We start from the raw sequence: 57671 nt of genomic DNA, 5'->3' as shown, positions 1-57671 counted from the left end.
GGCAAGCGCGCTCTAAGCGTACAAAACTTGTTGAAGCTTTAGCTAGGTTGATGGCACCTCTACTTTAATCACCACCACGCTTATAGTATAATAAAGCGTTAAAATTTGAAGAAGGTTTATTAATATTAATATATTTGCGGACTTAAAATAAATTATCAAGAATCTCAAAAGGAGATAGCAACCTGCATTAACAAGCAAGGTGCTAAAACGATAAGCCAATATTTTGGAAAAAATGTTAATCTAATTTTTCTACTTTATTTGCTTTCCGACTTCTTTTTCAGGAACAAAAGCATGAAAAATCACAACAATCAAATACCAAAATTTACCGCATTAATTCCGCTATTAGTATTTGTAATTACCTTTTTGGGTATTGGGATTTACAACGATGATTTTTATGTATTACCAGCACCAATTGCTGTAATAGTAGGAATTGTCGTCGCGTTTTTAATGTTTAAGCAATCTATAAATTCTAAAATAGATATACTTCTAAAAGGTTGTGGAGATCATAAGATATTAACAATGTGTTTAATTTATCTTCTCGCAGGTGCTTTTGCAGCAATTACAAATGCAACAGAAAGTGTAGATGCCATTGTTAATTTGGGTATGGATTACATTGCTATAGAATATATTTACTTAGGAATCTTCCTAATAGCAGCTTTTTTATCAATTTCTACAGGTACATCTGTTGGTGCTATTGTTACATTGGCACCAATTGTAGTGGGGTTTTCTGAACAAGGCGATATTTCATTAGCTGTACTCAGTGGCGCCTTATTAGGAGGTGCTATGTTTGGCGATAATCTATCTGTCATATCAGATACCACCATTGCGGCTACCCAATCTTTAGATTGTAAGATGAGCGATAAGTTTAAGGAAAACATTAAGTTGGCATTGCCAGCAGCTTTAATAACTCTGGTTGTTTTAACTGTTCAGGGTTTAGATTTAAGTTCAAGTAGTTTAGATGCTGTTAATTATGAGTACTCAGTAATAAAAATAATGCCTTATATATTGGTAATTCTACTATCAATTATAGGTGTAAATGTATTTATAACCTTATTTTTTGGAATTATCTCAGCTGGTATTTTAGGCGTTTTTTATGGCGATTTTACGCTGATGGAATCAACACGAATTGCTTACGATGGATTTACTAATATGACAGAAATTTTCTTACTATCATTATTAACCGGTGGTTTAGCTGCTTTGGTAGAAAAAAATGGCGGTATCGACTATTTACTAAACAAAATTAAAGTTTTAATTAAGAGTAAGACGTCGGCTCAATTTGGTATAGCCACTTTAGTTAGTACTATAAATATGGCAATTGCTAATAATACAGTGTCTATTATAATATCGGGTTCAATTGCAAAAACAATAAATGATGAGTATGGTTTAACGAATAGAAAAACCGCTTCTATTTTAGATATTTTTGCTTGTATTTCTCAAGGTATATTACCGTACGGCGCTCAAGTATTAATGATTTTGAGTTTTTCGAAAGGACAGATTGGTTATATAGACCTAATGCAAAACACCTGGTATTTACTTATATTGTTTATAACAACAGTTCTATTTATAAGCTTACAACCTGTGTTTTTAAAATATAAAAAGAAGTAAAAGAATTATCTTCTACTTCTTCGGTTTTGTCTAGCAGAAGTAGGTTGACCGTATTGTTGCTTAGGTATAACGGCCTTTTTCATTTGTTGCTTCATCATTTTTATTTGATCTGTAAGCATGTCTCTCTTGTCTAGTTTTTCAGCTTCAGATAATAGCTTTTGTGCTTCAGCTTTTCTGCGTTTAGAAAATGCAATTCCAGCTAAATTTAATTTTGCCATAGCTAAATCGTGATCCATAGATAATCCTAAACTAATGGCTTTTTTAAAATAACCTTCGGCTTCGTTCATATTAGTTTGAGATACCATAATACCATTAAGGTAATTTAAATACCCTTGTTGCTTTTTTACTAAGGCACCTTCTGGATTCTTAATTTTATCTAACCATTTTTTTGCGCCTTCAAAATCCTGCTTTCTTAACTTTATAAAAGCGAGTAGAATCATTTCATTTTTAAAGTAAAGGAATATAAAAATGGTAGAAAGTAAGATGTACATAATACCATTACCAATCTCTCCTTCGGTGAATTGATAGATGGCAAAACCAATGATTAATGCGAAAATGACTAGTTTTATATTTTTATTGAACATATTTATGTGTGTTTTAGCAGAGCGCAAAGATAATAAAAACAAAGAGTTTAAAATCTATTCAAAAAAAATCTTTTTGCTATTTGCTAAAGTAAAAACTTGTTGTATATTTGCACGCAGTTTTGAGATAGCTCATAACTTATATAAAAAGAATATTAGTTTTTTAAAAAATACACGACATGCCAAAAAGAACGTTTCAACCGTCAAAAAGAAAGAGAAGAAACAAACACGGTTTCAGAGAAAGAATGGCTTCTGTTAACGGAAGAAAAGTTTTAGCACGTAGAAGAGCTAAAGGAAGAAAGAAATTGTCTGTTTCTACAGAAGCAAAACATAAAAAATAATGATTAACAATTGTTAATATATTAAAGGCGTTACTTAGGTGTAACGTCTTTTTTTATATCCAATAGTTACCTATTTTTGCACAGCCAAATCAATAAAGTAAATTTGCTATATTATTAAACACAACGTTTTATTATGCCAAAAAATAACAACATAAAATCTATATTACTTATCGGTTCAGGTCCTATTGTCATTGGGCAAGCCTGCGAATTTGATTACTCAGGTTCACAAGCATTACGCTCATTACGAGAAGATGGGATTGAAACGATTCTTATTAATTCTAATCCTGCGACAATAATGACGGATCCAGCCATGGCGGATCATGTTTATTTATTGCCTTTAACGACGAAATCGTTAGTTCAAATTTTAAAGGAACATCCACAGATTGATGCTGTGTTACCAACAATGGGTGGGCAAACAGCTTTAAATCTTTGTATTGAAGCAGATGAGAAAGGGATTTGGAAAGATTTTAATGTAGATATTATTGGTGTAGATATTGACGCCATTAACATCACAGAAGATCGTGAGCAATTTAGAGAGTTAATGTTAAAAATTGGTGTTGGTATGGCACCTCAGGCCACAGCAACCTCTTACTTAAAAGGAAAAGAAATTGCACAAGAATTCGGTTTTCCTTTAGTGATTAGAGCGTCTTATACCTTAGGTGGTGAAGGGGCTTCTTTTGTTTATAAAGAAGAAGATTTTGATGAAATGCTTACCCGTGGTTTGGAAGTATCTCCAATTCATGAGGTGATGATTGACAAGGCTTTAATTGGTTGGAAAGAATACGAATTAGAATTACTGCGCGACAAAAATGATAACGTTGTTATTATCTGTACCATCGAAAATATGGATCCAATGGGGATTCACACAGGTGATTCCATTACACTTGCGCCAGCAATGACATTGTCTGATAAAACGTTTCAGAAAATGCGAGATATGGCCATCCATATGATGCGAAGTATTGGTGATTTTGCAGGTGGTTGTAATGTGCAATTTGCGGTAAGTCCAGATGATGAGGAAGAAATTATTGCTATTGAAATTAACCCAAGAGTTTCGCGTTCTTCGGCTTTAGCCAGTAAAGCAACGGGTTATCCTATTGCAAAAATTGCTGCCAAATTAGCTATTGGGTATAATTTAGATGAGTTAGAAAATCAAATTACTAAGTCAACTTCAGCTTTGTTTGAACCGACATTAGATTACGTTGTGGTTAAGATTCCACGTTGGAATTTCGATAAATTCGAAGGTTCTGATCGTACGTTAGGTTTGCAAATGAAAGCTGTAGGAGAAGTGATGTCAATTGGTCGTTCTTTTCAAGAAGCACTACACAAGGCCACACAATCTTTAGAGATTAAGCGAAATGGTTTAGGTGCAGATGGTAAAGGCTACACTGATTATGATACCATTATAGAAAAATTAACCTACGCAAGTTGGGATCGTGTATTTGTAATATATGATGCTATAGCAATAGGAATTCCTTTGAGTCGTATTCACGAAATCACTAAAATTGATATGTGGTTTTTAAAGCAATACGAGGAGTTATTTCAACTTCAAAAAGAAATCTCTACTTTTAAAATAGAAGGTATTGAGCGCGAATTATTACTTGAAGCCAAACAAAAAGGTTATGGTGATCGCCAAATAGCGCACATGCTAGGGTGTCTAGAAAGTGAAGTTTATAACAAACGAAAAGACCTAAATATTAATCGTGTGTTTAAACTGGTTGATACCTGTGCAGCGGAATTTAAAGCCCAAACACCTTATTATTATTCAACGTTTGAAAGTGAAGTAGAAACAGAAGCAGGTGAGGTGTCTGTTCAAAATGAAAGTGTTGTTTCTGATAAAAAGAAAATTATTGTTTTAGGATCTGGTCCTAATAGAATTGGTCAAGGTATTGAATTCGATTACTGTTGTGTGCATGGCGTTTTGGCAGCTGCCGAATGTGGTTATGAAACCATCATGATAAATTGTAATCCTGAAACAGTTTCTACTGATTTTGATATTGCAGACAAATTGTATTTTGAGCCTGTGTTTTGGGAACATATCTATGATATTATTCAACATGAAAAACCAGAAGGTGTCATTGTTCAATTGGGAGGGCAAACGGCATTAAAGTTGGCTGAAAAATTAGAAAAATGGGGCGTTAAAATTATGGGAACTAGCTTTAAATCACTCGATTTAGCTGAAGATAGAGGTAGTTTTTCAAATATTTTAAAACAACATAATATTCCTTACCCAGAGTTTGATGTTGCTGAATCAGCTGACGAGGCTTTGGCAATAGCAGATGTTCTAGACTTTCCTATATTAGTGAGACCTTCTTATGTTCTTGGAGGACAAGGAATGAAGATTGTGATTAATAAACAAGAATTAGAGTCTCATGTTATTGATTTACTAAAATCAATTCCAGGGAATAAATTATTATTAGATCATTATTTAGATGGTGCTATAGAAGCTGAAGCAGATGCTATTTGTGATGCCGATGGTAATGTGTATATCATTGGAATTATGGAGCATATTGAGCCTTGTGGAATTCACTCAGGTGATAGTAATGCCTTATTACCAGCATTTAATCTTGGCGATTTAGTGAAGCAACAAATTGTAGATCATACGCACACCATAGCACGAGCATTAGATACGGTAGGCTTAATTAATATTCAATTTGCTATAAAAGACGATGTTGTTTATATCATCGAAGCTAATCCAAGAGCATCACGTACGGTACCGTTTATAGCAAAAGCGTATAAAGAACCTTATGTAAATTATGCGACTAAAGTAATGTTAGGTGAGAAAAAAGTAACCGACTTTGATTTTAATCCACAATTAGAAGGTTATGCGATAAAGCAACCCGTATTTTCGTTTAACAAATTCCCTAATGTGAATAAAAAACTGGGACCAGAAATGAAAAGTACAGGTGAAAGTATTTTGTTTATCGATAGCTTAAAGGATGATCAGTTTTACGATCTTTATGCAAGACGAAAAATGTATTTGAGTAAATAATAATTCAAATCAATTTATAATTTAATTCTAAAGGCTTTATTTTAAAATAAAGCCTTTATTTATTATTGTAATTGCAATCATTTTAACATTCATAAGCTAAAATTGGCATAGTTTTCGATAAAGTGTATAGTGTTATTCATTAATAATTACTAACTTAGCTATAAGAATACCCCAATTATATGAAAAAAATATTACTCACTTTTATACTAACTGTTACATTTGGTGCTATGCATGCTTATGCATTAGGATATCAAAATGATACTGTTACACCTATTAACAACTCTGAATATGTGCATAGTTTTGAACATAATGCAGTATCGTCTTTATTAGGTATAGAAATAAAAAATGACTTATTTCAGGATAGAAGTTTCAAGATTTCACCAAATCCTTCTTCAAATAAGTTGAACATTAAATTACTTAAGACTTCTAAAAATACCATACTTGAAGTATATGATGTTTTAGGAAAGCGCATTCATAAAAGTACAATCACACAATTGGAAGCTTCAGTAGATGTATCTAATTGGAAAACAGGAGTATATCTCGTTAAGGTTTCTAATGAAAAGGAATCGCAGACTAAGCGATTTATAAAACAATAAAAGATATTATAACAATATATAAAAAAGTCATTTCCGAGGAAATGGCTTTTTTTATTTTAGTTCAATCTTAACTCTATAGTCCTTAAGTAGGTCTAAATAATTATCGACATTTTTATAGATTTGATTAAGGTATTCATCTTTTTTCATGTCATCTTCACGTCGTTTTATAGCTCTTATAAAGCGTTTTGCTTCAAGTTTAGTGCTTATTATAAGTCCAGGTACAGACTCTGTTTTTCCTTCTTCGTTTACAGCAACCATCGTAAAGTAAGACGAGTTACAATGTTTAACTTTTCCTGTTCTAATGTTTTCAGCTTCTACTCTTATCCCAACAACCATTGATGATTTTCCAACATAGTTTATTGAAGCTTTCATGGTTACTAATTCGCCAACTTCAATAGGTTTCAAGAAATTTACTTTATCAACAGAAGCGGTAACACAGTAGCTTCTAGAGTGTTTTGAAGCACAGGCAAAAGCAATCTGGTCCATTAAACTTAAGATATAACCACCGTGAATTTTGCCACCAAAATTGGTGTTAGAGGGCAGCATTAACTCTGAAATTTCAATTTTAGATTCTTTTATTGATTTAAACATAGGTTTTTAAATTTAAATATAACAAGCTTACAATTATAGCAATTCCGAAGCTAATAAGTGTGCCGATTAAAATGTATTCTGTTAATTTTCTTTCTTTAGATGCTGTAAGATCCCCAAATCTAAATACAGATTTTGCAGTGATTAAAAAGCCAACGGCTTCCCAATGGCCTACCACTATAAATATAAAGACCAAAAGGCGCTCTAAAATACCAATATATTTTCCGGCATCTTTTAGAGATTCATTACCTTTAGTAAGTTTTGAAATGTTCCATTTAGAGAAAATAACTTTCATTATAATGGCTGTAGGAGTGCTTAAAAATAGCAGGCAAGTCACTAATAACAGTGATTTGGCATCCCAATTAATCTGAAATTCAAATGCACTACTATAAAGCAATAAGGTTAATCCTATTATAGCTCCAAGGTGTAAGAGTTGATCAATAAAAAACAAGTAGCGTTTTATTTTTTTACGCTGAAAGCTAAGTTTTAAAGCATCGATTATTAGATGAGCGCCGCCCACACTTAAAATTAATGCTGTATAAGTCAGGTCCCATACCAACAATAACATCAAAGCCAAGTGCACAGCAACATGCACGTAAAGCCAAACCGATTTCAGTTTCTTTTTCTCTTTGTGCTTAACCCATTGGTTAGGTTGTAAAAAGAAGTCGCCAATAAGGTGGGCTAAAACGAGTTTTAAAATTATAAGAATCATACTATTGTGGCTATTTTTTCTCTGTAAAGAACATCTAATTCTAATATTTCATCTAAGTACGCCCGTTTTTGTCTTGTGCTTATAGCATTTTGGTTAATACCTATAATTTTACCTAGTTCACTCTGTAAAGCATTGGGCTGCTCGATACTTAATTTAACAATTTCAGCAGAATTGATTGTCCATCGATCCATAGCGATTAACGCCAATTTAAAATATAAATTAAGCTCTTTATTAATCTGTAAATTATTGGTTTTTATTCTTAAATTTTGTTTGTCTTTTTTTAGCATTTCTAAGGTTTCGCCAGAGTTAATGTAGGCCTCACCAGAAGATTCACTAACACTATCACCTTTATAAGTTTTTTCTCCTAAACCAATAGCCAATCTAACATCTAAGCCCGATAAAGATTTTATGCAAGCTTTAATATAAACGGCTGCAATAAAACCTGAAAATACATCTTTTAACTCTATTTGAAAACTATCACCACGATATATATCCCAATATTGAGCATCTACACTTAAATAAGACAAGGCTTCTTTTAAGGTCGTTAACCACAATTCATTGTCTAATTGTGTTCTAGATTTAATGATATCTCCTGTAATTATACTTGTTTTCATTTATCACGTAATTTAGCGATAATCAAATATATCACTTTTTTACGTGATATTTAAATATATCACCTGTAAACGTGATAATTTATTCAGAATCATCTTCTTGAGCACGCTTAATAATGCTTTCGGGAAGTGTTTTCTTGGCTTTAGCACCCATTTTTTTAAGCTTTTCAACTCGCGAAATAAGATTACCACGACCATCAACCAGTTTATTCATAGCCGATGAATAATCACTTTTAGCAGCATCTATCTTTTTGCCAACACCAGTTAAGTCGGTCACTAAGCCTTCAAACTTATCGTAAAGTGCTCCAGCTTGTTTGGCGATTTCTAAAGCATTTTGTTGTTGTTTTTCGTTATTCCACATAGAGTCAATAGTGCGTAAAGTTGCCAGTAGAGTAGAAGGTGTAACGATAACAATATTCTGTTCAAACGCTTTATTGTAAAGTGAATTATCTTCGTTAATAGCCACAGCAAAAGCGGGTTCAATAGGAATAAACATCAATACAAAATCTGGCGATTCAATATCGTACAAATCCTGATAATTCTTAGCCGATAATTGATCCACATGTTTTTTTATAGAATTAACATGTGCTTTTAAAAATAAAGGACGTTCCTCATCTTCAGCATTTACAAACTGTTCATAAGCCGTGAGGGAAACTTTAGAATCAATAATCATCTTTTTAGAATCCGGAAGGTGTAACACCACATCTGGCAATACACGTGAGCCATCCTCGCGTTGAAAATGCTGTTGTACAAAATATTCACGGTCTTTTTCTAATCCCGATTTTTCTAATACACGTTCTAAAACCAATTCACCCCAATTCCCTTGAGTCTTACTATCGCCTTTTAAAGCTCTAGTAAGATTTGTGGCTTCTTTCGCCATAATTTGATTCAAATCTTTTAAGCCTAATAATTGCTCTTTTAAAGCCGAATGCATACTGATGCTTTCTTTTTGTGTGTCTTCAACTTTTTTCTCGAAGGTTTTTATTTTTTCTTCAAGTGGATTTAGAATGTTTTTTATGTTTTCTTTATTCTGAAGCGTAAATTTCTCTGACTTTTCATCTAATATTTTAGAAGCCATCAATTCAAAATCCTTACGTAATTGTTCTTGTTGTAGCGTTAACTCCTCATCGCGTTTAAGATTTGATTTTTGAAGGTTTTCATATTCAGAATTACGTCTTGATAGTTCTGTATTTAAAAAGTCTTTTTCTCTTCTTATCGCTTCGCGTTCAGTTTCAATTTTAGAAATGCTGGCTTTTAATTCCGCAACATGATCCGAAAAATACTGTTCTTGTTTTTGCTTTTCAGATGCAGTGAATTCCTTTATCGCATTAATTTGTTGTTGTAAATTAGCATTGCGCTCTTCTAATGTGCTTGAGTGACTTTTAGTATTGACTTGCGAAAACTTAAAGCCAATTAAGGCACCAATACCAGCGGAAATAAGGCTAGCTATAAAAAGTATTATGGTGTCGGTCATAGTTGGAAATTGAAATTTATCAAAGATACATTTTTAGCTTAAATCTAGACGTCTTCTAAAAATGTAGCCAATAAAAATTTGAATATCTAATAATAGAAACTAAAAATATTAGGACTATAATTCTGCTTCAACAACACTTTTTTATATTAAATACTTGGTAATAAAGTACCGACTAAAAACTCTGAACTGATGACTAAAAACTCTGAACTTATTACTATATTTGATGCTTCAAAAAAAGCAAGATAAATGGCACTTTCACCTCTTAATGCAATCTCACCAATTGATGGTCGATACCGATCTAAAGTCGAAAAATTAAAGGATTATTTTTCTGAAGAAGCACTGATAAAATATCGTGTCTTAGTAGAAATTGAATACTTTATTGCACTTTGTGAATTACCATTACCGCAATTAGAAGCTGTGTCGCCTTCTATTTTTGAAGACTTAAGAGGCATCTACAAAAATTTTACAGCTGAAGATGCAACAGCAATAAAAGATATCGAAAAAGTAACCAATCACGATGTTAAAGCGGTTGAATACTTTATAAAAGATAAGTTTGACGCTTTAGAATTATCAGCTTATAAAGAGTTTATCCATTTTGGATTGACCTCTCAGGATATCAATAATACAGCAGTACCATTGAGTATTAAGGATGCTATGAACGCTGTTTATCTTCCTGAATATACTACACTTTTAGAAAAAATTGAAACCTTAGCAAATGATTGGGCTGCTATTCCAATGTTAGCAAGAACGCATGGTCAGCCAGCTTCACCTACACGTTTAGGAAAAGAGATTGCAGTTTTTGCGACACGTTTAAAAGAACAATTTAAGTTGTTAAATGATGTGCCAAGTGCTGCGAAATTTGGTGGTGCAACGGGGAATTATAATGCTCACAAAGTGGCTTACCCTAATATCGATTGGAAGGCTTTTGGAACAAAATTCGTTCAAGAAAAATTAGGTTTACAGCATTCGTTTCCAACAACTCAAATTGAACATTACGATCATGCAGCAGCATTATTTGACGGTTTAAAACGAATAAACACCATTATTATAGATTTAGATCGCGATATCTGGACTTACGTATCAATGGATTATTTTAAGCAAAAAATTAAAGCTGGTGAAGTTGGAAGTTCTGCAATGCCTCATAAAGTAAATCCTATTGATTTTGAAAATAGTGAAGGTAATTTAGGAATAGCCAATGCTATTTTTGAACATCTTTCAGCAAAATTGCCAATTTCTAGATTGCAACGCGATTTAACTGATAGTACGGTTTTAAGAAATGTTGGTGTACCTTTTGGGCATACTATTATTGGATTTAAATCGACGCTAAAAGGTTTAGATAAATTATTATTAAATGAACCGAAATTTGCTCAAGATTTAGAAAATAATTGGGCTGTTGTAGCGGAAGCGATTCAAACGATACTAAGACGAGAAAGTTACCCAAATCCTTATGAAGCGTTAAAAGGTTTAACAAGAACTAATACCGCTATTACTCAAAATTCTATTTCAGATTTTATTGATACCTTAGAGGTTTCAGAAACTATTAAAGCTGAATTAAAGGCTATTACACCGAGTAATTATACAGGTATATAATTAATTTATGTTAGAAAAGTTAATCCCAAAGACCAAAGATGCTATAGCACTAACTTGCGCAACTTTTATAGCCTTAAGTTTTTTTATTGCAGGATTTTGTGATGTACTCAATTACCTGATTGTAAAAGCAATATTGTTCTTAAGTTTTGGGGCTTTATTTGTATTTACTATAATCTTTGCGTTTAAAAATGAAGGAAAAAAAAATCGTCCTGAAAGTGAGACACTTCAAGACGATTCACTTTAATTTTATTTTAAATTAGGTGTTCATTATTTAAAAAAATCAGTGATACCTTTAAGCTGGTCTTTGTCAAAGTTTGCTTTTTCTAAGACAGAACTTAAAGACATTAGTTGAGCTGTATTCATATCATCTCCTAAAATTCTTGCAATAGCAAAACCTTTGTTGTTAGCACTTCCAAATATGATAAGTTCATCAATATTATCGATGTCTCCCATAAATTTTACAACGAATTTCCCATCTGTTGTATTGCCACCACGCATTAACTCTTCGTATTTAGGATTTTTAAGAATGGTATTCACTTTCTCTAATTCTAGTTTGTAGTCTTCTGTATCTGTATTATCTACCATATAAGTTAATACATTCAGCTTATCTACAGAATTGTACGCTTCTTTTTGTTCCTCAGTCATATCAATACCTTCTACATTAACAACACTTGTAGGTATGTCATACGAAGCAAAACCAGGTTCTAGTTCGTTATCAACATAATAGGTCTGTAATGTTGGTTCTTGATTACAGCTCGTAAACATTGTAATCAAAAGTAGCAATAGAACCGATTTTTTAATTAATTGTATCATAGTTATCATCAGTAAAAAAAGGAAGCCTTTTTAGTTAATTATTGTTTGTCTCCGGCTTTCTTTAATTGATCACCACCTGGAATATCCAATTGGTTGGTGATTTTAGAGATTTGTCTTAAATCAATATCTCCTGTTAAAGAAATAACTACAGTTTCAAATTTTAAATCTTTACCGTTTACTTTTAAGCCTTCATCGTTGGTAAGTTCATTCAGTCCTGTCATAAACATTAATAGTTCTCGGACATGGTTTTCATCATTACCTTCTTTTACATAAAATTTAACCGTTTTATCACCTTCTTTAAAACGCATTAATTCTTCTAGTTGAGAGGTTTTTAAATAACTTGTTACAGTGCTTGTGATATTTTTAGAAGCCGATTCGTTATCTGCTGTAAAAACTTTTAGTCCTGTGATTTTATTCACCATATCAACATATCCTTTTGCCTCAGAATCTTCAACATTCATTCCCATTGTTGCCAACATTCTGAACATTTTTTGATTTAAAATAAAAGAAGCAACGCCATCTTTGTCCTCTAATTTATCTATTGCAGTTTGCCCGAAAGATGTTAAAGAGGTCAGCATAACGGCAGCAATTAAGATTGTTTTTTTACCCATGTTTAAGTATGATTTGTAATTTTTCATATTGTTTTATTTTGATTTTAATTCTTTAATAATTTGTTTGTGGTTGTACCAAATACTGATATATAATTAGCTTTTTCGAGCCCTGTATTTAAATTGTCACCAGCCATGTCTAAGGCATTCATACCGACTAATCCTGTATTTAAATTTTTAGAGATTAACTTAAGAGCTTGCTTGGTTTCTAAATATAATTCTTGTTCTTCAGCAGTGTAATCTGCTAGAGTTTTGGGGTGATTATTCCAGTTAGGAATAAAAATCCCCAGCATTAATAATACTATGGCAGCAACAGAAAACCACTGGTATATTTTTGTTTTTCTAGTGTTATTAGAGTTTAGTGAAATAGGTTTATTGTAAACTTCTTTTTTAGATTTAGAAAAATATTGAAACATTGGTTTGTAGTGCTCCAAATGTGGCGCTACAGCATCACTTAAAAAATAGGCTTTTAACTCCGCTTCTTCTTGCAGTGTAGTTTCCGCATTGTTATATTTCTCTATTAGTTCTTCTATATTATTTAATACCATGTTGATGTGTATGAGTTAATTTTTCTCTAATGGTTTTTCGTGCTCTCGATAAATTCACTCTAACGGCTGTTTCGTTCATATCTAGAATTTTCGCGATTTCAGAAAAATCATAAGCTTCAATATCTCTTAGTTGTACTATTATTTTTTGTTGTTCGGGTAGGTCTTCCATAATTTTAGTAACCCAATCTATACTGTCTTTTGTTTCAACTTGACTTTGTAACGACGCCTGATTATCGGTGTAATTACTATGAACAATTTTTAAATTTTGAGCCTGTTTCGATTTTAAACGATCTAAACAAAAATTCTTGGTCATCGTCATGCTAAACGCTTCTACATTTTTATAATCCCCAATCTTTTTTTTATTATGCCATAATTTCATCAGAATCTCTTGTGTTGCATCTTCTGCTTCATCCTTAGAAACGAGTAATCGTTTAGCTAAACGAAACACTTTGTCTTTAAAGGGCATCACGATAGTTACAAAATCGGACTGATTCATTATAATTTAGATTGGTTGGTGAATTCAATTTTACTTGCCTTCATTATTACGACGACACACTTTTCTTTTTGTTACAAAGATTTTTATTTTTCACAATAATGTAAGTAAATTTAGAGTTTTACAATCAAAAGGTAGAAATTGCGAGCCCGTAATAACGAAATAAATACACATGAAAAATATTAAGACATTATTAATAGCAGGTTTTGCTGCTTTGGCATTAACTAGCTGTTTTGACGATTTGGATGATAATATCGTTCCATCAACCACTTTAGAACTTAATGATTTTGTGTGGAAAGGCTTAAACGCAGTCTATGCGTATAAAGATAATATTACAGATTTAGGTAATAACCGGTTTGCTTCTAGTGAAGCTTATACCGAATATTTAAATGGATATGCTTCACCTGAAGCGTTATTTGAAGCCCTACTCTATGAGCCTAACACCGTTGATGAATTTAGTGTTATTGTATCAAATTATTATGATTTAGAACAACAACTACAAGGTATATCGGTAAATAATGGTATGAGTTTTAGCTTAGTAGAATTACCAAACGCCACCTCAGATATTGTAGGTTATGTGCGCTATGTTTTACCGAATACAAGTGCAGAATCTAATGGTGTTACTCGAGGAATGATTTTTAATACCGTTGATGGTGTTACTTTAACAGCATCTAACTATAGTGCTTTGTTAAGTGCTACAACTTATACGATTGGTCTTGTAGATTATAATAATAATGGTACAACTGATTTACTTACGGATGATGTTGTTACAGCAAATGGAGAAACAATTACACTGACTAAAACAGAATACACAGAAAATCCAATTTTAGAACATCGTGTGCTTAATGTTTCTGGAAATTCTATAGGCTACTTAATGTATAACAATTTTAGAATTGCAGATGCTAATCTTAATGAGTTAAATGATGTTTTTGCTGAATTTCAAGCCGCTGGAATATCTGATTTGGTATTAGATTTACGCTATAATGGCGGCGGAAGTGTGAGTACATCAATTTGGTTGTCTTCTATGATTACAGGACAATTTACAGGTGAAGTTTTTTTTAAAGAAAATTGGAATAGTGATATTCAGGCTTCTATTGAGCAAGATAATCCTGAGGCACTGATTAACCCTTTTGTAGATGAGATGGTTAAACGTAATACAGATAATCAGATTACGTATCAATCACCAATTAATAGCTTAAACCTGACTAAAATTCATATCATCACAACCCGAAGCAGTGCTTCTGCAAGTGAGCTTCTCATTAATGGTTTAGGACCTTATATAGATGTTGTTCAAATAGGAACCAGCACACGAGGTAAACCACAAGCTTCAATAACAATTTATGATTCTGAAAATTTTGCACGTGCTAATGCCAATCCAAGTCACACTTATGCCATGCAACCCTTAGTTTATGAGTCTGAAAATGCAGATGGTTTTTCGCAATATTACGATGGTATTGAACCAACATTAGGCTTTGAAATTTCAGAGCGAATTGATGACCTTGGTCAACTCGGTGATGTAAACGAACGTTTATTGGCAGAAGCAATAGCTAATATTACGGGTATAGGACGTTCGTCAAGTTCTTTCAGTCGTCCACTAGAACATTTAGACCTTCAAGATTTAGAAAATCCATTTCATTACGAAATGGTTGATCAACGACCATCAAAATTAAACTTATTAAATCAATAACATCTAAAAGCCGCTTTCAACACATTGTTAAAGCGGCTTTTTTTTACAGAGGTGTCTATATCTTATTTTCTGGTTTTATTACCAATAAGATTTAGTACAATGAAACCATATATTAATTTGTAACGGTTTACTTTTTCTTATTCATTTTATAAAGTAGATAAATAAATCCGGCTAAAAAATGGACAATAATGACACCTGCAACAATATATAATGTTAAATTTGAATCACCTCTCATGCTTAATGTTTTTGTCAAAGTTATCATGAAGAAATTAAATAAACGTTACAAAGGTTACAGATGAAATTTTATAGATTATTACTGCTATTTTTAATTGTTAGTGCTTGTAAAAATGAAACAAAACACGATAAGGTTTCAACGTTTGAAAGTAAACAACTAGACTTAAAATACGCCAAAGGTTTCGCCGTAGATTACTACCAGAATTATAAAATATTAAGCATTACAAATCCATGGCCAGAGTCAGACAAAACCTATCGCTATGTAATTATTTCAAAAGATAATATGGCGAAAACCACCTTTAATGCTGCAGAGTTTGATGGATTTATAGAAGACCCGATAGAAACAATCGTAGTAACATCAACCACACATATTCCAGGGTTAGAATTATTAAATGAAGAAGAAGCTTTAATTGGGTTTCCAGGAACGGATTATGTATCTTCAGAAAAAACACGAGCGCGTATTGATGCAAAAAAAGTTAGGGAACTCGGTAAAAATGAAGGTATAAACACGGAAGTTTTATTGGCCTTAGATCCAGATGTTGTAATAGGTTTTGGTGTTGATGGTGTCAACAAAACTTTTGACGTGATAAAGCAAGCTGGAATTCCTGTAGTATACAACGGCGATTGGGTAGAGGCATCAGTATTAGCAAAAGCGGAATGGATTAAGTTTTTTGGCGTGCTTTTTAATAAAGAAAAAGAAGCCGATTCTATTTTTAATACCATTGAAAGCGACTATTTAGGAGCAAAAACTTTAGCAAAAAACGCAGCGCATTCACCAACAGTATTTAGTGGCGCCATGCACAAAGACGTTTGGTATATGCCTAATGGTTCTAGTGCAGAAGCGCAATTTCTAAAAGATGCTAACGTTGATTACCTTTGGAGTGACACCACAGGAAATGGCAGTTTAGCGTTAAGTTTTGAAGCAGTTTTAGAAAAAGCTAAAAATGCTGAAATATGGTTGAGTCCTTCTTATTATGGAAGCTTAGAGCAGTTAGAAGAGGCAAGTACACTTTACACAAATTTTGAAGCGTTTAAAAATAAAAATATCTATACATTTTCAAACACAACAGGAGCCACAGGAGGTGTTTTGTATTATGAATTAGGAATTGCAAGACCAGATTTAATCTTAAAAGATTTAATTAAAATAACTCACCCAGAATTATTGGAAGATTACAAACCCTATTTTTTTGAAAAATTAAAGTAGAATAATACAGTTGTATTAGTGTGAAAAATCTTCATGATAACAGTCTAAGCTATTGAAAACCAATTATACATATCCATTTGTAATTCTAACAGTTATTTTACTGTTTTGTTTTGTACTCAATATTAGTCTAGGTTCTATAAATATTCCGTTTTCTGAGGTTTTAAAAGGACTTTTTAGCACTTCAGATAATGAGGTATGGCAGGTTATTATTTCAAAAGTGCGACTTCCAAAAGCAATTACCGCTATTATGGTTGGTTCTGGTTTGGGAATTTCAGGCTTATTAATGCAAACTTTGTTTAGAAACCCTTTAGCAGGCCCGTTTGTATTGGGGATTAGTTCAGGAGCAAGTTTGGGCGTTGCTATTGTTATTTTGGGTTCTGGGTTGTTTGGAGGCTATTTTGCCACCGCTTTAATTTCTAAATGGAGCATTGTAATTTCAGCGAGTTTGGGTAGTTTTTTAGTTTTAATGGCTGTTTTAGCGGTATCGAGCAGAGTGAGAGACACCATGGCCATTCTTATAATTGGTTTAATGTTTGGAAGCATTACTTCAGCGGTAGTTAGCGTATTATCTTATTTTAGCTCTGCAGAACAATTACAACAATATATATTTTGGGGCTTTGGAAGTTTAAGTAATTTATCTTCGAAGGAACTTTTAATTTTCTTTGCAATTTATGCTGTTGGATTAGTATTAAGTATTGCTTCTATAAAAGGCTTAAACAGTCTATTACTTGGTGATAACTATGCCAAAAGCTTAGGGTTAAACTTGAAGCAAAGTCGCTTCATTATAATTTTGGCCACAAGCTTAATTGCCGGTACCATAACTGCCTTTGCAGGGCCCATAGCATTTATTGGTTTGGCGATTCCGCATTTAACCCGACAAGTATTTAAAACCACCAATCATAAAATATTATTGCCAGCCGTATTCTTATTTGGAGCGGTAGTCATGCTTATTTGCGATACTATCGCACAAGTTCCTAATAGTGATTATACCTTGCCAATTAATGCAATAACCGCTTTAGTTGGAGCGCCTGTTGTGATTTGGTTATTGGTACGACAACGAAAAATGATGTTTTAACCATGTTGGAAGAATGAAGTTAGAAATTCGAAGAAAGCATACTCTTATAATTTAAAATTTGATAGGTCTATAAATAAAATAGTGAAAGAAAATAAACAACATACCATCTTAAAAGTAAATCAACTTTCTATAGGTTATAAAACCAAGAAAGCGGAAATGGTTATTGCATCAAATATTAATTTTGAATTACAAAAAGGAGAATTAATTGGTTTAGTTGGCGCTAATGGTATTGGAAAATCTACATTATTAAGAACCTTAATTAAGGTGCAACCAGAATTATCGGGTTCCATTTTGCTGAATAATAAAGCCCTAAATGCAACTTCTATATTAGAGCTCGCTCAACAATTAAGTATTGTGTTAACCGAACCTTTAAGTTCTAAAAATTTATCTGTATATGAATTGGTATCCCTAGGACGACACCCGTATACCAACTGGATTGGTAGCCTTACACAAACAGATACAGTAATTATTAATAGGGCTCTAGAACAAGTTAATATTATAGATTTAAAAGATAAAAAGTGTTACGAGCTTAGTGATGGTCAGTTGCAAAAAGTAATGCTAGCACGTGCTTTAGCACAAGATACCGATGTTATTGTATTAGATGAACCAACCTCTCATCTCGATATGTATCATAAGGCTTATATCTTAAAACTACTTCAAAAGTTAGCTAAGGAAACTGGTAAGACCATTTTATTTTCGTCTCATGAAATAGACTTAGCGATTCAACTTTGTGATACTATGATTGTGATGCAGAAAGAAGAAGTGGTTTATGGACAGCCTTGTCATTTAATTTCAGAAGGTGTATTTGAAACACTTTTTCCAAAAGACTTGATTACTTTTGATGAAAATTTAGGACGTTTTAAAGTCACAAAATAATTTATAATAGCAGTCACAGTCACAGTCACAGTCACAGTCACAGTCACAGTAACAGTATTCTGTAAAAAAATATTAGCTTATACAGTAAAATGAAAACCTATTTAAACTTTAAATATTTTTTCTTTGCGCCTTTGCGTTTTATTAAGAGTTTTTATTCCAACTTCCAACTTCCAACTTCCAACTTCCAACTTCGTGCTTCACGCTTTAACCTTTATTAATCTTTTTCAAAATATGTCGCGCTCTAGCTTTATAAGCGGCACTTTGTTTTTTAAAATCACGTTCTAAAATAATTGCCAATTCAGGATGGATCCAGTCGTATTCATTACCAAGTTTATACAAACTGTTCATAGCATAAGCTTTAGGTGCTACTTTTTCATCGTTAATCATCCAATCAAAACAGGCTTCAATAATTTTTTCTTTATGATTTTCAGTGATATGTGATGCCATTACATTATCTATTTTAGTGTAATTAGCTTCTGTTAAAAGTTCACATACTTTGGCTACAGGTCTAACGGCAGGGGCTAAATGGACTTTATGCATATGTTGTGTGAATCTATCTAAATGCGGAATAATTTCAATGATACTTTTGCTACACATAAACTCAAACACCCAAGCCGCTCGGCATGAAATTTTATCATCAACCTCAAACAATATGTCTAAAAGAGGTTTTACTAATTCTGGATTAGTAATTACTAAATTGGCATAATGCAACCGTTTTTCACGCGAATGATTCACGTAATTTAATTCCTTATAGAGTTTGGCTTTGGTCAAAATAAAATGATTAATTTAGAACTTTAAAGTTAGATTAAAAAATGAAAATTGTCAAAAAAATAGCTGTCTTACTTTTGGTCATTTTTATTGGTGCTCAATTTTTTAGACCCGACAAAAATAAGGGCGATTCAACTGCTGTAATTGCTTTTTTTGATGATACCAATCCACCAAAAGATGTAAAGTTAATTCTTGAAAACACTTGCCTAGATTGTCATAGCGATTATACATATTACCCTTGGTATAGCCATATTACACCCGTAAATTATTGGATGGCAGATCACATAACTCATGGAAAAACACATTTTAATATGTCTAGATGGAAGTCGTATTCAGAAGCTAAAAAAGATGAAAAGCTTGATGAGTTGATAAAAATGGTAGAAGCTAAAAAAATGCCATTAACGTCTTATACTTGGCTACATAAAGATGCTGATTTATCACAAGCACAAATAGACGCGGTGGTGTCCTGGGCAAACAATGTCCGTTTGAAATATATTTTTTTAGAAGCACCGCTATAGCATTATTAAGTCTAGACTTTAAAAGTAACAGGGCAATTGCATATTTTTGATGTTTTAATTGATACATGAAAAAAAAAATACTCGTTATAGGTTTTGTTTGGCCAGAGCCTAAAAGTTCGGCAGCTGGTAGTCGCATGCTGCAATTGCTAACACAATTTCAAAATCAAGACTATGAGGTGACATTTTGTTCAGCTGCTAAAACGTCTGATAACACATTTAATTTGAATGCTATTGGTGTTGCTACCCAACCGATTCTTTTGAATGATTCTTCTTTTGATGTATTTATAAAGGAATTAGATCCAGATGCTGTGTTATTTGACCGTTTTATGACTGAAGAGCAATACGGTTGGCGTGTTTCTGAACAATGTCCCAACGCTATTAGAATATTAGATACGGAAGATTTTCATGGTTTACGAAAGGCTAGGGAAGTGGCTTTAAAAAAGCATAAAAAGGTAACCGTTGAAGACTTGCAAAATGACATTACCAAACGGGAAATCGCTAGTATATATCGTTGCGATTTGAGTTTGATGATTTCTGAAGCTGAGATCGAAATTTTAACTCAACAGTTTAAAATTGATAAAAGTTTACTGTATTATTTGCCTTTTTTATTAGCGCCTATTCCTGAAGACGATATAAAACAGGTGCCAACGTTTGAAAAACGTCAACATTTTATAACTATTGGGAATTTTCTTCATGCACCCAATTACGATGCCGTTTTATATTTAAAACAAACCATTTGGCCATTAATAAGAAAAAAACTACCAAAAGCAGAACTTCATATTTACGGTGCTTATGAATCTCAAAAAGTGGTACAATTGCATCAACCTAAAGATGGTTTTTTAATAAAAGGTTTTGCTGAAGATGTAAATACGGTGATGCAAAATGCAAAAGTATGTTTAGCGTCTTTACGTTATGGGGCAGGATTAAAAGGTAAGCTCATAGATGCCATGCAAAACGGTACTCCTAGTGTAATGTCTACTATTGCTGCGGAAGGCATGTTTGGAGAATTGGAACGCAATGGTTTTATAGAAGATAATCCTGAAGCCTTTGCTGACAAAGCTGTAGCGCTTTATACCAATTTAGATCTTTGGTCAGTAAAAAAGAACAATGGATTTAAGGTATTAGACCAACGTTTTAATAAAACCAATTTTGAAGTTAACTTTGCGACACATGTTAACGGGCTCTCTAATGATCTAGAAATGCATCGCCAAAATAATTTTATAGGGCAATTATTTAGGCATCAATCCATGCAGAGTACTAAATATATGAGCAAGTGGATTGAAGCAAAGAATAGGTAATGCCACAAATTATATGTGAGATTTTAAAATACTAAAAATAAATATTAGTGTTCAGTTTTAGGTTCAGAATTATACTTTCTTGTGAAAAAAGTTATTATTCCAAAAAACACAAATAAGAGTATTTTACCAGATAAGAAACCATATCCATATTGGGTAAGTCTATTTAAATCTGAAATTAGGATATTAGCAATGTTTACAAGTAGTAAAATTGATATGATTAAAGCTATATAAAAAATTATTTTTTTCATAGTAATAAAACAAATAGAGCTTATTAATTATAACAAGCTCTATTTATTAAATGTTATTTAGTAACAGTAGTTGTTGTTGGAGTATATATTCCAAAAGTAATTGCGGAAACTAAACCATTAACAAATGATTGTCTTGTATGTACAGTGTAATTTTCTGCACCACCAGCCATTTGTTTTGAGTCTGAAACTCCAACTGGAGCTAAACCGTATACGACATAGTGATTCCACTCTGTTGTTTGACTATTTCCTTGAGCCCCATTTCCTACAACACTCGTGTAAGAATAACAAGAAGTTAATAACATTGATACAGCAAAAACTGCTGCAATCATTTTAGTAGATCTTTTAATCATCTTTTTTTTTATTAAATAGTTATAGATTGTTGATTTAGAGTTTAATTATTTTGTAATCAACACCTTGCGATATGTAAGGGAGTTGATTTAGAATTAAAATCTTAACGAATTTAACAAAAAAACGAACAAAACAAATATTATTTTTGATTTAAATCGGTTGGTAAAAATCCATTTGATTTATGTAAAATAGTAATTGTTTGATTAATCGAGTTTTATAAACTGATAGTTTGATAAATAGAATTTTAAGTCACCTGCGATTTATTAGATTTCTTAATTATTCCCTAGGAGAAGTTTTTTTACATAACAACTTTATTAAAAATTTTTTTGAAGTTTACGGGGAAGTCATCTTTTAGATACAATTCTTCCTGAGTAAAAGGATGTGTGAATTTTAAAGTATAGGCGTGTAGATAAAGGCCTTTTCCATTTAATATAAGCGATGTTATGCCGTAGTCTTTGTCTCCAAGAATTGGGTTTCCAATGCTAGATAAATGTTTTCGTAATTGATGTCGTCGTCCTGTAAAAGGTTCTAGTTCCACTAAATTAAGATACCCAAATCGAGTGGATGCAACGGTTTGGTGTACTTTATAATTAGATTCACAAGTTTTTCCATCAACTTCTGTTGTAATGCGACCTTGGGCTTTCATGCTGCCAATGGTAACAGCATAGTAAGTTTTTTTTATCGCTCTGTCTTCAAATAGTTTGTTTAAAGCACGAATGCTTCGCTTTGTTTTTCCTATTAATAAAATGCCTGTGGTTGGAAAATCTAAACGATGCACCGGTTGTGGTTGAGTAGCATCATCTAAAGGACTTGGTTTTAAATTTTGAATTAAAGCATTAGTAATGGTTTTAAAGTGGTTGCCACTGACTAAAATTCCTGCAGGTTTGTGAATTACGGCTAGATAATCATCTTCAAATAATACTCGGAGTTTAAAAATTAAGCGTTTCTTAGGACTCACATGTTCAGGAACAGATAAACTTATAATCTCACCGCCATTAATAAATGTAGCGGAAGTAGCAGCGTTACCATTTACCGTAATATACCCTTTTTTTAAAGCTTTTTTTAATGCAGATTTGGTAGGGAAGTTATCAAAAATCCCAACACCATATTCTTGCAATCGAATAGGAGTTGTTCGTTTAAGGACCTTATGGTTTTCCGTTAGTTTGATGATTTTGTTTGTGTTTTAAAATTGCCCGAAATTAAAGCGATTACTAATAATCCAATTCCTATTCCGAAAGCAGCTCCTTTAACAAAATCGTTTATTAGCGAAAAATGTGCTACAAGTTGAGCTATAGAAATAATGAATATTCCCAAGCATAAAAAAGCTATTGTTTTTCTTTTTGTTAGTGATTTCATAGTTTTAGTTATTAGTTTAGGATTACATAATTATAAACAAGACTGATATCTTGTTTTCTTTTCCTATTCATAGGTGAATTTAATAAAAACTATTTTATTTAAAGCGTTTTCTTAAGCATCTTTCGGTATTTAAATCCGTAAATTTCTTGAATTTTGTGATTCATTATATGGTCGGATGGAAATACTTTTAGTTCTAATTTATCATTCTTAGTTTTTAACCATTTTATAAATTCAATATATTGGTCAGAGTGTGCAATCGCTAGAAAACTTAAAGATTGTAATTGATTTTCTGTTTTAAAATGTATTTTGTTTCTGTCAGGCGATTTATGTATCGATAAGAATTCAATAACTAATAAATCTACATAAGAAACTTTTATCTTTTTCTTTAAAAATTGGTGTTCGATTATAATTTCGTTTTCCAAGAATTTAATAGTAAATGTTCGCTTTCTATGATAGTAAATAATTACAATAACAGCTCCGATAGTTATTAAAATAGAAATTAATTGTATCCAAATGATGTCAGTAGTGTTTACTATGACACCTCCAATTACTAAACACATTAATATCGCTAATGCAGTATCAAAATTAGAATGACTTGAAGATGAATAGTATGTTTTCATTTTCTTGAATTGCCTGTAATATTACTGTTTATTGAGGAACTGCATACGTCTAAGTTAATTTAAAATTTTAGTTCTAGCAAAGCCTATGGTTATAAACTGAAAAAAAGCCATTATTAACTAATGACTTTTTTAGGATTATGAACAGAACTATTAATCTAATAGCACTTTTAAGAATAATTATATTATAAATTATTCTTCAAAAATGCTGTTATTTCAGAGGGTTCAGCTCTGTTTCGATAGTCCGTGTCCAAAAAAGCGTATGCAATTTTTCCTTCTTCATTTATTATATAGGTTGCCGCTAAAGGAAGTGCGTTAGACGTATCTCCATTGTGGCTATTCATGTCAAATGATTTATTGTAAATGCTAGCGACATCATTTGTAAGTGTAAATACAATACCATAATCGTTTGCGACTTTGTTACCGATATCACTTAAAACTTCAAATTCTAAATCGTTTTTTTCAGTTGTACTGATAGATTGGTCAGGTAATTCTGGTGTTAAAGCTAATAAGCTGGCATCATTGGCTTTAAAGTTTGGTAATTCTTGTTGTAACTGCTGTAGGGTTAAATTACAATACGGACACCAACCACCTCTATACCAAGTTAGCACTACAGGGCCTTCTTTTAGGTATGATTCTAAAGAAACGGTTTCTCCTAAGGCATTTTTTAAAACAAAGTTTGGTGCTTTGTCACCAACTTGCTTTGCCTGACTTAGAATATCGCTATTCTTTACATCTTCAAAACCTTCGTTGTAGATTCTTTTTTTAGTTTCGTCTGCATTTTTTTCAAAATTAGCCTTCTTCTCGTCTAATTTTGATTTTAAGGAGGCGACTGTATAATTTGTCATTGTGTTTTCTTTTTTAAAGTCTTCTTTTTTCAAGTTATTATTAAATGAAATATTTGTCCATGTGACATGTATCCATGGAGCATCCGTAACTTCAGCGTCCCAATTAGATTTTTTATATTGACGCTTTGTCGGAATTAACATACCATCGATATTTTCATATTCTAATTGCATTAGGTTTGGGGTTTCCATAACACCAAAATCAGCAACGGTAAACAAAAATTGATCTACCAAACCGCTGTCTTTATTAATATAGACTTGGTAAATGTCTGTTGGTTTATTGTCTTTTGAAGTGAATGAAACCTTAACAATGTCGTAAGATGTTTCGTCAATGGTTATTTCGCCTAAGTAATCGTAAATTACTCCTGGATCCAATAATTTTGGCATCATAGCAAACCAGTAAAAATTGGTAGGTCGGTTAAAAGCCACACGTTTTAAAGCAGCCTCATTATCGGTGATTAGGTTGCCCTTATGCTTTAGCCAATATTCATCACCATCATAACCTTGTTCTATTAAACCTTCTAAGTTAGGAAGTGTTCTTTCGTGTTGCTTATAAGCGCCATAAGATAATTCCCCATTAAATATATACTTCTCGGTACTGACGTCTTTTTTACCATCTGGTGTTTGATACGTATACGTATAAACAACGTCTTTTTTGTTTACGAGTGTTTGGTAATCGCCTGTTTTTTTAGTGAGCTCATACACTAATTCGTGACCTTTATTTTTAAAGGTTATTGTATCCGATTTTTTTTCAGTATCTAATGTAGCTGTTTTAGATACTGCATCAGAAGTTTTGCCATCGTTACAGGATGCTAAAAAAATACAGGTGATAAGTGTTAAGATGTTGATTTTCATATATTAAATTTTGGTAATTCTATACTAGAGCGCCATTGGCACCAATAACTTGACCCGAAATCCATTTAGAATTGTCACTCGCTAAAAATACAACGACCTTAGCAATATCTAGTGGTTGTGCCAATCTATTAAAGGCATTCATACTACTTAGTTTTTCTATAAATTCTGGAGATTTTCCCTTCATAAATAATTCGGTTTCTGTAGCGCCAGGAGCAAGGGCATTTACAGAGATTCCTCGTCCAATTTCTTTTGAAAATACACGTGTCATTTGCTCTACAGCTGCTTTTGATGCCGAGTATAATGCATAGCTTGGAAACATTAATTTTACCGTACTTGAAGAAATATTTATGATATTTCCTTTATCTGCCAATTTATGAAACGCTTCCTGCAACGTATTAAAAATGCCTTTAACGTTAACATCAAATTGTTTTGAAAAATCTTCTAGGGTATTGTCTATTAGAGGTTTTGAAATCATGACACCAGCATTATTTACTAAGACGTCAACTTTTCCGTATTTCTCAATAGTTTTATCAAATAATTCCGTGACGTCTTCTTTGAGGCTTACATCTGCTTTAATAGCCATTGCTGTTCCTCCAGCTTCTGTAATAGCCATCACAGTATTCTTGGCTTCATCTTCACTATTGGAATGGTTAACAATGACTTTAGCGCCATTTTTAGCTAATTGAATCGCTATTTCTTTACCAATACCTCTTGAGGAACCTGTTACAATAATAACTTTATTTTCTAGTGACATGATAGTGTTATTTTAAAGCAATTAAACGTTCTGCAATTAATTTTAAATCAGGTTCGTTAATTTCTGGGTTTGGTGCTAATGGATATAATTGCGCTCCTGGTCTTCCAACAAAAGCACCGCGCCATCCTGCCCAAATAGCACCGGCAATATCCCAACCGTGTGCAGCAACAAGTAAACATTCACTTGGTTTAACGCCCATCTTTCTAGCAGCCCAATCATAAGCATTTGTATCGGGTTTAAATTTTCCTATGTCTTCAATGCTTAAGCGTTCTTCAAAATAATCTAATAACCCTGCATTTTTAAATTGTGTTTCCACACCTTTATTAGAAGAATTGGTAAAGGATACTAATTTATAGCCTGCAGTTTTTAAATCGGTTAAGGCTTGCTTTACTTCAGGATGGGCAGGTATGGATCGTATAGGACCTAAAATAGATGCTCTTGCTTCTTCTTCAGATAAGGTTATGTTGTGATTGGCAGCTACCATTTGTAAAGCAGCGGCACCAATAATTCCAAAATCATTGTATTGTCTACCTGCTGTTGTTACCAATGAATATTGTAACATCGTTGTAAACCATAAAGGTAATAAATCACTTCTGCCACCAAGTGCATCACCTACACTTTTTTTCATGGTTGTGAGGTCTAATAAAGTCTCATTAACGTCAAAAAATAACACTTTTGGTCTTGTTGTATTCATAGTTTCTTTTTTTTCTTCTGATTTTGTATTGGCGGCAAATCCAAATTGCGGAATAGTAGCGCCCGCTAATCCTAGCATTGCTGATTTTTTAATAAAACTTCTTCTGTTGTTAGTGCTCATATAAAATTTGTTTTAAAACATACTTATAGGTATGTTTTTAAGTTAAAAAAAACTAGGGTTTTAGTTGGTTGAGGTATAGGGAAAGTCCTAGAATGTAATCATCGAGGACGCTGTCGTCATTATATAATTTTCTTACCCCTCGAATTCCTTCAAAAGAACTGATTAAATACACCGCAACAGCATTGCTAGAAATTGTTGTATTGATGACATGGTCTTTTTTGCCACGCTCAAGTAAATAGATTAAAGCCGCTTTCCATTCTTCAACAATACGTTTTAAGGCTAGTTGATAGGCTTCTTCTTCATCGGCAATTTCATTGATAAAATTGTTCATTGGGCAGCCATGTTGTTTTTCGTGTGTAGAAAAAGATTTTAATCGCTCTGAAAACGTGACTTTTAATATGGTTAATGCATTACCGTCTTGATACAATGGGGTAATCATACCCTCGTAAACACGTTGTTGTATTTTAGAACTGATAACTTCTAATCCAAGTTCTTTTTTGCTTTTGTAATGATGGTAAAACGCACCTTTAGTAAGGTTTGTGGTCTTCATTATTTTGTCTACACTCGTGGTTTTAAACCCGTTTTTATAGAATAACTTAAACGACTCGTTAAGAATTAACTGTTTGGTAAATTCTGACTTTTGTTTTTGTTCCATAGTCAAATATAGATAAAAAATACTAGTTAGTATGTTTTATGAGGGTTTTGTAAAAAGTTTAACATAAATTACACTGAACTTAAGATTAGACTTTTAGTAATTCTAATAAGATTTTGGTGCCTTGTGTAGCAGATTTTTCAATGATATGAACGCTTTTGCTATTGATATAGGCTGGTTTAGGGTCTATATAATAAATAGGCGTTGCTTCTGGAGCATAATCCATTAATCCAGCGGCAGGGTACACTTGCATACTTGTACCTATAATGACTAAAACATCGGCGGTTTGGCATACTTCCATCGCTTTTTCAATCATCGGTACGGCTTCGCCAAACCAAACGATATGAGGTCGTAACTGATGGCCTTTTTCGCATAGGTCTCCTAATTTTATATCGTGATCACAGAATCTAATATCATTTTCATTTACCGTGCTTCTTATTTTTCGTAATTCACCATGAAGGTGGATCACATTACGACTTCCAGCACGTTCGTGTAAATCATCTACATTTTGAGTGATGACCGTAACTTTGTATTTCTTTTCAAGTTCAGCTAGGGCTTTGTGAGCTTGGTTGGGTTCTACTTCATTAAGTTGTTGCCGTCTTTCATTGTAAAAGTTTAAAACCAGTTCTGGATTGCTTGCAAAACCTTCTGGTGAAGCCACTGCCATAACATCGTGACCTTCCCAAAGGCCATCGGCATCTCTAAAGGTTTTAATACCACTTTCGGCACTTACTCCTGCTCCTGTTAATACGACGATGTGTTTCATGAGTTTTAATTAAAATGTTTTTATGATTTTAGGATGTGTTAGTCATCCTTATGATTTAGATTTACGTTTCCACTTTTTATACTTTTTAGAGCTTAAAAAAGCGTCTATTTGATTGCTGCCATCCGCTTCGCTTTCTTCTATAAATTCTAATAGGGCTTCCCTGTCGTAACCTTGCTCTAATAAGTCTTCTATAACAATTATGATGTCTTCAAATCGATTTTGAAAATTTAAACTTACAATATAACCGATATAACCCTGAAAAAGATCGGGGTAGTTTTGCATTATATATCCATAATGTGATTCAGCAGTTTCATAATCCTCACTTAACATATACACATTTCCTTTTAAAAGATTTAAAAAGTCATCATCGGTTTCATACATTAATTTATCAATGTTTTTTATTGCCAGTTTAAAATTACCTTTTACAATATAGTAATCAATTAATTTGAGATATAATGTTGGGTCTTTTGGAAATTGTTCAGCGTATTCTTCTAATAAGACTTCATACATTTTGCCATCATAAGCCATTGCATAATTTGCTTTGGTTAAGCGTGTGAATTTCTCTTCGGCCATAGGGCTTGTAATTTTAGAAATGGTATTAAAAGCAGCTTCATATTTACCTTTTTTTGCTAATTTTTGTGATTCTAGAAATAAGAATACATTTCGGTGATTGTCTGAATTTAAAGCGTAAGCGTCCTCTTTTCCTATGGGTTTAGACAATAGGAAAATTCTTTGCATCGTAGTAGATAAAGGTTCTCCTGTGAGATAGATGTAAATGTCATTAAATTTTAAAGTCTCACCATTAGAACAAACTTTATAATCGTGATAATTTACACCTGTTTCTTCAGAAAACAATCTGAAAGTAAAATAATAAGCTCTGTCTACAATATTGTACCTGTAATTTATAAGATTATAATACGAACCGGTTTCAATTAAGTTGACCAATTGTTGCGAAAGTTGTTTTCCAATAGTAGAAGTTCCTTCCATAAAGTTCTTTGTAAAACTATTTTCGCTATCAATAAGTTGGTGATTGGTTACACCATTAATAAATGAAGGTACATCAAACTTTTCATTAAACTCATCGGTACTTAAATTATGAAGAGAAGCTTCAACATATTCCGCTAATGCTATAACTTTAGTATCATTTTCTTCGGTTTCTTTAAGAAGCAAACAAGAGCATATTTGTGGTTTTTCTTGTGAATAGCTAAGATGGCTACAGACTATAAAAAACAAGAAAGAGATAGTCGTTTTTAATTTCATTAGTTTTGTGTTATAGATATTAAAGATAAGATTTTATGACCAACTTAAAGCTTCTAAACTATTTAGAATCCTTTCTTACTGAAAACCGAAAAGAGCGTTTTAAAAAAGTATTAGCGCAACGGACTAAACATTTCACGGTGGCAACAGAAGACGTATATCAATTGCATAATACAAGTGCTGTAATGAGGTCTTGTGATGTGTTTGGTATCCAGGAACTAAATATTGTTGAAGAAGTAAACTCTAAAAGTATTGATCGAGAAATTGCAATGGGTGCCCAAAAATGGGTTGACCTTAATCGTTTTAATTCTGTAAAGTCGTGTATTAATGATTTAAAAGCTAAAGATTATCAAATTGTTGCTACCACACCACATGTAGAAGATTGTGAATTGATAGATTTTGATTTTACAAAAAAATCGTGTTTTTTCTTTGGAAGAGAAACAGAAGGCTTGTCGCAACAAGTGATTGAGGAGGCTGATTGTTATTTGAAAATTCCGATGGTTGGTTTTACTGAAAGTCTTAATATATCGGTATCTGCTGCAATTATTCTTCAGCATGTTACAGCTCAATTACGCAAGTCAACTATTGATTGGCAGTTATCTGAAACAGAAATTATAGAAAAACGTTTTGATTGGATTAAAAAAACAATCAAAGATTATGATGATATTGTGAAGCGTTATTTAGATGAAAATTAAGGGACTTAAAATTAGGATTTGTCCTTGCTAGAACGACTTTTATTACTGCGATTAATGATTTTATATTCTTCATAACATTCGCTAATAGCATCTAAAATTTGAAGATCATTTGCGGTATTAATAAAGTCTTTTGAGTAATTACATTGGTTTACAATTTCCTCTAAATCATACTTATTAACTTGAAGTAACACCAATAACATTTCGCGGTCAAAACGTTTAGAGAGTTGACTTCTAATTTCGTCATCCTCTTTCATTTTCTTAAGCTTGTGCATTTCGTTAGGCTTTCTACCAAACATGTTGTACAAGAAATCAGCTGGGTTAAAAATAGCGCCCAAAACCTTAGTTGCTATGTTGGGTTTTCCTGCTTCGTAACCTTGACCTGGTAAACCTGAAATACGATAACGATTGTTAGAGGTTACAGGAATTTGGTTCATATCTACCTCTAAATAACCTGTTAGTTCAAGTTGCTTTACAGTGACTTCTTCTAACGCTAATGCTAGTTCAGTCATTTCAATTTTTGTATTCCCAAATTTTAACCAGTCATTAGTGACACGTACTTTTATAGATTTGTAACCTAAATAAGATAAATGAAGTGTATCATTGACTTTTGCTTTGATTTCAAATTCACCATTTTTATTTGAAGCCGTCCCAACAACTTGGTTAATATTTACAATATTTGCTTCGCTTAAAGTTTTGCTGGTTGAAGCACTGACAAGCGTACCCTTTACTTTAGTAGGAGTTTCAGTTGCTGTACTGTCTTGGCTATAGCTATAAACTGTAGTTAAACATAAAATAATAATCAGTAAATATCGCATGTACATGTGTTACGTGGTAAAGGTAATAAAGAAAACGGATTTAACATATTGCTGGTTTATTTTTGACTAAATATTAACTTTTTAGCAATTGTTTGCTTTGTGTCAAAAAAAAACCAAAACCTAAAGTCGGACTTTAAGTTTTGGAATATATTATTTTATTTTTTGAAAATTAGGATATTTTAAAAAATTTAATCTCTTCGTCTAGAACGTCTTGGTCTATCCGAACCAGATCCACTTGATTCTGAGCGTCTGTCTCCTCTAGAATCATTAAACTTTCTGTCGCTTCTTGAATCGTCAGAACGTCTGCTACGTCTATCGCTACGGTTTCCAGAGCCTCCAGAAGAACGTCTGTCACTAGAGCGATTGCGGCCTCCAGAACGTCTGTCGTTTCCGCCACGATTTCTTCCGCCACTTCTACCTCCACGGCTTCGGCCTTTATCTTCGCTAACTTCAACGTTTACAAAACGACCTTCATGTTTAAAATCGGTGAAGAAAGCCAATACTTTCTCTTGTAATGTTTTTTCTGTATTAAAGAACGAAAAACTTTCTTTTACATCGACTTTAAATACATCATCACGTCCTAATTCTAATTGTTCTTTTAAGAAATCTTTCAATTTCATCCAATCAAAACCATCTTTTTTACCAACATTAATAAAGTAGCGCGAATCATTAGATTGTTTACCGTAATCGCGTCCGCCATCTCTATCACTTCCACGAGAATCAACAACACTTAAATCTTTAGATTTCTGATAGTAATTGAAAAAACGGTTGAATTCTACAGAGAAAAATTTCTTGATTAGTTCTTCTTTTTCAGTATCTGCAAATAGTTCATTGATGTTTTCTAAATGCTTATCAATTTCATGATTTGTTTCAGTAGTATGTATTTTATTAGCAAGTGACATTAATTGCACTTCTACAATATTTTCTGAAGAAGGAATCTCTTTTTTATCAAACTGCTTTTTAATAATACGTTCGATGCTTTTAATCTTTCTAACTTCACTTTTAGAAACAATAACCATTGAAACCCCTGTTTTACCAGCACGTCCTGTTCTTCCTGAACGGTGTGTGTAGGTTTCAATTTCATCAGGAAGTTGGTAGTTAATAACGTGTGTAATATCATCAACATCAATACCACGCGCAGCAACATCTGTAGCCACTAACATTTGTATTTGTTTGTTTCTGAAAGATTTCATCACCAAATCACGTTGATTTTGACTTAAATCACCATGTAAAGCGCCTGCAGAATACCCATCTTCAATTAAGTTTTCGGCTACTTTTTGAGTATCTCTTTTGGTACGACAGAAAATCACAGAGAAAATATCTGGATTTGCATCAGCCAAACGTTTAAGTGCCTGGTAACGGTCTCTAGCATTTACTAAATAGTATTCGTGAGAAACATTACTTGTACTTTCGTTTTTGTTACCTACGGTAATTTCTGTAGGGTCAAACATAAATTTCTTTGCAATATTAGACACCTCTTTAGGCATCGTTGCAGAGAATAACCAAGTGCTTTTGTCCTCTGGTGTATGCGATAAAATATCGGTAATATCTTCGTAGAAGCCCATATTTAGCATCTCATCAGCCTCATCTAAAACGCTGTATTGTATTTTAGAAATATCAACCATATTACGGCTAATCATATCTTTCATACGGCCAGGTGTTGCTACAATAATTTGTGCACCACGTTTTACTTGTCTTGCTTGATCAGAAATACTTGCTCCACCATAAATGGCAGTAACATTTAAGCCTTTACAATATTTACCATAAAGTTTAAGTTCGTTGGTAATTTGTAAACAAAGTTCACGCGTAGGAGAAAGGATTAATCCTTGTGTAGTTCTACTATCAATATCTATTTTTTGTAACATCGGAAATCCGAAAGCGGCGGTTTTTCCTGTACCTGTTTGCGCTAAGGCTACTAAATCTTTTTCTTCTTCTAATAAAAGTGGAATTGCTTTTTGTTGAACTTCACTAGGTTTTTCAAAACCTAAATCCGTAATAGCTTTAAGAAGGTCTTCATTAAGACCTAATTCTTGGAATGTGCTCATTCTTGAGTTTTATGTATTCGATTAAATTCTTTTGGTGTTACAAAAGAAGCGAATCGACATACTAAACACTTAAACTTCTAGGTAACACATCCTCACGCTGAGGAATATACAAAATCCTAAATTTGGATTTTTTGCAAGGTGCAAAGGTACGTTAATTAATTGGATAATCAATTTTTGTAATCATAATAATTATTAAGGTCTTTGTAAATCAGTTTATTGGGTTTTGTGTTAAGTAGATATTAGACACCATTTAATAGCGTTAATATTAAGAAATGTTATTACTAACGTTAGAAAGCGGCTATGAATTTTAGAGATTATAATGTCTTTTTAATATCCTCAGGCAATTCGCCAGTTAAAGAATTTAAAAATGCTACCATGGCATCTAGCTCGTTTTCGGTGAAGTCTTTCTTTAATTGAATTTTGCCCATGATTGAAACAGCATCTTTTAAGTTGTGAACGCTTCCATCATGAAAATAAGGATAGGTTTTTGCGATATTTCTAAGTGAGGGTGATTTAAAGACATATTTATCGCCTTCTTTATTGGTGATTTCAAATTTACCTTTATCTATTTGTTCACTTTTAGTGTGTTTCCAATACTCATCAAATATGCCGAATTTTTGATGAATATTTCCTCCTAAAGCATTTCCAGAATGACAAGCTACACAACCATTATCCATAAAAACTTTTAAGCCTATAAGTTCCTTTTCATTTAAGCTTTCTATATCGCCTGCAATAAAATCATCAAATTTTGAAGGTGTAATGAGTTTACGTTCAAAAGCACCAATAGCTTTTTGTATGTTTTTGTAGGTAATTGGTTCTGAGTCTTCAGGAAAAGCAGCTTTAAATAAATCTAAATAATTAGCGTCTTCTAACAGGCGCTCTACAACGACTTCCTCACTTGGCATAGCCATTTCAACAGGATTTAAAATAGGACCACCAGCTTGTGCTTCGACATCGGGTTCCCTACCATCCCAAAATTGATCAGCATGTAATGCTGCATTAAAAACTGTTGGGGAATTTCTAGTACCGAGCGTTCCATCATTTCCTGGAGACGTACTTAAGTTATCTACACCATAGGTTTTTAAATCATGACACGTATTACAACTTTGGGTATTATCTTTAGATAAGCGATTGTCAAAATATAATTTCTGACCTAAAACCACTTTTTCTTCTGTAATTACATTTTCAGGATTATCAACTTGTGTTGGAAGTGTTCCAAATATAGATGCAGCTCTTTCTTGTAATTCAACATGTTCTGGATTATAGGCTATAGTATCTTTTTTTTCGTTTGAATTTTTACAACTCACGGCTAAAGCTAATACGACAACTAGGAAAGCATATTTTTTCATAATGACTTCGTTTAAAAACAAATATAAAATTTGTAATCCAAGAAAAATGTGATTTTTGTCACGTTTTGAAAAAGTCAGATATGTTTTTACCTAAAGAATATTTAGAGTAAATCTTGAGTTAGAAGTACTGAACTTCAGCTAATTGTATGTACTATAAGTGATTTGTAGTCCGTATTTTATTTACTTTTTAAAAAGTCGACCAATTCTGCAACTGCTTTTCCACGATGTCCAATTTTATTTTTCTCTTCTAAAGAAATTTCAGCAAACGTTTTATCATAACCTTCGGCTTTAAAAATGGGATCGTAACCAAAGCCACCGTCGCCTTGTTTATCAGCTGTAATTGAGCCTTCACAAATCCCTGTAAATGTGTGTAGTTCGCCGTTGAGATGCAATGCAATTACGGTTTTAAATTGTGCTTTTCTGTTAGCTTTGTTTTTAAGTTCGGTCAATAATTTATTGGTATTGTCTTCTGCGTTGCGTTGTGGACCTGCGTAACGCGCAGAATACACACCAGGTTCACCGTTTAAAGCTTCAACTTCTAAACCTGTATCATCAGCAAAGCAATCATAACCATAATGTTCTTTTAGGTATTCTGCTTTTTGAATTGCGTTGCCTTTAATTGTGGCTTGAGTTTCGGGGATATCTTCAGTGCAAGCAATATCTTTTAAACTTAGAAGTTTAATATGTTGTGGAATTATAGCTTGAACTTCCTTTAATTTATTTAAATTGTTAGTTGCGAAAACAAGTTGCATAGTCTGTGTTTATTAATGTAATTTAGCAATTGTAAAAATAGGAATCTATTTATGTAACCTGTATCAAAACAGAATATTTTTAAAAAGACCCCAATGGTAAAATTTTTTATTCTTTTAATTTTTTGTTTATCGTGTGTTTCTATACAAGCACAAGATATTACAGACCTAGATTCATTACTTATTGATCGCGATGTTGATAATTATTCAGTTCGTTTATTTACCAACTTTAAGGTTAATAAGTTTAGCATCAAAGACGGTAACTCCAAAGCGAGATACGTGCCTAATAATAGACATGGTTTAGGTGTTGGTTTTGCGAATAGAAAAATTATTATAGATATTGCATTTAATATTAAAAACCCTAACAAAGAGCGTACTCGAAAATTTGATTTACAGGGAATTACAATTTTGAAAGACCGTAATTATGTAAATGTTTATGCACAAACTTATAGAGGGTTTACGGCTAAAAATAATTTTGATGAACCTCAAGTGTATCGCGATGATATTAAATCGGTAAGCATTGGTGTAAATTACTTGTACACTTTTGATGATATAGAATTTTCATATTCACTTTTAAAAGCCGGTTTTTCAGAAAAAAATAATGAAAATGTTTTTATAACAGGCGGTATTGGTGCGTTTACAAGCTATGATTACTTTTCAGCAAAACCAAGTCTTTTATCAGAAACAACGAGTCCTTATTTTAATGAGCAAGCTGATATTGAGAGTTATAGTGGGATGGCTATTGGTGTGTTAGCAGGATTAATTACGTATTTTAAACTTCCAGAAAACATTACAGCAACAGTTAATGTTATGCCTGGAATTGGAGTGATGAGAAAAAAAATCAATTTAGAAGAATCGAGTTATATTCCCTCTGATCCGCTACTTTATAAGTTAGATTTCTTAATTGGTTTAGGATATAGTTATAAGCAGTACTACGCAAGTTTAACCTACAGTAATGGCTTGTATTCTACAGATTTTGGCTATGGTAATTCTTATAATTTAAACCTTACGAAAGCTAAGTTAGCGATAGGTTATAGGTTTAAGAAAAAGAAAAAACAATAATTTTAAAAGCAGCGGTCGACTTTAAGATGTTTGTATTTGGTTATGCGAATTATTTAGCATGAACTTATTCTTCTGTTTCTCGTTCTTGAATGACAATCTTATCTTTTTTAAATATAGGGACTAAATAAGAGAGATTAAAACCGTAACCACCACCAAAGCGACTACTATCGAAGGTTTTGTTAAAACCAGGGACATAGAGATTCTCGTAATTATTAAGTTCGGTATCCGAAACTAAGAATTTAAGTTGTAAATTAATACCTGCAAAAAAGTTATTAAATAATTCGGCTTTTAAACCGATTTGAAGTTCTGCCCAAAGTGCCGTTAAGCCACTATACACTTCACTTGATTCAACATTAAATTGCTCATCCCAGTATTGGTTATTGACATTGTAAATGGTGTAATTATTTCGTGTTTGACTAAATGTAGCTGCACCAATACGAAAGCCAGAATAAATCATGTTTTCCATATCCAACCAGTTTTGATAGAAATTAATATCTATACCAGCTTTAAAATACCCTCCTTTTGTGGTATTGCTCAGAGCATCATTTTCAATTGTTTTTTCTTCATTACCAATTTCTCCAGCTAAATACATACGTTTTGTTAGTCGGTAATCGCCCATAATCTCAAAACCAGAATAATCATCCTCAAAAAAACTACGTGCTATTTTACTTATATCTGCACCAAGCCTAAGGCCATATTTCTGTTTGTAAATTAGCGTATCAGTAACGGTTTCATTTTCTTCTTGAGCAAATGATGCCATTGTAGAAACCAACAGCAATAGTATAGCACTTCTAATGGAAGATGTGAACATGTGTTGTATATTCATTTTCAATTGTTGTTTCTACGACTTCTATATTAGCAATCCATAGATCACTATCAATTTCTGAAGTTAGGTTTAAATTTGTAAATAAGCTCTTGTAGCCGCAAGCTCTAGAGACATAAATAAATTCTGAGTTATAAGTAATTTCTATAATGTCTTTATTTGAAGTTTCTGGGTCGTCGGTATCTAAACGTAAATTAGTGTCTTTTTCTAAAACAAAACGTGTGGTTACAAATTCATTACCCAGAGTGTCATTGACCTTTAATGGTAATGAAATGCTGTTAGTATTTACATTAAAAATATAGGTGTCGTCATCTGCTGCTACAATGGTGTCCGAGGCTTCTAAAGGTTCTGTAGTTACGCCATCTTCATCGGTAAATAAACCTTCGCCGTAAGCGGTAAGTCTTGGAACATTTTTTAATTCGTCTATATCTGATGCATCATAAAATTCAATAACTAAACGGGCTGTCGTTTGAGTGGTTTCAGCACAAATATCATCACGTTCACAGCTAAGGATAACTGCAGCTGTTATGGTAACAAAGCTTAAAAAAATAAGAATACGTTTCAAATTCAATAATTTTTTGAGTTTAATTTTTATTTCAATTTTTTTCAAAAAGTACAACGGTTTCAATATGCGCTGTATGTGGAAATTGATCAACCAAACTCATTTTTTTAATCGTATAACCAGCTTCCATTAATTGTTCTGTATCTCTTGCTTGTGTTGCTGGGTTACAAGATACATAAACCAAACGTTCTGCGTTTAGGTTTATTATTTTTTTAAGGGTTTTAGGAGCAATACCAGCTCTTGCAGGATCTAAAATGATGGTTCTTATTTTATTGGTGTATTCAGGGTGTTCCGTTAAGAATTTTCCAACATCTGCAGCAAAGAACTTTAGGCCTTCAATATTATTACGTTTGGCATTTTCTTTAGCATCGTTAATTGCTGCTGCTACGATATCTACGCCTACAATCTTAGTATTTTCGGACTTGTTGGCTATAATCTGACCAATAGTTCCTGTACCACAAAATAAATCTAATACCACAGTGTTATCAATCGCTTCTTTGTTTTCCAAAGCATAATCAACCACTTTGGAATAGAGTTTCTCTGCACACTTAGGGTTGGTTTGAAAAAAGCTCTTCATGCTAATTTCAAAATTAAGGTCTAATAATTCTTCAACTATTTTATCGTCACCATAAATAAGAGAGATACTTCCTGTTGTGGCAATCGTTCTATCGCCAACTTCATCGTTAATAGTGTGTAGTAAACCTGCAACACGGTCGCCAAATAATTCCACTAGGTAATTTGCAAATTTGTCTAAATCAAATTGTGGTAAATCATATGAGGTTGTAACCAAATTAAAAAGTAGTTGGTTGGTTTTATAGGATTTTCGGACTACAAAATATCTGAAGAAACCTTCCTTTTTAGGCGCATGCCAAGGGGCTAATCCTGTTTCTATACAGTAGGCTCTAATATTTTTAAGTTGATCTTCAAATTCGGCATCAAATAAGCCAGAATCTTGATTCAAATTATCGCCACACCACCAAGTACCTCGCTTTTTAAAGCCTAATGTAAACTCATCCACATCTGTTTTTAGGTCATGATCATAACCAATCGCAGAAAAACCATATTCCATTTTATTTCTATAATGGAAGGTGTTAGGTGAGGTTACAAATTCATCAAACTTGGCTTCAATATCAGCGACTTTACCGATACGTTTGAATAGCTCTAGCGTACTTTGTTTTTTATACTGATGCTGTTTTTCAATAGGTAAATTAATATATGGCGCGCCCGGAATGCTTTGATAAGGCATATCTACTTCGTCTTCAGAAGCTTTTAATACGTCAAAAAGTTTACCTTCAGCATATTTTTTACTTGTTTTTTTTATCTGAGTTTTAACCAATTGACCAGGTAGTGTATTGGGGACAAAGACCACAAATTCACCATGCTCATTTCTTATGCGACCAATGCCTTTACCTCCAAAAGCATAATCTTCGATTAAGATTTCTATGATTTGACCGCGTTTTACAAATTTGTTCCGTTCTCTTTTTGGCATTTTATCAATAATTTGGTTGCAAAGATATCTTTATTGATTTCAAATTTAGATAAATCCTTGCATTTTTATAATCATGATGTTACTAGTGCATTTTTTACTAAGGTTTATTGGCTTTTTCGATACAAAACAAAAAAAGCTCTGATGACTAGTCAGAGCTTTTAAATTGTTTATTGAAATGGTTATTTCAGTTAAGACATTAACTGTCTTATAATTAGCAACGTATTTAGTTGGGTTTTATTGTTTTAAAATAAAAGAAATGTGATATTATCCGTTTAAAGCTGCCTTATAGGTTTCTAAACAACGTTCTCTTGCAGCTTTATGATCCACCATTTTTTCGACATAATTATCGGAATTAAATTCTGGAACATATTTTTTAATGTAATTCCTATCCTTATCAAATTTATCAATTTGTGTTGTGGGGTTAAAAATTCTGAAGTAAGGCGCTGCATCTACACCTGTACCAGCCACCCATTGCCAGTTGCCAACATTGCTTGCCATTTCGTAATCGTGTAGTTTTTCTGCAAAATAAGCTTCACCCCAGCGCCAATCAATTAATAGGTGTTTGCATAGAAAACTACCAACAAGCATACGGACTCTATTGTGCATAAAGCCAGTAGTATTAAGTTGGCGCATTCCGGCATCTACTAAAGGATAACCTGTATTTCCTTGACACCATTTATTGAATTCTTCTTCGTTATTACGCCAATGTATGCGGTCGTATTTTGATTTAAAAGCTTCTGTTAGTGTATGAGGGAAATGCCATAAGATTTGTATAAAAAATTCACGCCAAATCAGTTCTTGCCAAAATATTTCGTTTTGTTCTGCTGTAGCTTTTTTAATCATTTTTCTTATACTGACGGTTCCGAATCGTAAATGTGGCCCTAACCTTGACGTGGTATCTTTTGCAGGGAAATTTCGGGTAGCTTCATAGTTTTGAATTGCTGTTGGTGTTACATCATAAGGCGCAATCTCTTGGCTTGATTTCTCATAACCAATATCTGATAAACTTAAGTTTGGTAATCGACTGTGTGCTATTAAGTTTTCTAAATAAGAATTGGTATAGAAAATTTCTAAATCTAAAGTTTTAAATTTTTCTTTCCAGGTACGCATATAAGGGGTGTAAACCAAATAGGGGTCACCATCTTTTTTTACCACCTCATCTTTTTCAAAAATCACTTGATCTTTATACGTTTTAAAGTCTATATCATGAGATTTTAAAATCACTTTTATGGCTTCGTCTCGCTTAGTGGCATAAGGTTCATAATCGTGATTGGTGTAAACAGTTTCAATATCATAATCATTGATTAACTGTTTGTATATCGCTTCAGGCTTCCCATAATATATAGCAATACTACTGTCGTGCTCTTCTTGCAAGGTTTGTCGCATTTGCTGAAGCGTTTCGTGTATAAACGTTACACGAGCATCATCTTTTGGTAATTTTTCTAATATTTCGGTATCAAATATGAAGATTGGCAATACAGGATGTTTCCCTTTTAGAGCTTCATAAAAACCGCGATTATCATCTAATCTTAAGTCGCGACGAAACCAGAATATATTTGTTTTTGTCTTCATATTAATAGGTTCCAAATAATTCTTCCAACTTCTGAGTTCTATAGTTAAAAATTTCTTCCAATTTGGGTTGTACTAAAAACGGGTGTACAAGTTGGCCTAAGATTCCCATAGGTAATTTATAGTCGATAATATCTTCCATTTCTACACCACCTTCAATTTCTTTTATAAAATGCTTATGATGCCAAAGAGCATAAGGGCCAAAACGCTGCTCGTCTACAAAATAATGACGGTCTTTAACATGGGTTATTTCTGTGACCCATTTTGTTTTAATACCTAAAACAGGAGTTACGATATATTGAATAATTTGTCCTGGAAACATGGGACGGTCTGCACCTGAAAGAATGTTAAACCCCATATAGTCTGGTGTAATTGTTTTTAGATTGGCTGGATTTGAGAGGAATTCCCAGGCTTGTTCTATAGAAATGGGCAAGTTCTGTTTTTTATGTAAGGTATATATTTTCATAGCACTTATTTAAGTGATTAAAACGGTGTATTTATGATAAAGCCTAATTGTATATTACGACGTAAGCATTGAGTGAGGTCGCAATACAAAGCCAGATAATATAAGGTGTTAAAAGGTATTTTAAACGATGTAGTTTGTCATCGCCAAAAGTGATAAAGAAGTATACAATGACTAAGGTTAATAAAATGATATTAACTAAGGCGAAACTTGTTAAATGTTGATTAAAGAATAAATAATTCCAGCTTATATTTAATAGAACGGCAAAGGTGTAAACTGACATTACCATTTTAGAATTTCTAATAGAAAATAGGTAAGTTAAATAGATTGAAAAACACAGCATGATGAGTGTCCATGCGGCACCAAAAACCCATCCTGGAGGCGTCCAAGGCGCTTTGTTTAAACTAGTATACCATGCACCAGTAACTTCGTCACCCATAAATAAACTACCTAAAGCGAGTGCACCAAAATTGATAATTAAAAATAATATAAAGAGGTAGATTTTTTTCAATTTAAGCTTGTTTTAAAGTTTCAATTTTTGCACTGATTAATTGAGCCTCAGCATATTTTTTATCACTTTCTGCTCTGTTGGTGGTAGAGAGTTTGTGCCATTCAGCCATTAATTTTTCATATTGCTTTTTTAGTTTCTCTTCCTCTGATAATTTTTTAAACAGTCCAAACATTATTTTCTATTTTAAGTGTTTTGTAATTCTAGAGCTTGTAGGGTTAGTAATTGAATAGTAATAATCTATCAATTCACCTTGTTCATCGACTAGGTATTTCTGGAAATTCCATTTAACGGTAGAGTTTTTCTTTGCGTTAAGTTTCTTTTGAGTGAGCCACTGATATAGTGGATGTTGGTTTTTGCCTTTGACCTCAATTTTTTCAGTCATAAGGAAAGTCACTCCATAATTAACTTCACAAAATTCTTGTATGTCGTTAGCAACACCAGGTTCTTGTTTGCCAAATTGGTTACAAGGTACGCCAATAATAATGAGGTTGTCTTTATAAGTCTCTTGTAGGTTTTGCAAATCTTTATACTGAGGTGTAAACCCGCATTTAGAAGCTACGTTGACAAAAAGCAACTTTTTACCCTTAAATTGGTATAAATCTATAGGTTGCCCTTGTAAACTGTTGATTTTTATGTCGTGGAGCGTTGCTGTTGCTATCATTCTTAGACTTGTTTAAGTTTAATTAAGTAAGTGTTAGTTAGAGTTTGAAACTAACAATACCACAATCCATTTGAAATATTTGCCCAGATTGTGAAGCTGATTTTTCTGACAATAAAAAAGCGACCATATCAGCGACTTCTTTGGGTTGTAAATATTTTTTTAACGGATGGCGTTCATTCATATTTTCTACCATACGCTCATTGCGTAATAATTTAGACGCTAATTCTGTATCCGTCACGGTTGGTGCTATCGCATTAACTCTAATGGTTGGCGCTAATTCGGCGCCTAAAGATTTTACTAAACCCTCTATAGCCGATTTAGAAGCTGCGACACTAGCATGAAAAGGCATACCTAGTTTTGCTGCCACAGTACTGAAAAGTACAACGGATGGTTTGTTGCCATTTTTTAAAGCAGGAATATATTTTTTGAATAGCTTTTACAGCGCCAATAACATTAATGTCAAAATCAGTTTTAAAATCGTTAAGACTTAACCTGTTAATTGGTTTTAGATTAATACTTCCAGGGCAGTAAACTAAGCCATCGGCTATATCAATGTCTGGTAATTCATCTTTCAAAATATCACAATCAAAATGTTTTAAATTGGGATGAGATAGTTCTGGTGCAGTTCTGCTGATGTTTACAATTTCATCATAAAAAGAAAGCAAAGCTATGACAACTGCTTTGCCAATACCTTTGCTTCCTCCTATAATTATTAAACGCTTCATAGATTAAGAGGCTGTTAATGGTCTACCTTTTAAACGTTTCTCAATTTTTTGCTTTATAACCGTAAGGCGTTTCATGATATCCATGAGTTTAGAATCTTTTTCTTTTTTATATAATTCGTTAACTTCTAAGATTAAATCTTTGGCTTCTCTTGCTGCTACAATTCTGTCACTTGTGGTTTTGAAAGTAAACTTTCTGTTTTCAAATTCTAAAGCTTTTTCTACTGTTTTCATAGCTTAATTATTTATATAGTTTTGTAATTCGACGATTTTTGAAGCGGAATTAAATTCTCCGCCATAATAGGTGGTTACTGTAGCAGAAGCATCGTCTTCAACTCCTCTAGACGCTACACATAAATGTTTAGCGTCTATAATTACAGCAATATCTTCGGTTTCTAAAACCGTTTTTAGTTCGTTAGCAATCTGGTTGGTTAAGCGTTCTTGAACCTGAGGACGCTTCGCATAATATTGTACAATGCGATTTAATTTTGAAAGGCCTATAACCTTACCCGATGATTTATAAGCAATGTGCGCTTTTCCTATAATGGGCACAAAATGATGTTCGCAATTAGAATAAAAGGTAATGTTTTTTTCTACCAACATCTGATTATATTGGTATTTATTATCAAAAAGAGCGACTTCGGGTTTGTTTTTAGGATCTAAACCAGAGAAAATTTCTTCTACATACATCTTAGCAACACGGTTTGGTGTGCCTTTTAAAGAGTCGTCAGTTAAATCTAAACCTAAGACGTCCATTATTTCTGAAAATAATATAGAGATGCGTTGTTGCTTCTCATTATTAGACATTTCAAAAGCATTGGGCTTCATAGGGGTATCTAAACCTGTAAAAAGATGGTCGTCTCCAATAGCTTCAGTTGAGAAGGTATTAAGGTTTGAGGCATCCGTTTTGGAAATTACTTCTGTGTTATTCATAGAATCTTTTTAATGTGCTGTATTTAAGTACTCCAAACTTAAATCAAAGCACGAATTATCGTTTTGAAATAGAGTTATTAGTTATTGTTTTTTGACGCGAACACTTAAACCTGCCTTTGTCAAATGGTCTTTTTTTACTGTGTTTAGTCACTCTTCCTTGTACACGTTTTCTCCATAATCTAAAACTACTAGGCTTTAATTCTTTTCGCATTAAACTAATGACCTCTTGTTCTTTCAAATTAAATTGATAGGTGATGGCTTCAAAAGGTGTTCGGTCTTCCCATGCCATTTCAATGATTCGGTCTACAGTTCTAAGGTCTAAATTCATCATCTGTTGGGCATGGCGTATTTTAAATCATAACTCACCTTTAAATCTAGAAGCTTGTTAAAGAACTTTTTGTTTTCTTTAAATGTTTTACTATTTCTAAAATGAACGAAACGACCTTGTGCATGAATGCTAGAGCCATTTGTTTTATAGATGACTAATTGATAAAAAGGGATAATCCACGTGAAATTTTTTAGCCCTTTGTTAATCATTATTAAAATACCTTTTGGTCTTATCTCAATATTTGCATAATTGGTGTCTGACACTTTGTTCATTAACGATGACATATTAGGACTTACATCGTCTATAATCATCCGTTTAGAACCTATTCCCTTTAATCTCAACTTCTGTACCAAACTAAAAGGTCTGCCAATTAAGTCAGCTATAATGGTTTTATGTTCTGAATTATAATGTGTTGTGTTTAATATCATAACTACTCAAATATATAAATGTTTAACTAAAAACGCTAAAGTTTAAACAAAAATTAACACTTAATTATGAATATATAAATCACTTAGATTTAAAACAGACTTAATTTATTTTTAGTATTCGTAATCAGTCGTTTAAGATAGGTCGTATAATAATGCTTCAACTTTCAATTTAGAGTTAGAATTAGATACCGTTTGTTTAATTATTTTATTTGTTAACTTTTGGTTTTGGTTTTGGTTTTGGTTGGAGGAGGAGTGGGATTAAAAATAGTTACAGCACGTAATGGGTTTTAATTACGTTTATAATTGTTTTAAAAATTGTTCAGCATTTTTTAAGTGCGTTTCTTTTTTATCTTGATTCATTTTATCAAATGTTCCGATAAGCATACTTAGTCTTGGATTACTTAAAAAGAACTCGCGGTGTTTATCCATAAATGTCCAGAACAAACCATCCCAAATAGGTTGCCAATCGCCTTTAAAATAGTTACTCATTTTTAAAATATAATTACTACTGCTGATATAGGGTTTTGTAGACATTAAGCCACCATCTGCAAAAAGACTCATGCCATACACGTTGGGGACCATAACCCAGTCGTAAGCATCTATAAAAAGTTCCATAAACCATTGGTAAACATCATCAGGGTCAAATTCGCAGAGCACCATAAAGTTCCCTAAAATCATTAAGCGTTCAATATGGTGTGCGTAACCTGTTTTTAGTATTTTTTTTATTAAATCATCAATAGGAGGGATGCCTGTAGTACCATCGTAAAATGATTTTGGGATTTTTCGGTGGAAGCCCCAAAAATTTTTATGACGTTCTTCTGTACCTTTTATGTCATAAACGCCTCTTATAAATTCACGCCAACCTAATATTTGCCTTACAAAACCTTCCGTTGAATTGATTGGGATATCGTTTGACTTCGCGTAATCTATGGCAGTATCAATAACATATTTGGGGTGTAATAAACCCACATTTATTAAAGGTGAAAGTAAACTGTGATTTAAAAAATGAGCGTCTTTCACAATGGCATCTTCATAAGTGCCAAAATCATGAAAGCGTTTTTCTAGAAATTGCTGTAGCCATATTTCTGAACTTTTAAAGTCAATAGGATAGATGGCAAAGTCTGTGAGCGTGCCATAGTGGTCACTAAAGTGTGCGTTGACATAATCTTTAGCTTCGGTATGAAAATCAGTGGCGTCTGGAAACTGAATAGGTGGTGGCGTCTTATCTTTAGGATATTTCTTTCGGTTATCAGCATCGTAAGACCATTTTCCACCTTCGGGCTCATCAGCAACCATTAGAATATCATATTTTTTACGCTGCTGTTTGTAAAACGATGTTTGAAAAAATTTCTTTTTTGAAGCCTTAAAAAATGAACTTAAATCTTCCTTAGAATTTATAAATAGAGGGTTATTATACCACTTAATTTCTATTGACACTCCTGCGGTCTTAATGCGTTTTTGAAGCCAATTATCGGTTGGGTCTATAATATGAAGCTTTTTAATCCCTGATGCAATGAGTTTTGGAATGAGTTGTCTTATATCCGATAGATCGGTAATGGCTTCGATATATTTAACTTGTTTTCCTTTAGATTCTAAATAGGATGCGTAAGCCTTCATGGTAGCGCGATGAAAAGCTATTTTTTGTTTGTGAAACTTATACTGTTTAAAAAAAAGATATTCTTCAACCAAATAAATGTCACTGTCTAAATCTAAGACTTCAGGAGATTTAAAGAGTTGATGTGGAAAGATAATTGTGGCTTCTTTTGACTTCAATATTATCAGTTTTAGTTTCTAGTGAAATAATTTGACTTCAGGATTTTGATTCGTTTTTCTGCTTTCGGCATTTGTCACTACAATATTTTACAGAGTCCCAATGCTTTTCCCATTTTTTACGCCAAGAAAAAGGGCGTTGGCAGATAGGACAAGTTTTTGTTGGAAGGTTCTCTTTCTTAACCCGTTTCATTTAGCAACCAAAGCATTTATCATGCCTTTAAATACAAAGGCATGAAACGGAAGTACTGCATACCAGTATAAACGTCCCCAAACACCTTTGGGTCTAAATACAGCCCGTTGATAGAGTTGGTCTTTTTCTATTTTAAATTCTAACCAAGCTTCTCCAGGCAAACGCATTTCGGCAAATAGTAATAGACGTTTTTCTTTTTTGTCGGCTAGTAAAACACGCCAAAAATCTAAGGGGTCACCAGCTTCTAAATTGGTGTCGTGTGTTCTACCACGTCTTAAACCAACACCACCAAAAAGTTTATCCATGTAGCCTCTAACTTTCCATAATTTATTGAAACTATACCAACCATTTTTACCACCAATACTCCAAATTTTTTCTAAGGTATAAGCTTCATCTGTGATGGTTCTTTGTCTGGTGTCTTTAAAGCAACCGTATTGGGGTAATTCGATATGTTTAGACAATTGGTCTTTAAATCTGCCGCTACTTACGGCATCTTTCCAACTGGAAATAACTGCGTTTTGTTCGGTTTTTTGAAACGCTAAATCTACAGCAGTTTTATAATCCATAGGATTTACACCTATAACGTCATTGATGTCACTTGGCTTGCCTATCACTTCAATTTTCATACTATCTACTAATGCCGCTGCTAATTGAAAAGATGTGGAGGTTACAAAGTACAACCAATAGGAGGATAGTTTAGGCGTTAAAACAGGGAGGGTTACGATGTAACGTTTTAAATCTCTTACTTCAGCAAATTGAAGTAACATTTCTTTGTAAGTTAGGATTTCAGGACCAAAAATATCATAGGCATTATTGTATAGTTCTTTTTTGCCTAAACCACCAGATAAAAAAGCAAGTACATCTCTGACCGCAAGTGGTTGTGTTTTTGTATTTAACCATCTCGGAGTAATCATAAACGGTAATTTTTCGACGATATCTCTGATGATTTCAAAAGAAGCACTGCCACTACCGACTATGATTCCGGCTCTAAACGTGGTTAAGGCATAACTGTTAGATTTTAAGGTGTCTTCAACTAAGAGTCTTGATTTTAAATGTTTAGATAAGGTTTCTGCATTAACAATACCACTTAAATAAATAACCTGTTTGCAATTAGTTTTGGAAACTAAGTCATTAAAGTTTGAGGCACAGCTTTCTTCCAAACTTTCAAAATTATCAGAAGATGTCGCCATGGAGTGGATGAGGTAGTATGCGGCATCTATATCTTTTGGAATTTCAGCATTTTCAGGTTTTAAGAAGTCGACTTTTATAAAAGAACAATTCTCATATTTTTCTAGCTCATCAGGGATTCGGTTAAGGTCACGAACCGAACAAACGAGTTTGTGATTAGCTTCGAGTAGCTGCAATGCTAAACGTTTTGCAATATAACCTGTTGTACCAGTGATTAGAATTTTCATGAGGTCTCCATATTTTTAAATTCAGCTTTAGGGCGTTGGTAGTCTAAGCGTGTTTTTAACTCAGGTATGCTGTAAGCATCAGCGCCATTAATTGTTGCGACCTTGGCTTTTGCTAAGTTAATAAAGCCATCTGTTTCTATTAGGTTATCAGGGACATATATTTTTTTTATGGCACCAATAACCAAAGTTGTACCATTTGCTTTAATTGGGTACTCTTCCATGAATTCCATGGCTAATTGTAATGGAGCGCCTTTAACAAAAGGGGCGAAAAAATCGGCTTTGTATTCTTCTTCGAGATCTGTAACGTTAAACTCAGAAATTTTTCCGTCATACTTTGCTGACGTATGGTGAGCCGCTTCTAATATCGTTTCAAAAATAGGATTGATAGTGAAGCAGCCTGATGTTTTTATGTTGTCATAGGTATTGCGCTTTCCTTTTGTAGGTCTCATAAAGAAGCCTAATAATGCGGGGTCTGAGCCTATATGGGTCACAGAACTAAAGACAGCAACATTAGAAATTTTATCCTGACTTTTCGTACCTATAAGATTGGCCGATTTATAACCCGAACAACTGTTAATAAGGTTTATCCGATAGATACGTTCTAATTGATTTAAGTCGTCTTTAGAGAATTCTGCCATCTATAGCGTTTTAAAATTATTGATTTTTACTTGTTCTGCTTTTAGGTCAAACATAAGATTGTAAAGCCCAAAGAATGTTCTATTAATATAAATAAAATGTTTGGAACCTCTATTACCATTCATGTTTCGTAATTCGGTGTTTTTAGAATAACGTTGTCCCATTTCTGAAATTTTATTAAAGAAATCAGGGTTAGAAAAATCAAATTCTTCTACATGAAACGGTTGCGTAAAAAGGCTTAAAAGTTCGTGAAACATTGCACTAAAAAAGGTGATTTCTTCTTCAGAATCATCTTTTCTTAAGATTTCAAGTTCATATAATTTTTTGGTAAATAGCTCAGGGTTTTCAATACAAGCTGGGTCTGCCAATTCAAAATAAGGAATATAAAAGGCTTCGGGAATAGATTTCATACATCCAAAATCTAAAGCAATTAAGTCACCAGTTTTAGAAATTAGGAAATTACCAGGATGTGGATCCGCGTGTACTTTTCTTAAATTATGAATTTGGAACATATAGAAATCCCAAAGGGCTTGTCCTATAGTATTTGATAACTGTTGGTTAGTATTATGCGCAACAAATTCCGACAGGTGTTCCCCTTCCATATAGTCCATAGTAATGATACGGTCTGATGAAAATTTCTCGTAATAATTCGGGAATTTAATATTCGGAATGCTTTTACAGGCTTCAGAAATTTCTTTGCTTTGCGCAATTTCAATATTATAATTGGTTTCCTCTCTAAGTTTATTCTCTACTTCTTTAAAGTACTTATCCGAATCTTTTCCTTTAATATTAAACATTTTTATAGCAATGGGTTTTACCAAAGCTAAATCGGATGCTATACTCTCTGCAACTCCAGGATATTGGATTTTCACAGCAAATTTTTTCCCATTCTTCTCTGCCAAATGGACTTGACCAATACTGGCAGCGTTAACTGAAGTTGCGTTGAAAGTATCAAATATGTCTTCGGGGTGTTTTCCAAAGTATTTTTTAAATGTTTTTATAACTAATGGAGGCGATAGTGGTGGTACAGAAAACTGAGACAACGAAAATTTTTCTACATAAGCTTGAGGCAAAATGCTCTTTTCCATGCTTAGCATTTGCGCTACTTTTAGAGCACTTCCTTTAAGCGTTTTTAGGCTGTCGTAAATGTCGTCTGCATTATTTTTGTTGAGTTTGTTTTTAGCGGCTTCTTCAGAACCTACCATTTTATCACCGTAATACTTTAAGTAATTTACACCTACTTTTGCACCTGTAGATACAAGTTTAGTAGCACGAGAAATCTTAGTAATTGGTATGCTGTCTATAGTTTTCATAGTTTCTAATTTGTTTGCATTTTTTCTTTATATAAAAACTTCCCAAAATCTATAAGACTCTTTAATGGTGCAGTATCAATTAAATCGAAACTGGTTTTTAATGATTTTTCAATAAAAATATCTGTTTTTTCAAATGAGGCAGAGGTGTCGTCTAACCAAAATTTTAACGTGACTAACAATTGAACCCAAGCAGATTCTTGTAAAGTTTTATTCTGAAATTTCTCTAGTTGCTCTTGCTTTAAGTCTATGGTTTTGATGTCTAAATGCCCTATATAGGCCGTGAAACTTGCTCTTAATTGCTTAAGAACTTTTAAAGATGCCATAGTTTTATCTCTAGAATCTAAGGCGTAAGTAACATAGCTTCTATTCGCATTTAGGATTTCGAAAAAGGTATAATAAAAGCTCAAGAGTTTGTTTCTCGCATCAAAAGCTTGGTAATCGTCACTTTTTTCTAAAGCGATTAATGTATGGTCAAAGAATATTTTGAAAATAGATTGCTCTAACGCTTCAAAATTACCGAAGAACTCATAAAATTTCTGTTCTTCAAAATTGTTTTCCTTAGCAAAACTATATACTGATTTAGGTTTGTGGTTATGGGTTAGTGCATAATCCATATAAAAATCTATGAGATCTGATTGTTGTATTGTTTTCTTCTTAGCCATCTTTTCTGTTTTCAATTTAGTGTAAAGATAAACTATGTTTAACTTATTTGTGTTAATGTTAAACAAAAATTAACAAGAATTTATTGGTTTAAAGTATTTACTTCATTTGTTTACAGAAGTATGGGGGTATTTATTGGTTTTGTTACAGTAATTATGATTTTATTGTTTTTCATTTTACAATATTTTGTTTTTTGAGATTTAATAATCTAATAGGTTAAAAAACACCTTATTAATTATTTCTTTTTAAGGTTTCTTTAACATGTATAGCTTGGCATTAACCGTAATTTTATGGCAATTAAAAAAAACATATAACACTATTAACTATGAAAAAACTAGTACTATTTACATTTGCCTTAACCTTAATGTTTTCTGTTGATGCCCAAATTAAAACACCAGAGTCAAGCCCAGCAGCTAAAATTGAGCAGGTTGTTGGTTTAACAGATGTAACAGTTGAATATTCACGTCCGGCTATGCGTGGAAGAACCATTTTTGGAAATCTTGTACCTTATGGAAAAGTATGGAGAACTGGAGCAAATGCAAGAACTAAAATAACATTTAGTAATGATGTAACGGTTGCAGGTAGCGCCCTTGAAGCAGGTACCTATGCTATTTTTACAATACCTTCAGCAAAATCTTGGGATGTTATTTTTTACACCGATTATAGTGGTGGAGGAGCACCTGCAGAATTAGATGAATCTAAAGTTGCTGCTAGAGTTAAAGCTGAAGTTTATCCGATAGAAACAGATATCAAATCATTTACAATTTCAATTGACGATATTACAAGTGGTTCTGCGGTTCTAGGAATGATGTGGGAGAAAACTTATGTAGGTGTAGAATTTGAAGTGCCTACAGATGAAACAGTAACAGCTGCTATTGAAAAAGTGATGGCAGGACCTTCTACTGGAGATTATTATGCTGCTGCAGTTTATAATTTACAGGAAGGAAAAGATATGAAGCAAGCGAAAGAATGGATTGATAAAGCAATGGCTAATATTGACAATCCACGTTTTTTTCAATTACACAAACAAGCGTTAATTTATGCTGAGGTTGGAGACAAAAAAGGAGCGATTGAATTAGCTAAAAAATCATTAGCTGATGCAAAAAAATCAAACAGCAGCGCTTATATTAAATTGAATGAAGACGTGCTTAAGGCATGGGGGGCAATGTAATTTATTAATTGTATTTAATTTATAAACGCAACTCTTTTTGGTTAGAATAAATTACCAAAATGGAGTTGCGTATTTTTTTTGCTTAAGGCTTAGTTGTAATGTAATCCTATTACTTTTCTAATCGTATCTAAGGTCTTAATTAATTGTTTGCTTTTCTCAAAAGTCATGAGGTCACTTTCCGTTTTGTTAGCTCTTAAGAGTGCATTGAAATGTTCAATTTCATAACTGTAACCTATAGTTTTATAATCAAATTCTTTTAATATCGAATTTCCATCGTTATCAATTAGTGTTACTGATGAGGGTTGGTGAAAACGGCCGTTAATTTTTATGATTCCTTTTTCGCAATAGAATATTGCTTCGGTACTCGTTTTTTTAAGTAAGGTGCTTTTTAGTATGGCTTCACTATTAGGATATTGAAATTTGATATCACAACTAGAGTCGGCACCAGAATCAAAAAAATTGGCTTTAGCCTCTATACTGTTTGGCGTGCCTAAAGTAGATAAAGCTGCAAATACAGGGTAAATACCAATATCTAATAAACTACCGCCGCCAACAGATTTGTCAAATACTCTAGACCTTATGTCATAGCTTGGATGAAAACCAAAATCAGCTTCAAGTTTTAAAACTGAACCAAAATGCTTTTGTCGAAGTAAATTTAGAACATATTGATAATGCGGTAGAAAAATAGTCCACATGGCTTCCATTAAAAGTAGGTTCTTTTGTTTTGAAAGTTGAATCATTGCCTCAACTTCCCCTAAATTTAATGCGAAAGGCTTTTCGCATAAAACAGCTTTATTGTGATTGAGACATAGCATCGTATGTGCCTTGTGAAAACTATGTGGCGTAGCAATGTATATAGCATCAATGCGTGTATCTTTAACTAATTCTTCATAGCTACCATAAGCCAAATTAGCTTGGTGTTTTTCTCCAAATATCTTAGCTTTTTCAAGATTTCTCGATGCTATACCGTGGAGTTGACAATGCGGTACTGTAGTTAAGTCCGTCGCAAATTTTGAGGCTATTTTGCCCGCACCAATAATTCCCCAGTTAATAGATTTAGATGTCAACTGTCGATGTTTTAGGTAAAAGTAATTGTAATAGATTAGCAATCATTATCACCACAACACAACCAAATAAATTGAGCCACAAATAAGGCATCCACTCAAACCACCAACCAATAACAACGATGGCTTGTGTGATTAAAGCACCAATAAAAACAGCATTTCCTTTGATGTATTTAAAGAAGAAGGCGAGTAAAAATATACCGAGTACATTACCGTAGAAAATAGAACCGATAATATTAACGAGCTGAATTAAATTTTCTGCTAAATCAGCAAAACAAGCGATAATAATGGCAACAATTCCCCAACCTAGGGTAAACCATTTGGTCATTTTAACCATGTGGTCTTCGCTTTTTTCTTCTTTTTGATTCCGTCCATATAAATCTATAGAGGTAATAGTCGCTAGAGCATTTATTTCTGATGCTGTTGAAGACATGGCAGCCGAAAGAATAACCGCTAATAATAAACCGATTAAACCTTGAGGAAGATTATTTAATATAAATGTTATAAACATATAATCTCGGTCGTTGGTTTTAGTGTCTTTTGCAGCATCATTATAAAGTGCCGTTAATGCTTCAGACTTTGCCAAATAAGCATCACTTTTAGGATGGTCCTCTAAATTTTCAACTTCATCTTTTAGAGTGTTATAGGCCGATGTGTATTCGGGGTCAATGGCTTTTTTTATTAAGAATTTAGATTCTGAACGGTATGTTTTCTCAATACTATCAAGCTGGAATAACTCTTGTTTTAAACCATTGTCATCACTTTTAGATAAAGCTAAACTTACCTTTTGCTTCTTATTAAATAAAGCTGACTGTTTATCTTGAAGTGCCCTATAATCATCACCATAATCTGAAGTTAAAACCGTTTGGGTAGAGCGGTCTATAAAGTTTAAAGGAGATGGGTTAAATTGATAAAACACAAATACCATGACACCTACTAATAATATAAAAAACTGCATTGGCACTTTAAATAAGCCGTTAAATAACAGGCCCATTTGCATTTCTTTCATAGATTTTCCAGAGAGGTAACGTTGCACCTGGCTTTGGTCGGTACCAAAATACGACAACATTAAAAATGTTCCACCAATTAAACCAGTCCAAACGGTATATCTATTTTCTAAATCGAAAGAGAAATCTAAGACTTGCATTTTGCCGGTGGCGCCGGCAATATCAATGGCATCTCTAAAGGATACTTCTTCTGGTATTAAATTAATAATAATAAATAATGCCGCTAGCATCCCAGCAAAAATGACAAACATTTGTTGTTTTTGGGTAACGGTTACAGCTTTTGTACCTCCAGAAACGGTGTAGATAATTACTAAAACACCAATGATAATGTTAAGGGTAACGATGTTCCAGCCTAAAACCACAGATAGAATAATGGCTGGAGCAAAAATGGTGATTCCTGCGGCTAAACCACGTTGAATTAAAAAGAGAATGGCAGTGAGGCTTCGAGTTTTGAGGTCGAATCGGTTTTCTAAAAATTCGTAAGCGGTATAAACTTTAAGCCGATGGTAGAGCGGAATAAATACCAAGCAAATAATTACCATGGCAATCGGAAGTCCAAAATAAAATTGAACAAATCCCATACCATCCGAAAACGCCTGACCTGTTGTAGAAAGGAATGTAATTGCACTTGCTTGGGTTGCCATTACCGATAGACCGATGGTCCACCATTTAGAAGTATTACCACCTTTAATGTAATCTTCTGCGTTTCTTCGACCTCTAGTTTTCCAAGTTCCATAGCCTACAATTGTAGCTAAAGTAATTACTAAAACAGTCCAATCAATCCAATCTAAAGTTTGTTGCATGTGTTAAGCGAAAGAGGCGGTTATAAAGTAAAACAAGACAATGTAAAGTGCATTAGCAATTAAAACGGCAGTGTACATTTTGCTCCATTTTTGTTTTGGCTGAGGGTCGTTTTGAGTGTTCATCTTGTTCGTTTTTTAGTTAGTGTTAGGAAACAGAAATCGATATCAATCTTTAGATGACGTTTCATCGGTTTTTTCTGCGGATAGTAAGTTAGCAAAAATTCTGAAAGCACCTGAGACTCCTGCAGGAAATTCCCTGAAAAAGCTCAATCCGGTGTAGATGTAGTTCCCTTTACCGTATTTTGCCACTAATAAAGCTCCTTTTTTAGAACTTTCGTTCTTATCGTTTGAGGCTAGTAGTGGTGTGAATTCTGCAGACCATTTATCAGGAAAATACAGGCCACGTTCTTGTACCCAACCTTCAAAATCTTTAGACGTAATTTTATTAGGTACGTTTAATAACGGATGATCAGGCTCCAAGATTTTTACAGTGGCATTTTCGTCTGTAACTCTATCTCTAGAAACGTTTAAATTGTAAGGTGCTAAATTATCGACTAAAATACCGCGGTTAGTGTTGTACTGAATAATTAAATTACCACCTTCCTTAACATAGTCTAGCAAAAAGCGTTGTTTAAACTTTAGGGCTTCAACAATATTATAAGCTCTAATGCCTACAACTATAGCATCAAAATTAGCAAGGTATTGCGTTGAAATTTGTTCAGGGTCAATTATGGTAACCTCATAACCGATTTGCTTTAAACTTTCTGGTACTACATCGCCAGCACCTTCAATATAGCCAATTGAATTGCCTCTCTTTTTAATATCTAATCGAACAATTTTACTCTTGCTAGGCATTAAAACCGTCTGAAACGGAATATGTGAATAATCAATTTCTTTAAGTTCGTCAGTAAAAACAGCACCATTTATATTGACCTTTGGTGAGATAAAGCCTTCACTTTGATTTTTTGGAGGTATAATTGTAAAAATTACTTTTTGAGCATCACCTTTTTTAGCAATTTTAATCTTTTGCTTTTGTGGTAAGACTTGCCAATCTTTTGGATGCTCTAATTCTATATAACCTTCAATAAGATCTTTGCCTGCTTTTACGGTTACTTCAATGTCTTTCTGTTGGTTGTTCTCAAAAATATAGACGTCGTCACTTAGGCTTGCTGAGACTTCTGGGATAATTTCAAACGGACGGTATAATTCACCTTTGTCAGGTTTAGAATATCGGTAAATAACAGGTTTTTTAATGTTAATTGGTGTGCCTTCAATAAGCAAGTTAAAATTAATCAGGACCGTTCTTGGTGTTTCGGGTAAACCAATTAAATTTTGGTCTTTTACACTATACATACCAAGAGTGCTTTCTGAATTTAACCAATATGGCGTGGTGTAATCGCTGTTATTTGGAATGGTGATACCTTCTTTAAAATTATATTTTTGGTTAGTAGCTAATGCTATATTTTTTGAAACCCCGTTTTCTAATGTAGATAATTGATAAGAAACCAGCTTGATGTCAGCGAGACTTCGGTTTAAAATTTCCAAATTTAAGATGACTTCGGCATTTGGAGCCGCATTAGGGCTGTTGGCGGAAACTTCTAGATATAATCCTGCACAAGCTTCAATGATGGTTTTTAATTCTTTTGTTTTTACCGTTTTCCAATGCTCATCATTTATATTTTGAAGCAATCGGTAGGCGTCTAAAAGTTGTGGTAAATGCACCGCTGGATTTTTAAAATTGAAATTAGCTTCAACCGTATTCAAAATGTTTCCGATAGCTTTTCCGCCTTCAACACGATTCCAAGACGTATCAATTCCAGAGAATATACCTTCATTTTTTTCTAAAGGCATTCCTTTTAAAAATTCAACATATTCTTGTTGCGAGCCACGTTGCGATAAACGACCAAAACCCTGACTAAGGTGTTGGCTGCTTGCAATGGCGGCAAGTTCGTTATTAGATTGTCCTTTGCTAGGGTAGAATTCGCCAATATCAAAACTGTGCATGTAGGTTTTATCTGCTTTTTCAAACTTTTCGGGACTACCAAAAAAGCGCCATGACGTATTAAAGAAAATACGTTTAGGCTGCCAGGTTTCGGTTAAATTTAATTGCGAAGGATATTTTGAAGCATCATTGGCGAGGTCAAAAGCTTCCATGCTCAATATGGCAGAAGCAGTGTGATGTCCGTGTGTTGAACGTCCTCTTCTATGGTCGAAACGGTTGATGATAATATCGGGTTTAAATTCGCGGATCGCCCAAACCACATCGGCGAGCACTGCGTCTTTATCCCAAATTTCAAAAGTTTCATCAGGGTGTTTAGAATAACCAAAATCATTCGCTCTGCTAAAACGTTGTTCGCCGCCATCAACACGTCTGGCAGCTAGTAATTCTTGAGTTCTAATAACGCCTAATTGCTCTCTAATTTCTGGTCCAATAAGATTTTGTCCGCCATCGCCTCGTGTTAAAGACAAATAAGCAGTGCGCGCTTTGACTTTATTAGCCATATAGGCAATTAGTCGTGTGTTTTCATCATCTGGATGCGCAGCGATATAAAGTACGGAGCCTAAAACATTGAGTTTTTGGATGGCCTCGTGAATTTCTGATGAATTATAAGTTTTTGGTTGTTGTGCTTGAACGGAAATAATGCTGATTAAAAAGAAGAGTAAGCAGCGTTTTAGTTGGTGCATGAGTTTATTAGGTTAGTTGCGTTTCAAAT

Annotated in this window: 61 protein-coding genes, 1 pseudogene and 1 riboswitch (1 of these 63 only partly in view); of the genes and pseudogenes, 16 read left to right on the top strand and 46 right to left on the bottom strand. The window is 33.2% G+C overall.

The window, feature by feature from the left end:
* Both cls and HM982_RS07360 read left to right on the top strand, forming a co-directional pair.
* On the top strand, positions 1-68 hold the final stretch of the coding sequence (gene cls, locus HM982_RS07365; RefSeq protein WP_179352500.1) for a cardiolipin synthase. Its footprint begins 1381 nt before the window's first position; only the last 68 of its 1449 coding nucleotides appear in the window; its start codon lies off the left edge, out of view; it ends in the stop codon at positions 66-68.
* A gap of 79 nt (positions 69-147) precedes the next feature.
* A riboswitch (SAM-I-IV-variant riboswitch) is annotated at positions 148-243 on the top strand.
* Positions 244-291: 48 nt separating this feature from the next.
* Complete coding sequence (locus HM982_RS07360; protein WP_179352499.1) at positions 292-1605, top strand: Na+/H+ antiporter NhaC family protein; 1314 nt, start codon at positions 292-294, stop codon at positions 1603-1605.
* Positions 1606-1610: 5 nt separating this feature from the next.
* Here the strand turns inward: HM982_RS07360 and HM982_RS07355 are convergent, their stop codons facing one another.
* On the bottom strand, positions 1611-2189 hold the full coding sequence (locus HM982_RS07355) for a tetratricopeptide repeat protein (RefSeq protein ID WP_179352498.1): 579 nt from the start codon (positions 2187-2189) through the stop codon (positions 1611-1613).
* A 176-nt stretch (positions 2190-2365) separates the two neighbouring features.
* On the opposite strand from HM982_RS07355, the gene rpmH reads away from it, so the two are divergent.
* The 3 genes from rpmH (at position 2366) to HM982_RS07340 (ending at position 6112) form a co-directional block, all read left to right on the top strand.
* Positions 2366-2527 carry a 50S ribosomal protein L34 gene (rpmH, locus tag HM982_RS07350; protein WP_179352497.1) on the top strand — a complete coding sequence of 54 codons (162 nt, stop codon included), beginning with the start codon at positions 2366-2368 and terminating at the stop codon, positions 2525-2527.
* A 133-nt stretch (positions 2528-2660) separates the two neighbouring features.
* A complete protein-coding gene (gene carB / locus HM982_RS07345; protein ID WP_179352496.1) occupies positions 2661-5516 on the top strand; it encodes a carbamoyl-phosphate synthase large subunit in 2856 nt (951 codons plus the stop codon).
* A gap of 179 nt (positions 5517-5695) precedes the next feature.
* Positions 5696-6112, top strand: coding sequence for a T9SS type A sorting domain-containing protein (locus HM982_RS07340; protein WP_179352495.1), 417 nt, complete (start codon positions 5696-5698; stop codon positions 6110-6112).
* Between the two features lie 51 nt (positions 6113-6163).
* Here HM982_RS07340 and HM982_RS07335 read toward each other — a convergent pair whose 3' ends face one another.
* From HM982_RS07335 to rmuC, 4 genes are all read right to left on the bottom strand, one after another.
* A complete protein-coding gene (locus HM982_RS07335) occupies positions 6164-6703 on the bottom strand; it encodes an acyl-CoA thioesterase (protein WP_179352494.1) in 540 nt (179 codons plus the stop codon).
* Entirely contained in the window at positions 6696-7412 is a 717-nt protein-coding gene (locus HM982_RS07330; RefSeq protein WP_179352493.1) for a DUF3307 domain-containing protein, read from the bottom strand. The genes HM982_RS07335 and HM982_RS07330 overlap by 8 nt, the downstream gene beginning before the upstream one ends.
* Entirely contained in the window at positions 7409-8026 is a 618-nt protein-coding gene (locus HM982_RS07325; RefSeq protein WP_179352492.1) for a transcriptional regulator, read from the bottom strand. The genes HM982_RS07330 and HM982_RS07325 overlap by 4 nt, the downstream gene beginning before the upstream one ends.
* A gap of 79 nt (positions 8027-8105) precedes the next feature.
* On the bottom strand, positions 8106-9497 hold the full coding sequence (gene rmuC / locus HM982_RS07320; protein ID WP_179352491.1) for a DNA recombination protein RmuC: 1392 nt from the start codon (positions 9495-9497) through the stop codon (positions 8106-8108).
* Between the two features lie 246 nt (positions 9498-9743).
* Here rmuC and purB point away from each other — a divergent pair, with 246 nt between their 5' ends.
* Both purB and HM982_RS07310 read left to right on the top strand, forming a co-directional pair.
* Positions 9744-11087 (top strand): adenylosuccinate lyase, encoded by a 1344-nt coding sequence (purB, locus tag HM982_RS07315; protein ID WP_179352490.1) that lies wholly within the window; start codon positions 9744-9746, stop codon positions 11085-11087.
* 7 nt (positions 11088-11094) lie between these two features.
* Positions 11095-11331, top strand: coding sequence for a hypothetical protein (locus HM982_RS07310; RefSeq protein ID WP_179352489.1), 237 nt, complete (start codon positions 11095-11097; stop codon positions 11329-11331).
* Positions 11332-11354: 23 nt separating this feature from the next.
* On the opposite strand, the gene HM982_RS07305 is transcribed toward HM982_RS07310, so the two are convergent.
* Genes HM982_RS07305 through HM982_RS07290 form a run of 4 tightly spaced genes read right to left on the bottom strand, consistent with a single transcriptional unit; the run spans position 11355 to position 13552 of the window.
* The gene (locus tag HM982_RS07305) at positions 11355-11900 is read right to left on the bottom strand and encodes a DUF4252 domain-containing protein (protein WP_179352488.1); all 546 of its coding nucleotides are present in this window, start codon (positions 11898-11900) and stop codon (positions 11355-11357) included.
* Between the two features lie 38 nt (positions 11901-11938).
* The gene (locus HM982_RS07300) at positions 11939-12538 is read right to left on the bottom strand and encodes a DUF4252 domain-containing protein (protein WP_179352487.1); all 600 of its coding nucleotides are present in this window, start codon (positions 12536-12538) and stop codon (positions 11939-11941) included.
* A gap of 17 nt (positions 12539-12555) precedes the next feature.
* Positions 12556-13056: a hypothetical protein gene (locus HM982_RS07295; RefSeq protein WP_179352486.1), complete on the bottom strand. Its 501-nt coding sequence runs from the start codon at positions 13054-13056 to the stop codon at positions 12556-12558.
* Positions 13043-13552 (bottom strand): RNA polymerase sigma factor, encoded by a 510-nt coding sequence (locus HM982_RS07290; RefSeq protein WP_179352485.1) that lies wholly within the window; start codon positions 13550-13552, stop codon positions 13043-13045. Before HM982_RS07290 ends, HM982_RS07295 begins: the two co-directional genes overlap by 14 nt.
* 169 nt (positions 13553-13721) lie before the next feature.
* Between HM982_RS07290 and HM982_RS07285 the strand changes: the two genes are divergently transcribed.
* The 4 genes from HM982_RS07285 (at position 13722) to HM982_RS07270 (ending at position 18625) form a co-directional block, all read left to right on the top strand.
* Positions 13722-15236 (top strand): S41 family peptidase, encoded by a 1515-nt coding sequence (locus HM982_RS07285; protein ID WP_179352484.1) that lies wholly within the window; start codon positions 13722-13724, stop codon positions 15234-15236.
* 295 nt (positions 15237-15531) lie between these two features.
* Positions 15532-16674 (top strand): ABC transporter substrate-binding protein, encoded by a 1143-nt coding sequence (locus tag HM982_RS07280; protein WP_179352483.1) that lies wholly within the window; start codon positions 15532-15534, stop codon positions 16672-16674.
* A gap of 52 nt (positions 16675-16726) precedes the next feature.
* Entirely contained in the window at positions 16727-17749 is a 1023-nt protein-coding gene (locus HM982_RS07275; protein ID WP_179352482.1) for a FecCD family ABC transporter permease, read from the top strand.
* Positions 17750-17830: 81 nt separating this feature from the next.
* On the top strand, positions 17831-18625 hold the full coding sequence (locus HM982_RS07270; RefSeq protein ID WP_179352481.1) for an ABC transporter ATP-binding protein: 795 nt from the start codon (positions 17831-17833) through the stop codon (positions 18623-18625).
* Between the two features lie 204 nt (positions 18626-18829).
* Here the strand turns inward: HM982_RS07270 and HM982_RS07265 are convergent, their stop codons facing one another.
* On the bottom strand, positions 18830-19396 hold the full coding sequence (locus HM982_RS07265; protein ID WP_179352480.1) for an adenylosuccinate lyase: 567 nt from the start codon (positions 19394-19396) through the stop codon (positions 18830-18832).
* Positions 19397-19437: 41 nt separating this feature from the next.
* On the opposite strand from HM982_RS07265, the gene HM982_RS07260 reads away from it, so the two are divergent.
* Together HM982_RS07260 and HM982_RS07255 are read left to right on the top strand one after the other, a co-directional pair.
* The gene (locus HM982_RS07260) at positions 19438-19911 is read left to right on the top strand and encodes a heme-binding domain-containing protein (protein ID WP_179352479.1); all 474 of its coding nucleotides are present in this window, start codon (positions 19438-19440) and stop codon (positions 19909-19911) included.
* Positions 19912-19976: 65 nt separating this feature from the next.
* On the top strand, positions 19977-21209 hold the full coding sequence (locus HM982_RS07255; protein WP_179352478.1) for a glycosyltransferase: 1233 nt from the start codon (positions 19977-19979) through the stop codon (positions 21207-21209).
* A gap of 301 nt (positions 21210-21510) precedes the next feature.
* On the opposite strand, the gene HM982_RS07250 is transcribed toward HM982_RS07255, so the two are convergent.
* From HM982_RS07250 to HM982_RS07205, 10 genes are all read right to left on the bottom strand, one after another.
* Complete coding sequence (locus tag HM982_RS07250; protein ID WP_179352477.1) at positions 21511-21807, bottom strand: Bor family protein; 297 nt, start codon at positions 21805-21807, stop codon at positions 21511-21513.
* A 296-nt stretch (positions 21808-22103) separates the two neighbouring features.
* Entirely contained in the window at positions 22104-22922 is an 819-nt protein-coding gene (locus tag HM982_RS07245; RefSeq protein ID WP_218849788.1) for an RluA family pseudouridine synthase, read from the bottom strand.
* Between the two features lie 41 nt (positions 22923-22963).
* Positions 22964-23161 carry a hypothetical protein gene (locus tag HM982_RS07240; protein WP_179352476.1) on the bottom strand — a complete coding sequence of 66 codons (198 nt, stop codon included), beginning with the start codon at positions 23159-23161 and terminating at the stop codon, positions 22964-22966.
* Between the two features lie 98 nt (positions 23162-23259).
* Positions 23260-23781, bottom strand: a complete 522-nt coding sequence (locus HM982_RS07235) for a hypothetical protein (RefSeq protein ID WP_179352475.1) — start codon at positions 23779-23781, stop codon at positions 23260-23262.
* Between the two features lie 182 nt (positions 23782-23963).
* Positions 23964-25478, bottom strand: coding sequence for a peroxiredoxin-like family protein (locus HM982_RS18490; protein ID WP_246296629.1), 1515 nt, complete (start codon positions 25476-25478; stop codon positions 23964-23966).
* 19 nt (positions 25479-25497) lie between these two features.
* Entirely contained in the window at positions 25498-26232 is a 735-nt protein-coding gene (locus tag HM982_RS07225) for a glucose 1-dehydrogenase (protein ID WP_179352474.1), read from the bottom strand.
* Positions 26233-26239: 7 nt separating this feature from the next.
* Positions 26240-27046, bottom strand: coding sequence for a haloacid dehalogenase type II (locus HM982_RS07220; RefSeq protein ID WP_179352473.1), 807 nt, complete (start codon positions 27044-27046; stop codon positions 26240-26242).
* 52 nt (positions 27047-27098) lie between these two features.
* The gene (locus tag HM982_RS07215; RefSeq protein ID WP_179352472.1) at positions 27099-27701 is read right to left on the bottom strand and encodes a TetR/AcrR family transcriptional regulator; all 603 of its coding nucleotides are present in this window, start codon (positions 27699-27701) and stop codon (positions 27099-27101) included.
* An 85-nt stretch (positions 27702-27786) separates the two neighbouring features.
* A complete protein-coding gene (locus HM982_RS07210; RefSeq protein ID WP_179352471.1) occupies positions 27787-28464 on the bottom strand; it encodes an SIR2 family NAD-dependent protein deacylase in 678 nt (225 codons plus the stop codon).
* Between the two features lie 48 nt (positions 28465-28512).
* A complete protein-coding gene (locus HM982_RS07205) occupies positions 28513-29724 on the bottom strand; it encodes a tetratricopeptide repeat protein (protein ID WP_179352470.1) in 1212 nt (403 codons plus the stop codon).
* Positions 29725-29759: 35 nt separating this feature from the next.
* Between HM982_RS07205 and HM982_RS07200 the strand changes: the two genes are divergently transcribed.
* A complete protein-coding gene (locus HM982_RS07200; protein WP_179352469.1) occupies positions 29760-30416 on the top strand; it encodes a TrmH family RNA methyltransferase in 657 nt (218 codons plus the stop codon).
* Between the two features lie 11 nt (positions 30417-30427).
* Here HM982_RS07200 and HM982_RS07195 read toward each other — a convergent pair whose 3' ends face one another.
* The 4 genes from HM982_RS07195 to HM982_RS07180 form a co-directional block, all read right to left on the bottom strand.
* Positions 30428-31237, bottom strand: a complete 810-nt coding sequence (locus HM982_RS07195) for a carboxypeptidase-like regulatory domain-containing protein (protein WP_179352468.1) — start codon at positions 31235-31237, stop codon at positions 30428-30430.
* Positions 31238-31419: 182 nt separating this feature from the next.
* The gene (locus tag HM982_RS07190; RefSeq protein ID WP_179352467.1) at positions 31420-33276 is read right to left on the bottom strand and encodes a DEAD/DEAH box helicase; all 1857 of its coding nucleotides are present in this window, start codon (positions 33274-33276) and stop codon (positions 31420-31422) included.
* Positions 33277-33590: 314 nt separating this feature from the next.
* Positions 33591-34625, bottom strand: a complete 1035-nt coding sequence (locus HM982_RS07185) for a cytochrome-c peroxidase (RefSeq protein WP_179352466.1) — start codon at positions 34623-34625, stop codon at positions 33591-33593.
* A gap of 176 nt (positions 34626-34801) precedes the next feature.
* Entirely contained in the window at positions 34802-35377 is a 576-nt protein-coding gene (locus HM982_RS07180; protein WP_179352465.1) for a non-canonical purine NTP diphosphatase, read from the bottom strand.
* 93 nt (positions 35378-35470) lie between these two features.
* On the opposite strand from HM982_RS07180, the gene HM982_RS07175 reads away from it, so the two are divergent.
* Positions 35471-36436 carry a DUF4421 family protein gene (locus tag HM982_RS07175; protein WP_179352464.1) on the top strand — a complete coding sequence of 322 codons (966 nt, stop codon included), beginning with the start codon at positions 35471-35473 and terminating at the stop codon, positions 36434-36436.
* A 64-nt stretch (positions 36437-36500) separates the two neighbouring features.
* On the opposite strand, the gene HM982_RS07170 is transcribed toward HM982_RS07175, so the two are convergent.
* From HM982_RS07170 to HM982_RS07080, 19 genes and pseudogenes are all read right to left on the bottom strand, one after another.
* Positions 36501-37262: a DUF6048 family protein gene (locus tag HM982_RS07170; RefSeq protein ID WP_246296627.1), complete on the bottom strand. Its 762-nt coding sequence runs from the start codon at positions 37260-37262 to the stop codon at positions 36501-36503.
* Positions 37228-37824, bottom strand: coding sequence for a DUF6452 family protein (locus HM982_RS07165; RefSeq protein ID WP_179352463.1), 597 nt, complete (start codon positions 37822-37824; stop codon positions 37228-37230). Before HM982_RS07165 ends, HM982_RS07170 begins: the two co-directional genes overlap by 35 nt.
* A gap of 31 nt (positions 37825-37855) precedes the next feature.
* Positions 37856-39310 carry a 23S rRNA (uracil(1939)-C(5))-methyltransferase RlmD gene (gene rlmD / locus HM982_RS07160; RefSeq protein WP_179352462.1) on the bottom strand — a complete coding sequence of 485 codons (1455 nt, stop codon included), beginning with the start codon at positions 39308-39310 and terminating at the stop codon, positions 37856-37858.
* A gap of 264 nt (positions 39311-39574) precedes the next feature.
* Positions 39575-40882: a cryptochrome/photolyase family protein gene (locus HM982_RS07155; protein WP_179352461.1), complete on the bottom strand. Its 1308-nt coding sequence runs from the start codon at positions 40880-40882 to the stop codon at positions 39575-39577.
* Between the two features lies 1 nt (position 40883).
* Positions 40884-41345: an SRPBCC family protein gene (locus HM982_RS07150; protein WP_179352460.1), complete on the bottom strand. Its 462-nt coding sequence runs from the start codon at positions 41343-41345 to the stop codon at positions 40884-40886.
* A gap of 43 nt (positions 41346-41388) precedes the next feature.
* Complete coding sequence (locus HM982_RS07145; protein WP_179352459.1) at positions 41389-41853, bottom strand: TspO/MBR family protein; 465 nt, start codon at positions 41851-41853, stop codon at positions 41389-41391.
* 1 nt (position 41854) lies between these two features.
* Positions 41855-42025: a Lacal_2735 family protein gene (locus HM982_RS07140; protein WP_179352458.1), complete on the bottom strand. Its 171-nt coding sequence runs from the start codon at positions 42023-42025 to the stop codon at positions 41855-41857.
* Positions 42026-42031: 6 nt separating this feature from the next.
* Complete coding sequence (locus HM982_RS07135) at positions 42032-42514, bottom strand: glutathione peroxidase (protein ID WP_179352457.1); 483 nt, start codon at positions 42512-42514, stop codon at positions 42032-42034.
* Positions 42515-42551: 37 nt separating this feature from the next.
* A pseudogene (locus HM982_RS07130) lies at positions 42552-43239 on the bottom strand (SDR family NAD(P)-dependent oxidoreductase).
* 3 nt (positions 43240-43242) lie between these two features.
* Positions 43243-43470 carry a hypothetical protein gene (locus HM982_RS07125; protein WP_179352456.1) on the bottom strand — a complete coding sequence of 76 codons (228 nt, stop codon included), beginning with the start codon at positions 43468-43470 and terminating at the stop codon, positions 43243-43245.
* 3 nt (positions 43471-43473) lie between these two features.
* Positions 43474-44169 carry a GTP cyclohydrolase I FolE gene (gene folE, locus HM982_RS07120; RefSeq protein WP_179352455.1) on the bottom strand — a complete coding sequence of 232 codons (696 nt, stop codon included), beginning with the start codon at positions 44167-44169 and terminating at the stop codon, positions 43474-43476.
* 55 nt (positions 44170-44224) lie between these two features.
* The gene (locus HM982_RS07115) at positions 44225-44500 is read right to left on the bottom strand and encodes a TIGR03643 family protein (RefSeq protein ID WP_394354345.1); all 276 of its coding nucleotides are present in this window, start codon (positions 44498-44500) and stop codon (positions 44225-44227) included.
* Positions 44497-44925: a hypothetical protein gene (locus tag HM982_RS07110; protein WP_179352454.1), complete on the bottom strand. Its 429-nt coding sequence runs from the start codon at positions 44923-44925 to the stop codon at positions 44497-44499. Before HM982_RS07110 ends, HM982_RS07115 begins: the two co-directional genes overlap by 4 nt.
* Positions 44926-45222: 297 nt before the next feature.
* Positions 45223-46698 carry a cryptochrome/photolyase family protein gene (locus tag HM982_RS07105; RefSeq protein WP_179352453.1) on the bottom strand — a complete coding sequence of 492 codons (1476 nt, stop codon included), beginning with the start codon at positions 46696-46698 and terminating at the stop codon, positions 45223-45225.
* 37 nt (positions 46699-46735) lie between these two features.
* Positions 46736-46888 carry a DUF2256 domain-containing protein gene (locus tag HM982_RS07100; RefSeq protein ID WP_179352452.1) on the bottom strand — a complete coding sequence of 51 codons (153 nt, stop codon included), beginning with the start codon at positions 46886-46888 and terminating at the stop codon, positions 46736-46738.
* Complete coding sequence (locus HM982_RS07095) at positions 46885-48303, bottom strand: SDR family oxidoreductase (protein WP_179352451.1); 1419 nt, start codon at positions 48301-48303, stop codon at positions 46885-46887. The genes HM982_RS07100 and HM982_RS07095 overlap by 4 nt, the downstream gene beginning before the upstream one ends.
* On the bottom strand, positions 48300-48941 hold the full coding sequence (locus tag HM982_RS07090; protein ID WP_179352450.1) for a flavin reductase family protein: 642 nt from the start codon (positions 48939-48941) through the stop codon (positions 48300-48302). Before HM982_RS07090 ends, HM982_RS07095 begins: the two co-directional genes overlap by 4 nt.
* Complete coding sequence (locus HM982_RS07085) at positions 48942-50252, bottom strand: ABC1 kinase family protein (protein ID WP_179352449.1); 1311 nt, start codon at positions 50250-50252, stop codon at positions 48942-48944.
* 5 nt (positions 50253-50257) lie between these two features.
* The gene (locus tag HM982_RS07080; RefSeq protein ID WP_179352448.1) at positions 50258-50914 is read right to left on the bottom strand and encodes a TetR family transcriptional regulator C-terminal domain-containing protein; all 657 of its coding nucleotides are present in this window, start codon (positions 50912-50914) and stop codon (positions 50258-50260) included.
* A gap of 323 nt (positions 50915-51237) precedes the next feature.
* On the opposite strand from HM982_RS07080, the gene HM982_RS07075 reads away from it, so the two are divergent.
* Complete coding sequence (locus HM982_RS07075; RefSeq protein WP_179352447.1) at positions 51238-52083, top strand: DUF2911 domain-containing protein; 846 nt, start codon at positions 51238-51240, stop codon at positions 52081-52083.
* An 89-nt stretch (positions 52084-52172) separates the two neighbouring features.
* Here HM982_RS07075 and HM982_RS07070 read toward each other — a convergent pair whose 3' ends face one another.
* The 3 genes from HM982_RS07070 to HM982_RS07060 all read right to left on the bottom strand — a co-directional run bounded on the left by HM982_RS07070 (position 52173) and on the right by HM982_RS07060 (position 57642).
* Entirely contained in the window at positions 52173-53150 is a 978-nt protein-coding gene (locus tag HM982_RS07070; RefSeq protein WP_179352446.1) for a Gfo/Idh/MocA family protein, read from the bottom strand.
* A complete protein-coding gene (locus HM982_RS07065) occupies positions 53140-54957 on the bottom strand; it encodes a sodium:solute symporter (RefSeq protein WP_179352445.1) in 1818 nt (605 codons plus the stop codon). Before HM982_RS07065 ends, HM982_RS07070 begins: the two co-directional genes overlap by 11 nt.
* A 165-nt stretch (positions 54958-55122) precedes the next feature.
* Complete coding sequence (locus HM982_RS07060; RefSeq protein WP_179352444.1) at positions 55123-57642, bottom strand: PIG-L family deacetylase; 2520 nt, start codon at positions 57640-57642, stop codon at positions 55123-55125.
* Positions 57643-57671: the final 29 nt, after the last annotated feature.

The organism is Winogradskyella vidalii, from assembly GCF_013403955.1.
Taxonomy (GTDB): domain Bacteria; phylum Bacteroidota; class Bacteroidia; order Flavobacteriales; family Flavobacteriaceae; genus Winogradskyella; species Winogradskyella vidalii.
This window is presented reverse-complemented; position numbering and strand designations above follow the sequence as displayed.

Coding starts and splice junctions, on each gene's coding strand:
- HM982_RS07360 (WP_179352499.1), top strand. CDS start 292: ATGAAAAATCACAACAATCAAATACCAAAATTTACCGCATTAATTCCG.
- HM982_RS07355 (WP_179352498.1), bottom strand. CDS start 2,189: ATGTTCAATAAAAATATAAAACTAGTCATTTTCGCATTAATCATTGGT.
- rpmH (WP_179352497.1), top strand. CDS start 2,366: ATGCCAAAAAGAACGTTTCAACCGTCAAAAAGAAAGAGAAGAAACAAA.
- carB (WP_179352496.1), top strand. CDS start 2,661: ATGCCAAAAAATAACAACATAAAATCTATATTACTTATCGGTTCAGGT.
- HM982_RS07340 (WP_179352495.1), top strand. CDS start 5,696: ATGAAAAAAATATTACTCACTTTTATACTAACTGTTACATTTGGTGCT.
- HM982_RS07335 (WP_179352494.1), bottom strand. CDS start 6,703: ATGTTTAAATCAATAAAAGAATCTAAAATTGAAATTTCAGAGTTAATG.
- HM982_RS07330 (WP_179352493.1), bottom strand. CDS start 7,412: ATGATTCTTATAATTTTAAAACTCGTTTTAGCCCACCTTATTGGCGAC.
- HM982_RS07325 (WP_179352492.1), bottom strand. CDS start 8,026: ATGAAAACAAGTATAATTACAGGAGATATCATTAAATCTAGAACACAA.
- rmuC (WP_179352491.1), bottom strand. CDS start 9,497: ATGACCGACACCATAATACTTTTTATAGCTAGCCTTATTTCCGCTGGT.
- purB (WP_179352490.1), top strand. CDS start 9,744: ATGGCACTTTCACCTCTTAATGCAATCTCACCAATTGATGGTCGATAC.
- HM982_RS07310 (WP_179352489.1), top strand. CDS start 11,095: ATGTTAGAAAAGTTAATCCCAAAGACCAAAGATGCTATAGCACTAACT.
- HM982_RS07305 (WP_179352488.1), bottom strand. CDS start 11,900: ATGATACAATTAATTAAAAAATCGGTTCTATTGCTACTTTTGATTACA.
- HM982_RS07300 (WP_179352487.1), bottom strand. CDS start 12,538: ATGAAAAATTACAAATCATACTTAAACATGGGTAAAAAAACAATCTTA.
- HM982_RS07295 (WP_179352486.1), bottom strand. CDS start 13,056: ATGGTATTAAATAATATAGAAGAACTAATAGAGAAATATAACAATGCG.
- HM982_RS07290 (WP_179352485.1), bottom strand. CDS start 13,552: ATGAATCAGTCCGATTTTGTAACTATCGTGATGCCCTTTAAAGACAAA.
- HM982_RS07285 (WP_179352484.1), top strand. CDS start 13,722: ATGAAAAATATTAAGACATTATTAATAGCAGGTTTTGCTGCTTTGGCA.
- HM982_RS07280 (WP_179352483.1), top strand. CDS start 15,532: ATGAAATTTTATAGATTATTACTGCTATTTTTAATTGTTAGTGCTTGT.
- HM982_RS07260 (WP_179352479.1), top strand. CDS start 19,438: ATGAAAATTGTCAAAAAAATAGCTGTCTTACTTTTGGTCATTTTTATT.
- HM982_RS07255 (WP_179352478.1), top strand. CDS start 19,977: ATGAAAAAAAAAATACTCGTTATAGGTTTTGTTTGGCCAGAGCCTAAA.
- HM982_RS07250 (WP_179352477.1), bottom strand. CDS start 21,807: ATGATTAAAAGATCTACTAAAATGATTGCAGCAGTTTTTGCTGTATCA.
- HM982_RS07240 (WP_179352476.1), bottom strand. CDS start 23,161: ATGAAATCACTAACAAAAAGAAAAACAATAGCTTTTTTATGCTTGGGA.
- HM982_RS07235 (WP_179352475.1), bottom strand. CDS start 23,781: ATGAAAACATACTATTCATCTTCAAGTCATTCTAATTTTGATACTGCA.
- HM982_RS18490 (WP_246296629.1), bottom strand. CDS start 25,478: ATGAAAATCAACATCTTAACACTTATCACCTGTATTTTTTTAGCATCC.
- HM982_RS07225 (WP_179352474.1), bottom strand. CDS start 26,232: ATGTCACTAGAAAATAAAGTTATTATTGTAACAGGTTCCTCAAGAGGT.
- HM982_RS07220 (WP_179352473.1), bottom strand. CDS start 27,046: ATGAGCACTAACAACAGAAGAAGTTTTATTAAAAAATCAGCAATGCTA.
- HM982_RS07215 (WP_179352472.1), bottom strand. CDS start 27,701: ATGGAACAAAAACAAAAGTCAGAATTTACCAAACAGTTAATTCTTAAC.
- HM982_RS07210 (WP_179352471.1), bottom strand. CDS start 28,464: ATGAAACACATCGTCGTATTAACAGGAGCAGGAGTAAGTGCCGAAAGT.
- HM982_RS07205 (WP_179352470.1), bottom strand. CDS start 29,724: ATGAAATTAAAAACGACTATCTCTTTCTTGTTTTTTATAGTCTGTAGC.
- HM982_RS07200 (WP_179352469.1), top strand. CDS start 29,760: ATGACCAACTTAAAGCTTCTAAACTATTTAGAATCCTTTCTTACTGAA.
- HM982_RS07195 (WP_179352468.1), bottom strand. CDS start 31,237: ATGTACATGCGATATTTACTGATTATTATTTTATGTTTAACTACAGTT.
- HM982_RS07190 (WP_179352467.1), bottom strand. CDS start 33,276: ATGAGCACATTCCAAGAATTAGGTCTTAATGAAGACCTTCTTAAAGCT.
- HM982_RS07185 (WP_179352466.1), bottom strand. CDS start 34,625: ATGAAAAAATATGCTTTCCTAGTTGTCGTATTAGCTTTAGCCGTGAGT.
- HM982_RS07180 (WP_179352465.1), bottom strand. CDS start 35,377: ATGCAACTTGTTTTCGCAACTAACAATTTAAATAAATTAAAGGAAGTT.
- HM982_RS07175 (WP_179352464.1), top strand. CDS start 35,471: ATGGTAAAATTTTTTATTCTTTTAATTTTTTGTTTATCGTGTGTTTCT.
- HM982_RS07170 (WP_246296627.1), bottom strand. CDS start 37,262: ATGAATATACAACACATGTTCACATCTTCCATTAGAAGTGCTATACTA.
- rlmD (WP_179352462.1), bottom strand. CDS start 39,310: ATGCCAAAAAGAGAACGGAACAAATTTGTAAAACGCGGTCAAATCATA.
- HM982_RS07155 (WP_179352461.1), bottom strand. CDS start 40,882: ATGAAGACAAAAACAAATATATTCTGGTTTCGTCGCGACTTAAGATTA.
- HM982_RS07150 (WP_179352460.1), bottom strand. CDS start 41,345: ATGAAAATATATACCTTACATAAAAAACAGAACTTGCCCATTTCTATA.
- HM982_RS07140 (WP_179352458.1), bottom strand. CDS start 42,025: ATGTTTGGACTGTTTAAAAAATTATCAGAGGAAGAGAAACTAAAAAAG.
- HM982_RS07135 (WP_179352457.1), bottom strand. CDS start 42,514: ATGATAGCAACAGCAACGCTCCACGACATAAAAATCAACAGTTTACAA.
- HM982_RS07125 (WP_179352456.1), bottom strand. CDS start 43,470: ATGAAAACAGTAGAAAAAGCTTTAGAATTTGAAAACAGAAAGTTTACT.
- folE (WP_179352455.1), bottom strand. CDS start 44,169: ATGAATAACACAGAAGTAATTTCCAAAACGGATGCCTCAAACCTTAAT.
- HM982_RS07115 (WP_394354345.1), bottom strand. CDS start 44,500: ATGATGAATTTAGACCTTAGAACTGTAGACCGAATCATTGAAATGGCA.
- HM982_RS07110 (WP_179352454.1), bottom strand. CDS start 44,925: ATGATATTAAACACAACACATTATAATTCAGAACATAAAACCATTATA.
- HM982_RS07100 (WP_179352452.1), bottom strand. CDS start 46,888: ATGAAACGGGTTAAGAAAGAGAACCTTCCAACAAAAACTTGTCCTATC.
- HM982_RS07095 (WP_179352451.1), bottom strand. CDS start 48,303: ATGAAAATTCTAATCACTGGTACAACAGGTTATATTGCAAAACGTTTA.
- HM982_RS07090 (WP_179352450.1), bottom strand. CDS start 48,941: ATGGCAGAATTCTCTAAAGACGACTTAAATCAATTAGAACGTATCTAT.
- HM982_RS07085 (WP_179352449.1), bottom strand. CDS start 50,252: ATGAAAACTATAGACAGCATACCAATTACTAAGATTTCTCGTGCTACT.
- HM982_RS07080 (WP_179352448.1), bottom strand. CDS start 50,914: ATGGCTAAGAAGAAAACAATACAACAATCAGATCTCATAGATTTTTAT.
- HM982_RS07075 (WP_179352447.1), top strand. CDS start 51,238: ATGAAAAAACTAGTACTATTTACATTTGCCTTAACCTTAATGTTTTCT.
- HM982_RS07065 (WP_179352445.1), bottom strand. CDS start 54,957: ATGCAACAAACTTTAGATTGGATTGATTGGACTGTTTTAGTAATTACT.
- HM982_RS07060 (WP_179352444.1), bottom strand. CDS start 57,642: ATGCACCAACTAAAACGCTGCTTACTCTTCTTTTTAATCAGCATTATT.